The sequence below is a fragment of the Kitasatospora sp. NPDC058190 genome (assembly GCF_042883685.1).
Taxonomy (GTDB): Bacteria; Actinomycetota; Actinomycetes; order Streptomycetales; family Streptomycetaceae; genus Kitasatospora.
On the sequence record NZ_JBHVVI010000018.1, the window covers coordinates 1 to 57011 of the forward strand.

Here is a 57011-nt window from a genome sequence, read left to right on the forward strand (position 1 = left end):
CCCCCACCACACCAACACCCCCCACCGGGCAAGATGTCCCCATGGATCTAGGACTCAAGGACAAGGCCTACATCGTCACCGGCGCCACCCGAGGCCTCGGCCTCGCCGCCGCCCGCGAACTCGCCGCCGACGGCGCCCGCGTTCTCATCAGCGGCCGCACCCAGCAGGCCGTCGACGCCGCCGTCACCGAACTGAACACCCTCGGCACCGCCCACGGCCTGGTCGCCGACAACGCCGCCCCCGACACCGCCGAGCGTCTGATCGCCGAGGCCCAGGACCGCTTCGGCCGTCTCGACGGCGTCCTGATCAGCGTCGGCGGCCCCCAGGCCGGCCCGGTCGAGACCACCCCCGAGTCCGCCTGGCGCGACGCCTTCGAATCCGTCTTCCTCGGCGCCCTCCGGATCGCCCGCACCACCGCCGCCGCCCTCCACGACGGCGGCGTGATCGGCTTCGTGCTCTCCAGCTCGGTCCGCCAGCCGATCCCCGGCCTGGGCATCTCCAACGGCCTGCGCCCCGGCCTGGCCATGGCCGCCAAGGCCCTCGCCGACGAACTCGGCCCCCGCGGCATCCGGGTGCTCGGCCTGCTCCCCGCCCGGATCGACACCGACCGGGTCCGCGAGCTCGACTCCCTCGCCCCCGACCCGGCCGCCGCCCGTGCCCAGCACAGCGCCGGCATCCCGCTCGGCCGCTACGGCACCCCGGAGGAGTTCGGCAAGGTCGCCGCCTTCCTGCTCTCCCCCGCCGCCTCCTACCTGACCGGCATCATGGTCCCCGTCGACGGCGGCGCACTCCGCTCCCTCTAGAACGCCCCGCCCACACCACCCGCCCACACCACCCGCCCACCCCACTCACCTACACCACCCGCGGATGCCCCCGCCGACGCCCGCCCCACCAGCGCCGACGCTCGACGGGGGCCTGCTGCGACACCCGGATCCGCAGCTCGGCCGGCAGCTCCGCCAACCCCAGGCTCCCCAGGGCGTCCGCCCGGGGCCCGTCCTCGAAGTGCTCCACCAGCCCCACCGGATCCCCACCCGGCGTCAGCCGTACGGCCCCGCGCAGCCGCGGATGCCGCGGCGCCCGCACCAGCCGCACCCCCACCCGCTCGACCTCCGGCAGCACCACCGTCCCGTTCTCCACCGCCTCCTCCAGCGCCCGCGCGCTCACCCGCAGCCGCAGCCCGCCCACCCCCGGCGTCGACACCGCGATGCTGGACAGTCCGGTCCGCCGCAGCTGCGCCACCAGCCACCACGCCATCCCCGCCACCAGCACCGACAGCCCACCGATCACCGTCGGCCACCACCAGGAGGACCCGACCCACCGCGCCCGCGAACGCGCGCTGACCACCGGCTGGTCCGGCGAGGTGAGCGGCCACCGGCTCGGCGGATCGACGCCCAACCGCCGGTACAGGTCCAGCCCGCCCGCCAGCACCAGCACCCCGACCCCCAGCAGCACGACCCCCACCGCCCCCAACAGCACCCGGTTGACGACCGTGCGAGTCACCCCGCCGCCCCCTCCCCCACCCCACCGGCGCCCCCGCCGGAACCCCCACCAGCGCGCCCACCCGGCGCCCCGTCAGCGGCCCCGCCGGCCACCCGACCCCCCAGGGTCCGAACGTCCAGCCGCAGCGGCCGCGCCAACCCCACCCGCCCCAGCTCCTCCCGCAGTTGCCGCTGCACCGCCGCCGGATCGGTCGGCCCGCTCACCGCCACCCGGATCCTCCGTCGCCCCACCCGGATCCGCAGGTGGTCGATGCCGTGCAGCCCCGCAGCCCGGTCGGCCAGCAGGTGCCCGATCCCGCCCTTGTCGATGGCCGCGCTCGTCCCTCCGTACGGCCGCAGCACCAGCCACCGCCGCAGCCCGGGCGCGACGGCCAGCCACAGCAGCCACCCGCCCAGCAGGGTCGCGACCCCGGCCCCCACCAGCACCCACAGGTCGTCCAGGTGACGCGTCGCCAGCTCGTCCGCGATCCGCGCCCGCCACCGCTTGGCCGGCTGGCCGGCCCGCACCTCGATCACGTCGTAGAGCAGCGCCCCCGCCACCACCAGCACCCCCGTGGCGACCAGCGCCGCCGCCCCGGCCCGGGTCGCCCGCAGCCGGGGCACCTTCCCCCCGGTTTGCGAGGACTCCACGACCTGCGAAGGTTCCCCGCGCTCCACCGGCTCGCCGGACGCCACGGCCTCCGAGGGCTCGCCGGTCCCGGAGCCGCTCACCACGTTCCCCCGGTGACCAACTTCTCCACCACGACGACCACTTCGGACACCCTGGTCCCGGTCAGCCGGGCCACCTGTGCCCCCACCCGCTCCCGCAGTCCCCGGGCCAGCCCCGCGAGGTCCGCCGGAAACGGCAGCTCGACCGCCACCCGAACCCTCACCGTGCTGCCCGGCACCGCCACCGACACGTGAGGCGGCGCGCCCTTCACAGAGCGCCCGGCCCAGACCTCCGCGAGCACCTCCCGCACGGCCTGGTCGGCGATCCGGGCGTAGACGCGGTCCGCGACCCGCAGCCGCCCCCGCCGGGCCGGGACGGCGGCAGCGGCCCCGGGGGCCCCCATCAACGCCGCCGGTCGCGACCGCGGAGCAGGTCCCCGAGGTCGCCCAGCTCGATGTCGCCCTCCAGCAACCGCCCGGCCACGAAGCCGACCAGCCCGAGCGCCGCCACCAGCAGGAACGCCGCGAACCCGCCGAAATACCCGGCGAAGCCGAGGGCCATGCCCACCACCAGGCCGACCATGGCCAGGTTCATCCGCTACTCCCTCGTCCTCAGCCGAACTCGTCCTCCGTCGAACACCCCCGGCCGCCCCCGCGGCCGGCTGCTACTTGAGCTTGGGCCGCTGCCCCGGCGGCGTCACCGGCTCCTCTTCCTCCTCGAACTCCGGTTCGTCCGGGAGGTGGACGTCGTTGACCGCGATGTTGACCTCGACGACCTCCAGGCCGGTCATCCGCTCCACCGCGGCGATGATGTTCTCCCGGACCTGGCGGGCCAGTTCGGGGATCACCACGCCGTACTCGACCACCAGGGCGATGTCGATCGCGGTCTGCTTCTCGCCGACCTCGGCCTTGATCCCGCGTCCGATGCTGGACTTGCCGCCGGGCACCCGGTCCACCATCGCGCCGAAGGTGCGGGCCAGCCCGGAGCCCAGGGCGTGGATGCCGGGGACCTCCCGGGCGGCCATCCCGGCGATCTTCTCGACCACCCCGACGGCCAGTGACGTCCGGCCGCGCTCGCCGACCGGACGGCCGCCGTCCCCGCCGCCGCCCGTACCGGGGCCGGGGCCCGGCTTGGCACCGGGCGGGCCGGGGGTGGGGGCGGTGCCGGGGGTCTTGTGCAGGGTCGCGGGCGTCGGAGTGTCAGGCATGGGGGCGCATCTCCCGTCGTACGGCTCCAGCTGTAGCGCAGACCTCCACAACTCTGGCATTTCGCCACGTTCCCCGCCCGCCGGGAGCGCCTCCAGGAGCAGTCCGGAAGCGATCCGGGAGCATCGCGGAAGCCGCCCGGGGAACGCCGAGGGCCCGCCCCCGGTGTCCCGGGGGCGGGCCCTCGCGCGAACGGCCTACGGACTCAGTCGCCGATTCCGGCCAGCTCCCGCAGCCGGCGCGCCTGCGCCACCCGTTCGGCGGACCGCTGCTCCTCGAAGGAGCGCCCGGCGGCCCCCTGCAGCAGCGCCTTGGTCTCGATCACGGCACCGCGCGGCGCGGCCAGCAGGGCGGCGGCGAGGTCGCGGGCGGTGGCGTCCAGCTCGGCACCGGGGACGGCCAGGTTGGCCAGCCCGATCGCGGCGGCCTCCTCCGCTCCGACCCAGCGGCCGGTCGCGCAGATCTCCAGTGCCCGGGCGTAGCCGACGAGTTCGACCAGCGGCTTGGTCCCGGCGAGGTCGGGGACGAGGCCGAGCGAGGTCTCCTTCATCGCGAACTGCACGTCCTCGGCGACCACCCGCAGGTCGCAGCCGAGGGCGAGCTGGAAGCCCGCGCCGACGGCGTGGCCCTGGACGACGGCGATGGAGATCAGGTCGGCGCGGCGCCACCAGGTGAAGGCCTCCTGGTACGAGGCGATGGTGTCGTCCAGCTCCTTGTCGGTGGAGCCCGCGAGCTGGAGGAAGGTGGGCTCGCCGGGGATGCCCTCGGCGGTGAACATGGCCCGGTCCAGCCCGGCGGAGAAGGAGACGCCCTCCGCGCGCAGCAGCACCACCCGGACGCTGCCGGGCAGTTCGCGCCCGGCGGCGGCGAGGGCGCGCCAGAGCGCGGGCGACTGGGCGTTGCGCCGCTTGGGCTGACAGAGGGTGACGACGGCGAGTTCGCCGTCGATCTCCAGGCGGACGCCGTCCCGCTCCCAGCTCGGGGCCTGCGGTTCGGTGGCGGGGGCGGTCATGCGGGGACCTCCGGTGGCGAGGGACTTGGCTACCGGAGGGTAACAAACCTGGGCGCGGACGGGCAGGGCCCAGGCCCGGAAAGATCGGAGCGGGCGGGAGGGCCCCGGATCCGGACATGACGATCGGCGGCCGGCCCACTCGACCCGAGGGCGGACGCCCAGCTGTGGCCAGCCGTCGTCTCCCCGGTCGGCGCCGTGCCGCCGCGTCATCCAGCCATTGGCTGATGGACCGTCAGGAACCGGCCCCAGCAGTCGCCTTGCTCTTGCCCCGCGTGGCACCACCGCGGCCCCGGAGGATCACTCCGGACTCGCTCAGCATCCGGTGCACGAAGCCGTACGAACGACCGGTCTCCTCCGCGAGAGCGCGAATGCTCGCCCCGGAGTCGTACTTCTTCTTGAGATCGGCCGCGAGCTTCTCACGCGCGGCACCGGTCACCCGGCTGCCCTTTTTCAGAGTCTCGGCCACCCGTGCCTCCTCGTAGCGTTGCTCGGTCAGATTCCCATGATCACCCATCCACCGCGTCCTGGCCACCCATTCGACAAGGTCGATGTCGCAAATGCGTGGTCCTGCGGTGGTGATCCGAGCGCATCAGGGCGCTCACGCAGAGTGCACGCCCCCGGGCGGGTGCCGCCGTTCGCCGTGAAAGGGCTGATCAGCAGTGTCGGCCCGACCACGATCGGATGACGGGCCGACAGGAAGTCCTTAAACGGAATCCGGGTCTACTTCATTCCCGGACACGCCGAGAGGACTGGATTTTCTGGTCCAAAAAGCGGATGCGGCGTCTACTTCCGGTCAGGCCAGGTTGACGAGATCGGCGTAGGCCGGACTCCAGAGGTCCTCCACCCCGTCCGGCAGCAGGATGATCCGCTCCGGCTGGAGCGCGTCGACCGCGCCCTCGTCGTGGGTGACCAGCACGACCGCGCCGCTGAACTCGCGCAGCGCACTCAGGATCTCCTCGCGGCTGGCCGGGTCGAGGTTGTTGGTGGGCTCGTCCAGCAGCAGCACGTTGGCGGAGGAGACCACCAGGGCGGCCAGCGCCAGACGGGTCTTCTCACCACCGGAGAGCACCCCGGCCGGCTTGTCGACGTCGTCGCCGGAGAACAGGAACGAGCCGAGGATCTTCCGGATCTGCACCAGGTCGGTGTCCGGCGCGGACGAGCGCATGTTCTCCAGGACGGTACGGTCCGGGTCGAGCGTCTCGTGCTCCTGCGCGTAGTAGCCGATCTTCAGGCCGTGGCCCGGGATCACCTCGCCGGTGTCCGGCTTCTCCACCCCGGCCAGCATCCGCAGCAGGGTGGTCTTGCCGGCGCCGTTGAGGCCGAGCACGACGACCCGGGAGCCGCGGTCGATCGCCAGGTCCACGCCGGTGAAGATCTCCAGCGAGCCGTAGGACTTGGACAGGTCGGCCGCGGTGAGCGGGGTCTTGCCGCAGGGGGCCGGATCCGGGAAGCGCAGCTTGGCGACCTTGTCGCTCTGGCGCACCTGCTCCAGCCCGGAGAGCAGCTTCTCGGCACGGCGGGCCATGTTCTGCGCGGCCACCGTCTTGGTCGCCTTGGCGCGCATCTTGTCGGCCTGCGCGTTCAGCGTCGCGGCCTTCTTCTCCGCGTTGGCGCGCTCGCGCTTGCGGCGCTTCTCGTCGTCCTCGCGCTGCTGCTGGTACTGCTTCCAGCCCATGTTGTAGACGTCGATGGCGGACCGGTTGGCGTCAAGGTAGAAGACCTTGTTGACGACCGTCTCGACCAGTTCGACGTCGTGCGAGATGACGATGAAGCCACCCTTGTAGGTCTTCAGGAAGTCCCGCAGCCAGGCGATCGAGTCGGCGTCCAGGTGGTTGGTGGGCTCGTCGAGCAGCAGCACGTCGGAGTCCGAGAACAGGATCCGGGCCAGCTCGACGCGGCGGCGCTGACCACCGGAGAGGGTGTGCAGCGGCTGGCCGAGGATGCGGTCCGGCAGGCCCAGCGCGGCGGCGATGGTGGCGGCCTCGGCCTCGGCGGCGTACCCGCCCTTGGTGAGGAACTCGGTCTCCAGCCGGGCGTACTTCTTCATCGCGTTGTCCCGGGTGGCGCCCTTGCCGTTGGCCATCCGGTCCTCGTTCTCGCGCATCTTCTTCAGCACGGTGTCGAGGCCGCGGGCGGAGAGGATGCGGTCCTTGGCGAGGACGTCCAGGTCGCCGGTGCGCGGGTCCTGCGGGAGGTAGCCGACCTCGCCCGAACGGGTGACGGTACCGGCGGCCGGCAGGCCCTCGCCGGCCAGCACCTTGGTGAGCGTGGTCTTCCCGGCGCCGTTGCGACCGACCAGGCCGATCCGGTCGCCGGCGGCGACCTTGAAGCTCGCGGACTCGATCAGGACCCGGGCACCGGCGCGCAGCTCAAGGGCGTTGGCGGAAATCATGGCTGGGAACTACTCCTGGGACGTGGGCGGGCGGCCGGGTCCGGGCCCGGGCAGCGGGAAGGGGGCTTCATCGGCGGTCGGCGCGGTGGAAGGGGCGCCGCCGCCCGCTATTGCCCGGAGAAGATAGCCATGGCGGCCAGTCTACCGGGCCACGCCGAACGCCCCAGGGGGCTACCGCCCTGGGGTACCCGATGCGCCTCGGCTACTGCTGCGGCGCAGCAGTAGCCGGCTGGTCGGTCGCGGAGACTGCCGGGGCCGTCGGCTGGTCGGCCGCCGGGGTGGCCGCGGCGGCGGGGGCGTCCGCGGTCGGGCTCGCCGACGGGTCGGCGCAGCCGCCCTGCGGGCGCACCGCGGCGAACGGGGCGTCCAGGGCGCCGCAGGCCGTCTCGGGCGCGGCCGCCTTGGTGTCGAACACCCTGGCCGGGACGATCGGGCCGTCGGTGATCTCCACCCGGCTGGTGTCCAGCACCTTGATGGCCGCCGCCGGGCCGGTGCTCATCGCCCAGCCGTTGCTGTCCAGCCGGTAGCCGGTGATGCCGCCGGAGACGGCCAGCCCGCTGCTGTTGGTGCAGCTGCGCGGGATGAGCACCGCGTAGTCCGTGTGGACGGTGCGCAGCGGGTCGTAGAGGCAGCCGTTGGAGGGCCGGTCGTTGTAGCGCAGGTCGCCGTCGGCGTCGCGCAGGCCCATGGTCAGGTTAGGCGTCACCACGGCCAGCCAGGGCGAGCCGTTCCGCTGGACGGTGTGCAGCGCGGCGGCCGCCCGCTGCACGGCGGTCTGCTTGCGCTGGGCCTCGGTGCGCTTGTCGGCGCCGGGCTCGCCGTCGGCGCGCAGGTAGTCCGCGAGGCCCGGCACCGCGCGGTGCCAGCGCACCTCGTGGTCGCCCGGGCGCACCGAGGTGACCAGGCCGTCGTCCCAGACCACGATCGCGTTGTCGCCGGCCATCGCCACGTAGAGCGCCTCGGCGCCCTCGCGGCGGTACGACCAGGCCCGGTCGCCGGTCGTCTTGTGGTAGGCCTCCAGCGCGGGGCCGACCACCTTGAGGTCCAGGTCGGCCGAGTTGACCGACTGCGAGTTCACCGGGGTCGCCTCGGCGTCGCCCGGCCCCGCCACCCGGTCGCCGAACGGCACCGGCTTGTTCGCGTGCGCCGCCGCACCGGCCGCAAGGACCAGCATCACCGCCAGGGCAGGCAGGATCGACCGGGGGGTGAGTACACGCGGCGGCTTCCAGGACACGGCCGGAGCGTACCTTTCACCGGGCGGGCGAGTCAGCCCGGATTCGCCGCTCGCGCATGGTGTCGGCCGCGCTGCCCGCCGCGCACGCCCGTCCCGTACGCCCACCCGCCCACCTGCGTCGTCGGGCCCTCGGCCGGGTGGCCGGGCGCTCGGCGGTAGGCCGCGCAGGCCCGGTCGGAACGTTACAGAGCTGATACACGGACGCCCCCGGTCGGGTGTTGCGGCAGACGGCGTTCGATTACCGCCCACTTTAGGGTGACATTCGGCTTTTCTCCCCTCCGGCAGCCCTACTGTCGGCGAGCGGGACGCCACGGTCCGTCCCCGTCGTCACCGTCCGCCCGCTCGCGACGCCCGGAGGAGAGACCATGCGAATCGGCCGTCTGACGCTGGCCGCCGCCGCTCTGCTGCTGACGGCCACGGCCAGCGTCCCGGCCGGGACGCCGCTCGGCCAGGCCGAGCGGCACGCCCTCTCCTCGGACGCCTTCGAGCCGCGCGGCGCCGCCCCCCGCCCCCCGGTCCAGCGGCCGAGGCACGAGCCGCCGTTCGGCGCCTTCGTCGGCTCCTGGGACAACTACATCCCGCAGATCGGCACGTACGCGCGCTGGCTCGGCGACGCCAACATGCAGGTCGGCCACACCTATCTGGCGGGCAACGGCTGGACCGACATCGAGGGCGAGCCGATCGTGCTCGGCATGTGGTCGCAGTGGCGACTGGCCGACCCGTCCCGGATGCTGGTGCTCGGCGTGCCGATGCTGGTGCCCAGCGAGGCGAACGTACCGGACGGCGAGGTCGCCAAGCTGCTCACCCAGGGCAGCCGCGGGGACTTCGACAGCCACTTCCTCCGGCTCGCCCGCCGGCTGGTCGCGCTCGGCGGCTCGGACACCGTCCTCACCCTCGGCTGGGAGATGAACGGCATCACCTACACCCACCGCTGCAAGCCCGACCCCGCCGCGTGGAAGGCGTACTGGCGGCGGATCGTCGGGGTGATGCGCTCGGTGCCCGGGCAGCGGTTCCGCTTCGACTTCAACCCGACCCGGGGCCTGGACGCGATCCCGTGGACCAAGTGCTACCCCGGCGACGACGTGGTCGACATCATCGGCATGGACAGCTACGACCAGCCGGCCGGGAGCGACTTCGACGACTACGTGCGCGAGCCGTACGGCCTGCAGGACCAGGTGGAGTTCGCCGCCAAGCACGGCAAGCCGGTCTCGTACCCGGAGTGGGGACTGTTCCGCAACGGCGACAACCCCGAGTTCGTCCGGCGGATGGTCGAGTGGATGCGCACCCACGACACCGCCTACCAGACCGTCACCGACTACTGCCCGCACGGCTTCTACCAGTGCAAGAGCAATCCGCGCTCGACCGCCGCGTTCAAGCAGCTGATGTCCGGTTCCAAGGGGGCGCCGGCGGTGGTGCCGTCGGCGCCCCCCGTCCCGATCGTGCCGGTGGCGCCGAACGCCCCGGCCCTACCGACCCTGCCGACCCTGCCGGTCCTACCGACCCTGCCGGCGCGGCCGACCCCGCCCACCGCGCCGGGCGCCCCCGCAGTGCCGGGCGCGGCGGCGAGCCCGTCCTCGGCCGGGACGCCCTCGCGGCGGTGAGCGGCCGGCGGGGTCGGCGCTCAGTCGCGGCGGCGGGCCAGCAGGGCCTCCCTCAGCTTGGGGAAGCGGGTGCGCAGCAGGTGCGCCGCCGATTGCCGGGCGTGCACCACCCCGGCCCGGGCGCCGGCCGCCGGGGCCGCCCCCGCCGGACCCAACAGCAGCCGCTGGTTGTGGAGTTGGTCCGGCCGCCAGCGCTGCTTGTACGGCTCCTGGCCGCGCATCAGGCCGAGCACCGGGATGCCCGCGCCGACCGTCTCGTCCAGGGCGGCGCCGAACAGCAGCCCGGCGATGTCCAGCCGCTCGCGCAGCGCCGGATGGGCGCCGTACAGGTACAGCCCGCCGAAGGAGGGGCAGAGCAGCAGCAGGTTCACCGCGACCAGTTCGCCGTCCAGGTGGAACTGGTGGACGGCCGCCCGACCGGTGGCGACCAGCCCGGTGGTGGACTCGGACAGGTGCCGGGCGAAGCGCTCGGTCCGGTGCTCGGGGGTGACACCGCGGTCCTGCCACTGCAGGAAGTGCAGCCGCAGCAGCCCCTCCAGCGCGGCGGGCACCTCGGCCGCCGGCGTGGAGCGCACCTGCACCCCGGCCTCGGCGATCTTGCGCATCTTCACCCGGCTGCGCTGGGCGGTCTTGCCGGGCACCCGCTTGAGCAGCCGCTCCATCGGGACGGCCGGGAGGTACTGGCAGAGCGAGTCCTGGTAGCGCCGGCGGGACCCGCGCCAGTACTCGTACACCCGCTGCACCGCCGCCTCGGGGTGGACCTCACGCAGCTCCAGCCAGTGCCAGGGCCGGGTGAGCGGGAGGGCGGCGGCGAACTCGGCGGCGGCCCGGTCGGCGCACTCGTCGTCGAGCAGGATGTCGCCGTAGTCGACCAGCCCGGCGCCCAGGCCGGTCAGGCCGCCGAACGGGCCGGGGCGCCGCATGAAGGCGCCCGCGCCGACCAGCCGGCCGTCCCGGCGGACCAGCACCACCAGCAGCGCGCCGGGGCGGCCGTAGTGACGCCACCAGGAGCGCTGCCAGGCGGCGGCCTGGAAGAAGGTGGCGGTCCGGCAGCGGGCTGTCAGGTCGTCCCACTCCTCGGCGAGGGTGTCCAGGGCGTCGTCCTCGCGGCGCAGCTCGGTGCTCCAGGCCGGCGCCGCTGACTGGGCCAACAGGCCGGCGGCGCGGGCCTCGGTGCTCATCGCTTGCTCCCGGCGGCGGCCTTCTCCCTGACCGAGGGCTTGGCGGCGGCCCCGGACCCGGCCTTCGACCCGGGCTCGGCCACGGCTTCGGCGTCGCTCTTCGGCTCGGCCTTCGCCTCACGCTTCGACTGGGGCCGGGGCTCGGCCTCGGCGTCCTGCTCCCCGCTGCGCGGGCGGGGGGTGGCCGGGGCCTCGGCCGGCTCGGCGGCCTGCGGGGCCTGCGGAGTCGCGGCGGTCTCGACGCTCTCGACGGCCTCGGGCTCGGCGGCGGCCCCGCCGCGGCGGCGGGTCATCATCACCAGCGACCCGAGCAGCACCCCGGCCGCGGCGCCGACCGCGACGTCCAGCTTGCCGGAGGGCGTGGTCGGCTTGTCCGGCTCGGCGGCCGGGGCCAGCGTCACCAGCCGGACGTTGGTGTCCTTGCTGCTGGTGTTGGCGAAGGAGACCAGCGAGCCGGCCACCGCGTCGGCGGTCCGGGCGGCTTCCTGGGCGCGCTTCCCGGTGCCGGTGATCTCGATCATCGGCGCGTCCGGGGAGGTCGTCCCCGACACCAGGGACTCCAGCTCGCCCCGGGTGTGGCCGGTCTCGGCGGCCGCGACCGCGAGCACCTGCGACTGGCCCGCCAACCGCCCGTAGGCCTGGGCGAAGTTGGTCGCGGTCGCCGCCTCCCCCGGGTTCTGCGGCACCACGAGGACGTAGGCGGTGGCGGAGTACGAGGGGTGCGAGAGGACGGCGTACCCGGCGCCGGCCGCGGCGCCCAGCGGCACCGCGAGCGCCACCGGCCACCAGCGGCGGACCAGGTGACGGGCGCTTCGGCGCGGTGTGGTCATGGGTGTGGCTCCTTGGGTATGGGACGGCGGTACCGGCGGCGGGCGGTCAGACGCGGGCCAGCCGGTCGTAGAGGGCGCCCAGGTCGGCGGCGACCCGGGCGATGTCGTAGTGACCGACGGCCGGCGGGTTCGGCAGCGGGTCGGCGGTGTGGCCGCTCAGCTGCCGCAGGTCGCGCAGCGCGGCGGCGTACGCGGCGGGCTCCGAGGGGATGCGGCGGGCCTGCGGGGCGGCGCTGGGCGGCAGTTCGTCCAGCGCCGGGCAGGCGCTGTGCCGCACCGGCAGCCCGGCCGCGAGGCCCTCCAGAACGCCGAGGCCGAAGGTCTCCGCGGTGGAGGGGGCGACCAGCACGTCCATCGCGGCCAGCAGGTCGGGCACGTCGTCGCGCTCGCCGGTGAGCACCAGCCGCTCCCGGACACCGAGTTCGGCGGCCCGCCGCTCCAGCGCGGCGCGCTCGGAGCCCTCGCCGACCAGCACCAGCCGAGTGGCCGGGTCGAGCTCGACCAGCGCCTCCAGCAGCACCTCGAAGCGCTTGCCGGGGACCAGCCGGCCGACCGCGCCGACCACCCAGCCGCCCTCCGGCAGCCCGAGTTCGGCCCGCACCCGGCGGCGGACGGCGGTCCGCTCGGCGGGCGGGCGGCGGTAGCCGGCGGCGTCGATGCCGTTGGGGATCAGCTCGATCCGGTCCGGCGGGACGCCCCAGGAGCGCAGGGTCTGGGCGACCTGGCGGGAGACCGCGACGGTGGTGCAGCCGAGCCGCTCGGCCGCCAGGTAGAGGCCCTTGACGCCCCGGGTGACCGGTCGGCCCTCGATCACCCCGGCGTGCAGCGAGTGCTCGGTGGAGACCACCGCGCGCACCCCGGCCAGCCGCGCGGCCAGCCGGCCGTACAGCTGCGCCCGGTAGAGGTGGGTGTGCACCACGTCGTAGCGGCCGGCCCGGACCAGCCGGACCAGCCGGGGCAGCGCGCCGAGGTCCCGGTTGCCCCGCATGCCGAGGTGGTGGACGGTCACGCCGTCGGCGCGCAGCGCGTCGGCGACCGCGCCGGGATTGGTCAGGGCGAGCACCTCACACCGCTGGTGCGGCGGCAAGTGCCTCAGCAGCAGCTGGAGTTGGCGCTCGGCACCGCCGGAGGCGAGCCCGGTGACGATGTGCAGGACCTTCACGTCCGACCCCCCTTGCGAACACGCCGCAGCTCGGCGACGGCGTCGCGCAGCTGGTGCCGGCCCTTCTTGGCGCGCAGCCGCCAGGTGCCGTCGCGGTCGCCGACGTAGCAGCGCGGCAGGGCGAAGCGGCCGGTGAGCGGGGAGTGGGCGATGGCGCAGGCGTAGTCGTACCCGGCGTCGCGCACGGCCAGGGCGGCGGGCAGGTCGACGGCGCCGTACGGGTAGCAGAAGCCGGTGACGGGGCCGTCGACCACCTCCTCCAGCAGGCGCCGGCTCTCCCGGGTCTGCATCGCGAGGACGTCGGCGGGCAGGCCGGGCAGCGCCTGGTGGCCGAGACCGTGCGAGCCGATCTCCCAGCCGGAGGCGGCGAGTTCGGTGACCTCCTCGACGGTGAGCAGCTCCTTGCGCGGGCCCTCGGTGTCCCAGCCGTTGTCCTGCCCGAGCAGGTCGGCGACCACGTACGCGGTGGCGGTGAAGCCGTACGCCTGCAGAATCGGTACGGCGTAGCGGGCGAAGTCGGCGTAGCCGTCGTCGAAGGTCAGGCCGACCAGTCTGTCGCCCCGGCCCTGGGCCCGGGCCCGCATCAGCTCGCGGACCGAGACCCCGCGCCGCCCGCGCCGGTGCAGCCAGGCGATCTGCTCGGCGAACCGCTCGGGGCTGACGGTGAGTTGGTAGGGATCCTCCTCCTCGACCGCCACCGAGTGGTACATCAGGATCCACGGCGAGGAGGAGCCGGGGGCGGTCGGTTCGCCGACCGGACGGCGGCTCCTGGGCAGTCGCGCCCGGTCGGGCGGGGCGTTGGTGACGCCCGCCTGGGCCGAACGGACGGTTCCCCGTTCATTGTCCATGGGGAAGCTTCCCTTCATCGGCGACGGTTGGCGGGTCCGGAGGCCCGGTTTGCTGGTTCAGAGGCCCGGTCGGCGGGTTCAGGGCCCGGGCGGCGGCCAGGACCGGGCCGCGCACCTCGCGGGCACCGAGACCGGTGCCGAGGGCGGCGAAGGCCAGCGCCACGGTGAGGCCCCCGAGGAGGGTCGAGAGCAGCGGATCGTCGGCCAGGTCCGCCACGGCGGTGCCGAGCACGGTGGCCCCGGCAGCGGCGACGACCAGCCGTGCGTGGCCGCCGAGCACTCGGCGCAGCCCCAGCGGGATGCCGCGCAGCACCAGGCCGCGCAGCAGCAGCACCGAGGTGGTGGTGATCCCGGCGGCGTTTCCCGCGGCGAGGCCGAGGGCGCCGAAGCGGCTCGTGGCGAGCAGGCCGACCGCGACGGTGACGCCGAGGCCGAGCACCATCGCGGCGGCCGGGTACCAGTCCAGCAGTCGGCGGCCGCCGTCCTCGGTGCGCGGGTCGTCGGCCCGGCGGACCACCGGGCGCAGCGAGAAGTACGGGCGGATCATCACGCCGGTCAGCGCCTGGGCGGGCAGCCCGAAGCTGTACACCCGGATGACGTCGGCGGTGGCGGCGGTGTCGCGGGGGCCGAAGGCACCGCGCTCGAACAGCAGCGAGACCACCGAGGGGGCGCAGGCCATCAGGAAGGCGGTGCCGAGCAGGACCACCGCCGCGGCCTGACCGAGGTCCTTCTCGACCCGGTCCCGGGCGGCGGTGAGGTCCCCGGCCGCGAGCGCCCGGGCGACCAGCGGGAAGGTGACGGTGCAGATCAGGATGCCCGCCGTCATGGCGAGTTGGGAGACCTTGGCGGCGTAGTTGAGGTGCGAGATGGTGCCGGGCGGCAGGGCCGAGCCGAGGTAGCGCTCGACGAAGACCTGGGCCTGCCGGGTCAGGGTGAAGGCCGCCACCGGCAGCAGGGCCAGCGGCATCGGCACCAGGGTGCGGCGGGAGCGCCGGTTGCGGCCGGTCGCGGCCTGGCCCCGGCGCAGTCGGCGCAGGAACGGGCCGGTCAGCAGGCCGGCCATCAGCAGGCTGCCGAGCGCGACGCCGAAGGCGGCGGAGCGGACGCCGAGGTGGCCGTGGAAGCCTTGCAGCAGGGCCAGGATGCCGAGGTTGTAGGCGACGTAGATGCCGGCCGGGGCGGTGAAGCAGTGGTGGGCGCGCAGCGCGGCGGCCAGGTAGCCGACCAGTCCGAACGGCAGCACGGTGATCGCGGTGATCCGGGTGCAGTCGACGGCCAGGCCCGGGTCGGGCAGGCCGGGGGCGAGCAGTTCGACCAGCTGGGGGGCGCCGAGCGCGGCGGCCAGAGCGAGGCCGCTGAGGGCGAGCAGCAGCCACGGCAGGGTGGCGCGGACCAGCTGGCGGACCGGGTCGGGGGCGTCCGGGTCCTCCTCGCGCAGCACCAGGGCGAGGGCGAAGGCGGGCACCATGAGGAAGGACATGGCGTCCTCGATCAGCAGCGGCGCGGCCGTCTCGGGGACGGTCCAGGCGACCAGGAAGGCGTCGGTGCCCTGGTTGGCGCCGAAGTAGCGGGCCAGCAGGAGGTCGCGCAGCAGTCCGAGGCCGGAGCCGGCCGCGCTGAGCACGGCGGTGATGCCGAAGGCCTTGGCGAGGAAGCCGCGCCGGGGCGCCGGGGCGCGCCCGGGCGGCGGCGGCGGGACGGGGGCGCTGCGCGGGGCCGGGAGGGTGGAGGCGAGCACGGCCGGCCGGTCGGTGGTCACAGCGTCATCGCCCACTCGCCTCCGATCCGAAGGGGCGGTCCGCCCCCTGGACGGCCGCGCGGGCGGCGAGGCCGAGGACGACGGAGGTCAGCACGGTGGTGGTGCCGCCGATGTCGGCGTACAGGAAGTCGACCAGCACCCAGGTGAGCAGGGCGAGCGCGGCCGGCGCCGGGCCGCGGCGGTGCCGCAGGCAGCCGAGCAGCAGGCCGAGGAAGAGCGCGGCGTAGGCGGTGATGCCGATCAGGCCCTGCTCGCTGAGCACCAGGAAGTACATGTTGTGCGGGGAGAGCAGCGGCTCGCGCTGGAAGCCGATGGTGGAGTCGGCGGCGTCACTGCCGGAGGACAGCCGCAGCGGGGCGTGGCTGTCGCGCAGCTTCGGGAAGGCCTTCGGTCCGGCGCCGTGCACGGGGTGGTCCTGCCAGATCCGCCCGGCGGTGGCCCACAGGTCGTAGCGGTCGGAGACGGACTGGTCGGGGGCGGCGGAGACGGAGCCGATCGAGCTGAGGCGTTCGGTGACGCCGGAGGCGCCGAGGCCGAGGCCGCCGACCAGGACGACCGCGGCGGCGAGGCCGAGGACGGCGCCGCGCACCAGCAGTCGGGCGTCGACGCGCAGCAGCAGGACGGTGGCGGCGACGCCGGTGGCGATCCAGCTGCCACGGCTGAAGGAGACGGCGAGCGGGAAGGCGAGGAAGGCGGCTGCGGCGAACATCGCCCGCCGCAGCCGGACGTTTCCCCCGGGACCGCGCTCGCCGAGCGCCAGGGCGAGGGCGGCGAGCAGCCCGTAGCTGACCACGGTGGACATCGCCATGATGTCCAGCGCGCCGAAGGTGCCGACGGCCCGGATCGGCTGGCCGGTGTAGGAGGCGCCGGTGCGGGTGAGGTACTGGTGGGCGCCGACCACGCCCTGGATCAGCGCGGCGAGCACGAAGGAGCCGAGGACCAGGCGCTGGTCGGTGCGGTCGCGCAGCGAGCAGAGCACCCCGGCGGGGACCAGGACGAAGACCTGGGTGAGCCGGACGAAGCCGGTGACACTGGTGGCCGGGTCGATCGAGCCGACGGTGGCGACCGCGGCGGCGACCACGATCCCGCCGAACAGCACGCAGGTGGCGCGGCTGAGCACGGGCAGTCTGCCGCGCAGCAGGTTCAGCGCGGTGAGGGTGACCAGGGCGAGCGAGGCGAGGTCGGCGGCGGTGACGTGGACGGCGGCGGTGACGTCCTTCTCGCCGGTGGGCACGCAGACCAGCAGGACGGTGGCCGCGGCCAGCAGGCTGGGCCGGTCCGCGAGCGCGGGCAGGGCCCGCCGTAAGACCGCTGCTCGCCCGCTCGCCCCCGGGGCGCTCGGAGCGCGGTCGGCGGGGAAGGTCAGCTCCACGCGGGTCAGCTCCCGTCCGGGTGGAGCATCAGGGCCGCGGTACGGCACAGGATCTTGACGTCCTGCCAGAAGCTCCAGCTCTCGATGTAGCGGTTGTCGAAGCGGGCCCGGTCCTCGATCGAGGTGTCCCCGCGCAGGCCGTTCACCTGGGCGAGGCCGGTGAGTCCGACCGGGACGCGGTGCCGGTCGGCGTACTCGGGGTAGGCCTGGCTGAACCGCATGACGAAGTAGGGGCGTTCGGGGCGCGGGCCGATCAGGCTCATGTCGCCGCGCAGGACGTTCCACAGCTGCGGCAGCTCGTCCAGCGAGCTCTTGCGCAGCAGGCGGCCGACGGCGCCCATCCGGTGGTCCTGGGAGATGTTCCAGCGGGTCGCCGCCTCGTGCTCGCTGCTGGGGCGCAGGGTGCGGAACTTGAGGACGGTGAAGAGCCGGCCGTCCAGCCCGGTGCGCTGCTGGCGGAAGAGCACGCCGGGGCCCGTGTCGAAGCGGACGGCGAGGGCGCAGAGCACCAGGACGGGGGCGAGCAGCAGCAGGCCGAGGCCGGCGGCGGTGACGTCCAGGGCGCGCTTGGCCGCCCAGCCGGGGCGGCCCATGGCCGGGCGGCCGACCCGCAGGCAGGGGAAGCCCCACAGGTGGTCGCCGCCGGCGATCGGGGCGGTCGGCAGCGAACCGTACTCGCGCAGCGCGGGCACCAGCCAGACCTGGCAGCCGAGCCGGACGGCGTCGCGCAGGGCGGCGGCGGTCTCGGCCTCGTCGGCGGCTCCGGCGGTGGCGATCACGTGCTGGACCCGGTGCCGGCGGACCTCGCGCTCCAGCACCTCGCGGCCGCCGAGGACGGGCAGAGCGGTGTCGCCGACCAGTAGCGGCGGGTCGGCGTCCAGGAAGCCGACCGGGCGCATCCCGTACTCGCCGTGCTCGCTCAGGACGGTGGCGACCTTGCGGCCGAGCCGGCCGGCGCCGAGCACCAGGGCGGGGCTGGGGCGACCGCGGCGGATCCGCCGGACCAGGTGGTAGAGGACGGCCCGGCCGACGGCGGCGATCGGCAGCTGGGCGCCGAGCAGGACGGTGAGGCGGGCCGGGGTGGCCGGGCCGCAGTCGGGCCAGCGGCCGTCCAGGCAGCCGGCCAGGGTGACCGCGAAGGCGGTGGCGACCACGGCCCGGACGGCCAGCGCGGGCAGCTCGTCCAGGACGGACAGGGTGAGCCGGGCACGGTACAGGCCGCCGGCCAGGTTGAGCAGCAGGAGCAGCGGCAGGACGGCGGGGACGCCGACCAGCGGGGCGAGCGGCACGGCCGGGTCGACGGCCCGGTTGGCGATGCCGGTGGCGGTGCACAGCGCGATCGCGTCGACCTGGACCAGTGCGAGCGGCAGGGCGAGCAGGGAGCGGACCGCCCTGGGGTGCGGGCGGGGCGGCGGCACCGCCCGGGTGTGCGCCGATCCGGCCGGCCGGTCGAGCAGCCCGGTGGCGGGCCGGCGCGGGCCGGCCAGGGGCCCACCGGATCGCGGCACACTGTCGTGGTCAATGGTCATCAGCGCACGAACTCCCCTGCTGTGTGCCCGGGGTGACGGTGCCCCGGCACCGGTGGGCGTCGGGCGGCCGCCCCGGCCCGGCGAGCGCGGTCCTGACAGCACCTGCAACCGCTGGCGGCTTTCGGCCCTCCCGCGTCGGGGCCGATCACGGAACGGCCGGTCGCACGGGACGCGGTCACGATGGGCTCTGGCGCGAATGTCCAGGATGAAATCGAAACGAAGCAGGCAAAATCCGACAATACCGAATCCGACCATGGGGGCTGGAGGTTGACTTGCCGTTTCATTCCAGCCGCCCATTAATAGGTATTTCGGATTCAACGCCCCTCCCCTTGTCCGGTTGGGGATGCGAATACGGCAGCGCCTGATTCGGCGGGCATTCACGGCATGTGAAACGATCAGATCCGCTCTGGGATACGGGCCCGTCGCCGCCCCGCGGCCGGACCGGCACCCAGCAAATGGCGGTAGAGGACGTCCACCTGTTCGACCACGGTCCGGACGTCATGGCGGGCGACCACGTGGTCACGCAGACGGGCACCGCGTCGCTCGCACTCGATCGGATCGGACAGCGCTTCCGCCATCCGGGTGGCGAGCGCGGTCACGTCCTCCGGCGGCACCACCGCCTGCGCGCGCGCCGTCTGCGGCAGGCACTCACGCGCCCCCGGCACATCGGTCAGCAGCACCGGACGGGCGGCCGCCATCGCCTCCAGCGGGGCCAGCGCCATGCCCTCCCAGCGCGAGGGCTGCACCACCAGGTCGGCCGCCGCCAGCCACGGGCGCGGATCCGGCACGTCCCCGACCAGCCTGACCCGGGACGGCTCGGCCGACCCCCGCACCAGCTCCGCGGTCCGCTGCTGGTCCGGCCCGCCGCCGACCAGCGCCAGCCGGGCCCGCGGCACCCGGCGCAGCACCTCCGGCCAGGCGGCCAGCAGCACGTCCTGACCCTTCTGCCGGCACAGCCGCCCGACGCAGACCGCGAGCGGGGCCTCCAGGTCCAGGCCGAGCGCGATCCGGGCGGCCCGGCGGTCGGCGGGTGCGTAGTGGCGCACGTCCACGCCGTTGGGCACCACCGCCCAGTCGGCGTGCACCCCGGCGGCCACGCCGTCGGCCCGCTCCTGGACGCTGACGCACAGCAGCCGGTGCGCCCAGCGGGTCGCGAAGCGCTCCCAGCGCAGGGTCGCCGCGGCCAGCGGGCCGTCCACGGCGGCGAAGGACCAGGCGTGCGGCTGGAAGACGGTCGGCACCGCGCCGCGCACGGCCAGCCGGCCGGCCAGCCCGGCCTTGGCGCTGTGCAGGTGGACCACGTCGGGCGCGGCGGCCCGGACGATCCGGCGCAGCCGCCAGGCCTCGGCGGCGGTGGACGGGCCGGGCGAGCGCTCGGCGGGCCAGTCCTGGACCAGCGCGCCCACCGCGGCCGCTTCCTCGGCGAGCCGGCCGCCGGACGGACAGGCGACCAGCACCCGGTGTCCGGCCTCGCGCTGCCCCCGGACCAGGTCGACGACGACGCGGGCGACTCCGCCGTCCACCGGCTGCGAAATGTGAAGGATCGTCATATGCACGGCGGCGAGCCTAGGATGGCTCCCCGGAACCGGACGGCACGCGTCACCCGGAGGTGGTGGGCCGTCCACCCGTACGGCTTTCGGCTCGTACAGGTGGACGGATCGCTCGGAATTCCGGGCGATTTCCCTGATTCACCGGAACCATCGGAGCCGTGTCGGCGATCCTTCGGATTCCGTCGGTATCCGGGAGGGGCTCAGCGGACCTCGGCGGCCAGGTTGGCCAGCACCTGGTCGTGGATCCGGTTCAGGCCCTTGGGCGCGAAGGTGCGCTCGAAGAAGCCGCCGATGCCGGTCGCGCCCTGCCAGGTGGCGGTCACGGTGACCTTGGTGCGGCCCTCGCCGGCGGCGGCGACGGTCCAGGCGATCACCATGCTGGAGTTGGCGTCCTTCTCCACCAGCTGGTCGGGCTTGGGCGCCGAGACGGTGAACAGGCAGTCGCGCACCCGCTTCTCGGTGGCCTGCAGCTTCCAGTGCACCTGGGTGCCGGCGCCGGTGCCGCCGACCCGGACCTCGTACTCGCTGTACTGCGCGGGCAGCAGCTTGGGGCGGGTCACCTGGTAGTCGGCCAGCGCCTCGTACACCCGCTCGGGGGTGGCGTCGTAGACCCGCTCGGTGGTGGCCTGCACCTGTCCCATGACCTTGCTCTCCTCGTGTGGTGGGTACCGCTCTCCGTACCGCTCTCCCGGCAAGACAATCACAGGGGCGCGGCCGCGACGCGGCGGGATAGGGTGGCCGGTGTGCTCGATCTGGTGACTGCGCTGCGCTACGTGGACCCGCTGCGGGCCGGCGGCTCGGTGCCCGGGGTGGTGGAGACCGACGACCTGGGAACGTACGTGGTCAAGTTCACCGGCGCCGCCCAGGGCCGCAAGGCGCTGGTGGCCGAGGTGATCGTCGGCGAGCTGGCCCGGCGGCTGGGGCTGCGGGTGCCGGAGCTGCGACTGGTGGACTTCGACCCGGTGGTGGCCGCGGACGAGCCCGACGCCGAGATCCAGGACATGCTCAAGGCCAGCGCCGGCCTCAACCTCGGGATGGACCTGCTGCCCGGCTCGCGGGACTACCGGCCGGGGATGATCCCGGTGGACTCCGTCGAGGCCGGGCGGGTGGTCTGGCTGGACGCGCTCACCGGCAACGTCGACCGCACCGTGCACAACCCCAACCTGGTGGTCTGGCACAACCGGCTCTGGCTGATCGACAACGGCGCCGCGCTGATCTTCCACCACCGCTGGGCCACCGCCGAGGCCTCGGTCGGCAAGCGGTACGACCTCAGCACCCATGCGCTCGGCGGCTCGGCCCCGGACGTCCGGCTGGCCGACGAGGACCTCGGGCCGCTGGTCACCGTGGAGCTGCTGGAGGAGGTGCTCGCGCTGGTCCCGGACGAGTGGCTGGCCGACGAGCCCGGCTTCGACTCGGTGGACGCCGTCCGGCACGCCTACGTCACCCATCTGGCCGCCCGGGTGGTGCTCTCCGAGCAGTGGCTGCCGGAGGGCTTCGCCACCCCCGAGCAGATGCGCGAGGCGGAGCTACGACGGGCGGCACGTACCCGGGCCGGTCGGCCGGCCTGGCTGCGGGAGGTGCCGGACCTGCACGGCAAGCCGTCGGTGGAGACGGTCTGGGAGCACCACTTCGAGTGAGCGCCGGGGCCCTAGCCCAGCCAGTGGTACTCGATCGCGGTGCCGGCCAGCAGGCCGAAGCCGATCAACGCGAACGCCACGTCCCGGTGCAGCTGCTGCACCCGCGCGATCAGGAACGTGGCGCCCAGGCCCAGCAGCGGGCCCAGCACCACCAGCAGTGGATAGACCAGTCCGCCGGTCTCGCCGCTGGCGAACGCCATCACCCCGACCATGTAGGCACCGAGGCCAAGAGGCATCAGCATCGGCGCGGCGAGGAGGAGCTGGCCCACGCCCAGGGCCAGCGCGAGCCTGTTCCGGGTACGGGGGAGGGTCTCGGCCATGCCGCTCAACTCCTGTGGTGAATCCGCTGGTTACGGATCCATCCTGTTCCGCGGGTGGGGCGGCGGCCTGAGTACGGGTACTCAAACGCGACTGGGGAGCGGGACCATGGGCCCCGCTCCCCAGCTCAGCGTTCAGTGCTCAGCGCATGGTGGTCAGCGCCTCAGCGCCACCACTGGACCGCCTTCTCGGCGTTGATGATGCCCGCGCCGTAGAAGCCGTTGTCGTCCGCGCCGCCCTCACAGGTGGCCTTCCACTGGCCGGCGCCGCCCGGGTTGAACGCGCCGGTCGGGCACGGGTGGGACTCGGCCTGGTTGGTCAGCAGCTCGGTCAGCTCGTCCGGGCTGGCCCACGGGAAGGTGGAGGCGAGCAGCGCGACCACACCGGTGACGTGCGGGGTGGCCATCGAGGTGCCCTGCATGTAGCCGTACTTGTTGCCCGGGATGGTCGACAGGATGCGACCGTTCTTGTCCGGGGTGTTCGGGATCTGGAAGCGGGCGTCACCGCCCGGCGCGGCGACGGTCACGACGCCCTTGCCGTAGCTGGAGTAGTACGACTTGTCGCCGTTGACGCCCACCGCGGAGACCGCGATGACACCGGGCAGTTCGGTCGGCAGCGACAGGCAGTCGTTGGTGACCGGGCGGGTGCCGGGGGTGGTGTCGTCCGGGCTGGAGACGTCGGTGGTCTTGTGCGCCAGGTCGATGTTCTCGTTGCCCGCGGCGGCGACGTTGAGAACGCCCTTGCGCTGCGAGAACGCGACGGCCTTACGGACGGCGTCCGTGATCGCGGCCTGGTCCTTGTCGTTCGGGCAGTTGAACATCCACGGGTCGACGTAGTAGCTGTTGTTCGTCACCTTGAAGCCGTGCTCGCCGGCCCACACGAAGCCGCAGACCGCGTTCTCCGGGTAGATGAAGCCGCCGTCGTCGACGACCTTGACCGCGGCCAGCTTCACGTTCGGGGCGATGCCGACGATGCCCTTGCCGTTCTTGGCGGCGGCGATGGTGCCGGCCACGTGGGTGCCGTGGTCGCTGGTGGTGGGCTGCCAGGCCTTCCAGTCCGTGTTCGTCTTGCCGTCGATGCAGGAGACCGACTGCGAGGCGTCCACGTTGGCGGCCAGGTCCTCGTGGGTGGCGTCGATGCCGGAGTCCAGCACGCCGACGGTGACGTTGCGGCTGCCGAGCGAGATCTTGTGCGCCTTGTCGACACCGATCTGGCGCATGTCCCACTGGTTGGGCTCGTACGGCTCCTGGCCGTCCGTGGCGGCACCGACGGGCTCGGCGGCGACGTCGGCCTTGCCCTGGTCGGAGGCGAGGATGCCCTTGGTGCGGCTGGCGCCGACGGAGTCGACGCCCTTGGCCAGACGCAGCTTCTCCGCGAACTTGGTGTCGTTCGAACGGGCGACCACGACGCCGATCTGCTCGTACGACTGGACCACCGTGCCGCCGAGGCCGGTGATGGCCTTCTCGACCTTCTGCACCTGACCGTGGTTGGCCTTGGTGTTGACGACGTAGCTGAGCAGCGGACCGGTCGTCGAGTCGCCGGTGGGCGCCGCGACGGCGGTGCCGGCCGGGAGCGCGAGGGCGCCGGCGGTGGCGAGCACGACGCCCACCGCCGCGTACCGGGTCCGGCTGATCCGAGGAACTCTCATTGGGGTTGGCCCTCCCGAGTCGTCATGCGGCAGCTGCGGTGTGGCAGGTGCGCTGGGAATGACCGGACGTTAATGAATATTGGCTGATATGCGCAAGAGGTAGTCATCTAATCGTCACATCTCAACCAACACTGGAGCTTACGAGTCCGCAGCTCAACAGGGGCAACAGAGGTAAAGATTGTTAAAAAGTGATGGTTCGCCAACGAGCCGATGGTCTAGAGCGCGTACATCAGAGTGCGTACAGTCGGCGCGCGTTGTCGGCGGCGATCATCCGCGCCAGGCGCTGCCCGTCCGCCACCGAACAGGCGTCGTCCGCCTGCCAGTCAGCCAGCAGCGCACCCAGTCCGTGCCGGAACTGGGCGGTGCCCACCAGGAACAGTTCGGGCAGCCCGTAAGCGTCGGTGGAGAACAGCAATTTGCCGAACGGCGCCAGTTCCAGCATCTCGCCGAGGACGGCCGCCACCCGCGGACCGGTGTAGGAGGCCGTCAGCCCGAGGTCGGTGTACACCGTCGGGAAGGCCTGGGCCAGCCAGGCGGCCTGCCGGTGGTAGGGGTAGGCGTGCAGCAGCACCAGCGGGACGCCGCTCGGCTCGGCGGCGCGGACGAAGTCGGTCAGCAGGGACGGGTCGGCGCGGTGCAGGGTGAGGTCGGGATCGCCGAAGCCGGTGTGGAGCTGGATCGGCAGGCCCAGCTCGGCGCAGACGTCCACGGCCGTCCAGAGCAGGTGGTGCAGCAGCACCGGGTCGGCCAGCCGGCCGCGGCCGCCGTGCAGCCAGGCCCCGGCGGCGGCCACCACGGCGGTGCGCGCGGGCCGTTCGGCCGGGGCGGCCAGGCCGTGCCGGTAGGCGAGCACCGACTTGACCGCGACGGCGCCCGCGGCCGCCGCCGCGAGTGCCTCGCCGACGGCTCGCGGCCAGTCCTCGGCGCCGGCCGTCACCGCCTCGGCGACCGTCTCCAGCCGGACCACCTCGCGCACCACCGCCCCGGTGGCCTCGGCGAGTTCGGTCAGCGGCAGCAGCTCGCGGCCGGCCGCGGCGGTCAGCCCGGTGTCCACCAGGCAGGTGTCCAGCCCCGCGGCCGCGAGCAGCCGGCGGGTGGCCTCGGCGGCGCCCAGCTCGCGCCGCCGGGCCAGGTAGTCGGCGGCCGGGGTGTGCGCGGGCAGGCCGAGCGCGGGCGGGCACCAACGCCGCACCGCCAGGCCGATCGCGCTGTCGAAGGGCGAACAGCCTGGCGCGGGCGGGCGGTCGGACTCGGTGAGCAGCCCGGCCAGGGCATCGTCGGCGAGCTCGGCCGCCACCACGCTGTGGCAGTGGTGGTCGACGAGCTCCGCGACCTCCAGTGCCGCAGCCTCCGGCCGGGCCGCCACCGGTCAGTACCGCCAGCGGGTGGCCGCGATCAACTCCTCGGGCCCGGCGGCCGCGTACTGCTCGGCCTCGGCCCGGCGCACCGCCAGCACCGCCTGGTACAGCGGATCGCCGAGCGCCTCGCGCAGCATCGCCGAGCGCTCGTAGGCGGCGATCGCCTCGGCCGGGCTCTGCGGCAGCCGGGGCACCGTGCCCGGCTCGGCGGCGGCCGGATCGCCGGTGAACTCCGGTGGCAGCGACCGGCGTTGCTCCAGCCCGGCCAACCCCGCGGCGAGCACCGCGCCGACCGCCAGGTACGGGTTGGCGCTCGCGTCGAAGCACTTGACCTCGGCGTTCGCGGTTGCGGCGCGCTCCCCGGTGGAGCCGGTGACCAGGCGCAGCGCGGCCTCCCGGTTCTCCAGGCCCCAGCACTGGTAGGCGCCGGCCCAGTGCTGGGGCACCAGGCGCAGATAGCCGGCCGGGCTGGAGCAGCCCAGCACCAGCAGCTCGGGCAGCGCCTCCAGTACCCCGGCGACGAAGCCCTCGGCCTCGGCGGTCAGGCCGTGCGGCCCGGGGCCGCCGTGGCCAAGGTTGCGCCCGTCCCGCCAGAGGCTGACGTGCAGGTGCCCGCCGTTGCCGACCCCGTCGGGCTCGACCACGGGGGCGAAGGAGGTCCGCAGGCCGTGCTTGGCGGAGACGGCCCGGATGGTGTGCCGGACCAGCACGGCGGTGTCGGCGGCGCCGACCGGGCCCTCGGGGGCGACCGAGACCTCGAACTGGCCCGGGGCGTACTCGGGGTGGATCTGCAGCACGCTCAACCCCTGCTCGCCGAGGGCGCGCACGACGTCGCGCAGGTAGTCGGAGAGGTCGGTGAGCCGGTGCATCCCGTAGGCCGGGCCGTACGTCGGGTACTGCGGCGCCGCCTGCGGGGGGCCGTCCAGCGCGACCACCCACTCGACCTCGATGCCGGCCCTCAGGCTCAGCCCGCGCGCGGCCGCGGCGGCCTCCATCCGGCGGGCGAACAGCCGCTGGCAGCCGGGGTGCGGGCCGCCGGCCTGGGTGTGGCGGTCCCCCGGGGCCCAGGCCCAGCCGGGCTGGGCGGCCAGCGGGACGATCCGGTCGAGGTCGGGGTAGAGCCGCAGGTCCCCGGTGGGGCCGCCGATGATCGGGCTGGTGGTGATGGAGTCGTCGGCGAGGAACACGTCGAAGCAGGGCGCGGCGCCGACGCCCCATTCGGCGGCGTGCACCAGGCCGCCGAGCGGCACGGCCTTGACCCGGGTGATGCCCGCGTTGTCCACCCAGGTGACGGCCACCACCTCGACCGCGGAGGTGCGCAGCCGGTCGGCGGCCTCCTCGGCCCGCGCGGCGCGCTCGGCCCGCGGGGGCAGCGCGACGGCGGCCGCGAGGGCGCCGTGGCCGGGCCCCTCGGCGGGGTCGGCGCCCTGGGCGGTGGTGCTGACGATCGTGGTCATGTCTCCATGCTGCCCCGCCCGTTGGGGTTGCGTAACTCCCCTATCGAGTGGTCCAAACGGACGACCGTCCGCCCGTTCACCCGTTCGGGGCGAAGCGGGCGACCAGTTCCCCCGCCGTGATCCGCTCCACGGCGTCCGGGGCGGCGTCCAGCCGGCCCGGGTAGAGCCGGTAGAGCGTCCCGCTCGCCCCCTCCGGGACGGGCGTGTCGGCGTGCACCAGGGCCGCGAAGGCCCTGGTCCCGGCGAGGCGTTCGGCGATCAGCCGGGCGGTGTCGTCGGCCGGCTGCTCGGTGCGGTGGTCGCTCTCGTACCGCCCGCGCAGCCGCTCGGCGAACGCCGCCACCGGCTCGTCCGCGCCCCGGCGGTAGCGGCCCAGCCCGCGGCCGGAGCGGTCGCGCACCCAGACCTCGTCGCTGGCGGCCGCCGCGGCGGCGCAGCCGAGGTCCCACAGGGTGGCGCGGGTGCCCGGGGCGAAGTGGGTGGTCACCGAGTGGGCCAGCGAGCCGATCTCGGCGTGGTGCCGGTAGAGGTTGTGGAACCCGGCACCGGAGCCGACGTTGAGGTCGGTCCAGGTGAAACTGCGGGTCTGCAGGTCGACGATCATCGGCACGCAGATCCGGGCGTCCCCGGCGAGGTCCAGCCGCTGGCGGACGCTCCTGGGGTGGAAGCTGCCCGTGCGCTGCCGGGCCGCCTCGGAGGGGGTCAGGGTCATGAAGCCGGCGAACGCGTCGGTGAGGTCCTCGAAGGGGACGTCGTTGTAACTGAACACCACCACCACGGCGTACCGGGCGCGGGCCTTGCCCAGCGCCTGGAGGTCGAGGTCGACGAACTCGGTGGCGCCGTGCGGCGGCGGGGCGGTCGTGAAGTCGCCGGAGTGGACGGCGGCACGCGGGCCGAGCACCAGCCGGGTGTAGTCGCACAGGCCGGTGAACTGCCATTCCTCGTCGTAGAGGGCGACCGACAGGTCGAGGTCCACCCGCTGGTGCGGGCGCTGCATCCAGTGCACGAACAGCCGCAGGTGCTGCCCGTACGGGAGCCGCTGCACGCTGCCGCGCGGCACGGCGACGAGGGTCTTGGCACTGGCCCGCTCGGCGAACGGGACCACCAGGTCGGCCAGGCCGGCGTCCAGGACGGCCACCTCGTAGCGCCCCGAAGCGGCCGCCGACCGCTCGGCCCGGCGCAGCAGTTCGGTCTCGATCAGGGCGCAGACCGGCGCGCTCAGATCGGCCGGGACAGGCGTGCCCCAGTCGAAGCGGGAGTGCGCCGAGGCGACCCGGCCGCGCGGGAAGTACAGCCGCCGCTCGCCGCGTTCGCGCGGCGAGCGCAGCCGCCCGTACGCGCCGAGCAACGGGCCGGGGGCGACCGCGCGCAGGGCCGTGGGCAGCGCGTCGGCGAGTTCGGCGGGCAGCGGTTCGCCGGGGAACCAGGTGGCGTGCACCCGCAGCAGGTGGTGCAGTCGGCGGACCAGTTCGCCGGGGCGGCGGGCCAGCAGCCGGACGGCGCCGGGCACGTCGCCCTGTTCGAGGGCGTGCTCGACCCGGGCGGCGAAGGTCTCCACGGTCAGCCGGGTGTGGCCGCCGGGCGTCTCGCGCACCCGCAGCGGGGCGGGCGCCTCGCGCAGCTCCGGGCCGAGGCCGTGCAGGTCGAGGTCGCTCTGCCGGACCACGGCGAAGGCGGCCGCCGCGTACGGGAAGCGCTCGCGGTGCTCGTACGGGTGCAGCAGTTCGCCGGCCCGCAGCCAGGCCTGCCGGTGGCGCCGCAGGTCCTCGGCGAGGGTGCCGACCGGGAGGGCGTCCAGGAGGGCGAGGAGGTCGCGGCGCAGCGGGCGGGGCAGGTTGCGCAGGCGCAGTGTGCGGGCGGTCTCGGGCAGCAGGTCGGGTTCGGCGCCGGACCAGGCCCAGATCAGCCGCAGCACGTCGGTGGCGGTGGTGAGGTGGGCGCTGAGCAGCGGGCGGGTGCGCTCCGGGTCGCGGCGCAGCAGGGCGGCCAGCACGCCGGCGCGGCTCTCCCGGACCGGGATCGCCTCGGGCAGCCAGGCGGCCGGGTCGGCCGGGGCGTGGTCGAGCAGCAGGGCGAGGTCCTCGCGCTCCTGCGGGTTCAGCGGGGTCTGCCGGGCGAGCAGGGCGGCCAGCGCGGCGCCAGCGAGCTCGGCCGGGTCGCCGGCCTCGGCCAGGCGCAGCGGCCGCAGCGCGCTGCCCGGCGGAAGGACGCGGGCGGCGCGGCGGGCGGCGCGGGTGTCGAGCGAGAGGTGGCGCTCCTGCTCCAGCGGGGTGCGGCAGACCGGGCAGTGGCGGTCGTCGAAGGACGCGACCAGGTCGTCGTAGCACTCGCCGCAGATCAGGTGGGCGCAGGGGGCGAGGGCGCCGATCCCGGCCTCCAGGCTGCTGCGCTCGCAGACCAGGCAGAGCTGGCTCGCCTGGCAGAGCAAGTAGCCGCGGATCTGCGCGGAGTAGTCGGCGTGGGCGTGCGAGGGCACGCCCTCGGGGAAGCGGCGGAACAGCGGCTCGTGCCGGCGGTCGCTGCCGAGCAGGGTGTCGATCCCGCGCAACAGCCGGGTGCAGGCGTCGGCGAGGTCCGCCGGGCGGAGTCGGCCGAGGGCGGCGCGCAGGTCGCGGGTCAGTACGTGTCCGCGCTGGGCCAGGTCGGCCTCCAGGGCGATCAGGCCCTTGGCCGTCCACGGTTGCGGCTCCTCGGGCGCGGCTCCGTCCCGGACCAGGACCAGGCCGTGCCGGCGCAGCAGGTAGTCGTCCAGTGCGGCGCCGGTGGCCGCGGCGTTCTGCTTCTTCACTGCGCTCTGTTCCCCCGACGTCCCCCGATGGATACGACAAAGCGGGGGCGGAGAGTGGGCGCACTCGGTCATGTGAAAGATGAGAGAAGGAAGCACGCCGCGGAGCCGCCCCCGCGTCGATCACCCTAGCGAAGACCGGGCCCGGTCCCCGAACGGTTTTCCGCCCACGCCCCCTTCCTACTCGCGAGTAGCTTCGCTACAGTGGCCGGACACGTACCACCGCCGGGCTTCGGGAGCCGCACCGGCGGGAGGTCGCGGTCGCCGTGTCTGCGGCGGGCGCGCGGTGCGTCTTCACCGGCCGGTGCCGCGAACGGCGGCGGGCCGGGTTTCTCTCCTCGGATCAGAGTCGCTTCCTTCACCTTCGAGCGCCTGAGCACCACGGCACACCCCGCAGTTCGGCCGGAGCGGACCGGCCGCTGCCCGGGTGCGCCGTAACCCGCCATCTCCCCAGCCCCCGCGCGTGGACCCTCCTCCGGCGGCGGCCGCCCCCGTCCCCGTCGACGGGTGCGGCGGCGTGCCCGCCGGAGCACGCGCGGGCCCTTCATGACTAGGAGTCAGGACCATGGAGCGTCCCTTCCCCACCGTCGCCGTCGTCGGCCTCGGCACGATGGGTGCCGGTGTCGCGGTCGCCGTCGCCAAGAGCGGCCGCCGGGTGATCGGCATCGAGGCGAGCGAGGACTCCGCCACCCGGGCGCTGGCCCGGATCGAGGCGGCCACCGCGCACGCGGTCGACCGGGAGCGGATCACCGCCGAGGAGCGCACCGCGCTGCTCGCCCGGATCTCGGTCGGGCACGAGCTGACGGCCGCCGCCGAGGCGGACCTGGTGATCGAGGAGGTGCCCGAGCAGCTGGAGCTGAAGCGGGAGGTCTTCGCCGAGCTGGACCGGATCTGCCCGGAGAGCACGGTGCTGGCCACCGGCACCACCGCGCTGTCGGTGACCCGGATCGCCGCCGCGACGGCCCGCCCGGAGCGGGTGCTGGGCCTGCACTTCTTCAACCCGGTGCACACCATGAAGCTGGTCGAGGTGGTCCGCACCGTGCTGACCTCCCCGCAGACCGCCGAGGACGCCGCCGCCTTCGCCCGCGACCTGGGCAAGGAGCCGGTGGCGGCGGGCGACCGGGCCGGCTTCGTGGTGAACGGCCTGCTGTTCGCCTACCTGAACCAGGCCGCGGCGATGTACGAGTCCAAGTACGCCTCCCGGGAGGACATCGACGCCGCGATGCGGCTCGGCTGCGGCCTGCCGATGGGCCCGCTGGCGCTGCTCGACCTGATCGGCATCGACACCGCGCGCACCGTGCTGGAGGCGATGTACGAGCAGTCCCGCGACCGGCTGCACGCGCCCGCGCCGATCCTCGGCCAGCTGGTCTCGGCCGGGCTGCTGGGCCGCAAGTCCGGGCGCGGCTTCTACACCTACGAGGCGCCGGGCTCCTCCAAGCCGGTGGACGCGGCGACCGGTCCGGCCCGGCCGAAGGTGCCCGGCCGCGCCGTGCGCACCGTCGGCGTCTGCGGCTCGGGGACGATGGCCACCGGCATCGCCGAGGTCTTCGCCAAGGCCGGACACCCGGTGCTGCTGGCCGCCCGCAGCCAGGAGAAGGCCGACCGGGCCAAGGCGCAGCTGGCCAAGTCGCTGGAGCGCTCGGTCGCCAAGGGCCGGATGTCCGCCGAGCAGCGGGACGCCGCGCTGGAGCTGGTCACCCCGGTCGGCCAGTACACCGAGCTGGCGGACGTGGACCTGGTGGTCGAGGCGGTCGCCGAGGACCTGGCGGTCAAGCGGGAGCTGTTCGCGACCCTGGACAAGATCGTCCGCCCCGGCGCGGTGCTCGCCACCACCACCTCCTCACTGCCGGTGATCAGCTGCGCGACCGCCACCTCGCGGCCGCAGGACGTGATCGGCATGCACTTCTTCAACCCGGCCCCGGCGATGAAGCTGGTCGAGGTGGTCTCCACCGTGCTGACCGCCCCGGACGTCACCGCGACGGTGCTGGAGCTGACCGCCGAGGTCCGCAAGCACCCGGTGGAGTGCGGCGACCGGGCCGGCTTCATCGTCAACGCGCTGCTCTTCCCCTACCTGAACGACGCGGTGCGGATGCTCCAGGAGCACTACGCGACGGTGGACGACATCGACACCGCGATGAAGCTGGGCTGCGGCTACCCGATGGGCCCGTTCGAGCTGCTGGACGTGGTCGGCCTGGACGTGTCGCTGACCATCGAGCAGGTGCTGCACCAGGAGTTCCGCGAGCCGGGTCTGGCCGCGGCGCCGCTGCTGGAGCACCTGGTCGCGGCCGGCTGCCTGGGCCGCAAGACCGGCCGCGGCTTCCGCGACCACGCCCGCCGGTGACCAGCCCGCAGGCCGGGGGCGGCTCCGTGCCGTACGGCCCGGGTTCGGGCCCGTACGGCACCGGCTGGGCCCCGGGGACGGTCTCCGCGCGCTGGCCGAGACCGGCCGTGACCGGCCCGGTCGTGCCGGTGCGCCGGGGAAGGGCCGCGGCGGCGCCGCCGGGGCCGTGTAGCGTTCCGGACATGGATCGGGTTCAGTCAGCCACCCCGCAGCAGTCCGCCGCACCGCGCGGCACCGACCGAACGCCCCCCTCCGCCGGGGACGGCGGCCCGGGCAGCCGCCGGGCGGCGGCGCAGCGCCAGCAGATGCGTCAGGACCTGGCCGCGGCCGCGATGGAGCTGTTCGCCTCGCAGGGCTACGAGGAGACCACGGTCGACCAGATCGCGGCGGCCGCCGGGGTGGCCCGGCGCACCTTCTTCCGGTACTTCCGGTCGAAGGAGGAGGCGATCTTCCCGGACCACGACGACACCCTGGTCCGGGTGGCGGACCTGCTGGCCAGTGCCGAGCCGGAGGAGCACCCGCTGGACGTGGTCTGCCGGGGCATCAAGGAGGTGCTGCGGATGTACGCCTCCACCCCGGGGGTGTCCGTCGCGCGGTACCAGCTGATCCGTCAGGTCCCGGCGCTGCGCGAGCGCGAGATCGCCGTGGTGGCCCGGTACGAGCGGCTGTTCACCCGCTACCTGCTGGGCCGCTTCGACACCGGCGAGTCCATCCCGTCGGGCTGGCAGCGCGGCGGCGAGGACGACTCGATGCTGGCCGAGGTGTCGGCGGCGGCGGTGGTCGCGGCGCACAACCACGTGCTGCGGCGCTGGCTGCGGGCCGGCGGCCGGGGCGATGTGGAGGCCCAGCTGGACCACTCCTTCGAGGTGATCCGGCGGACCTTCTGGGCCGCCAGCGCGCCGGGTGCCAGACGCCGGGGCTCGGTGGTGGCACCGGGTGCCAGTGGGATGCCAGGGGACGTGGTGGCGGAGAGCGCACTGAGTGCCAGCCCCGGAGGTGAGGTGCTCATCACAGTCGCCCGGACGGACGCTCCGCTGGACGTCGTGGTGGACAGCATCCGGGCCGCACTGAGTGGCGCCCGGGACTCCTGAGGCGGCTATTCACGCAGGTCAGAGGCATATCGAGGGCCCGCACCGAACAGTCGGCGCGGGCCCTCGGCGTACCCGCACTACGCGCGTTTCGCACCTTTCCAGAGCGTCGGAATTCCTGACACCCGGTGTCTTTACGAGTGGCACAGGGTGCCACTACGTTGTTACCCACCAGTCGCGGCGCCGCGGCTCCCACCTCGGCGCGCCGTCGTCCGGCGTTCCCACACCCCGGGAGCAGTGCCAGCCCCCGCCCGGCCCACCACCGGGCGACAGCCTGACCGCCAACCACCCACCTCAGCGAAGCCGGTGTCCGCTCCCGGCTCCCCCAGACGCCCTGTGACCCTCACACAGGTACGCCTTCGGAGGCAGCCATGCAGGAAATCCTCGACGCGATCCTCAGCTCCGACGCCACGTCGGCCGACTTCGCGGCGATCAAGCTCCCCGAGTCCTACCGGGCGGTCACGCTCCACAAGGACGAGGAGCAGATGTTCGCGGGCCTCGACAGCCGCGACAAGGACCCTCGCAAGTCCCTTCACCTCGACGACGTCGCCCTGCCCGAGCTGGGCCCGGGCGAGGCCCTGGTCGCCGTCATGGCCAGCGCGGTGAACTACAACACCGTGTGGAGCTCGATCTTCGAGCCGGTCTCCACCTTCGGCTTCCTGGAGCGCTACGGCCGCCTGTCGCCGCTCACCGAGCGCCACGACCTGCCGTACCACGTCGTCGGCTCCGACCTCGCGGGCGTGGTGCTGCGCACCGGCGCCGGGGTCAACGCCTGGAAGCCCGGCGACGAGGTCGTCGCCCACTGCCTCTCGGTCGAACTGGAGTCCCCTGACGGCCACAACGACACGATGATGGACCCGGAGCAGCGCATCTGGGGCTTCGAGACCAACTTCGGCGGCCTGGCCCAGCTCGCCCTGGTGAAGACCAACCAGCTGCTGCCCAAGCCGAAGCACCTCACCTGGGAGGAGGCCGCCTCCCCGGGCCTGGTCAACTCCACCGCGTACCGCCAGCTGGTCTCGCGCAACGGCGCCGGCATGAAGCAGGGCGACAACGTGCTGATCTGGGGCGCCAGCGGCGGCCTCGGCTCGTACGCCACCCAGTACGCGCTGGCCGGCGGCGCCACCCCGATCTGCGTGGTCTCCAACGACCAGAAGGCCGAGATCTGCCGCGCCATGGGCGCCGAGGCGATCATCGACCGCTCGGCCGAGGGCTACAGGTTCTGGAAGGACGAGAACACCCAGGACCCGCGCGAGTGGAAGCGCCTGGGCTCCAAGATCCGCGAGTTCACCGGCGGCGAGGACGTGGACATCGTCTTCGAGCACCCGGGCCGCGAGACCTTCGGCGCCTCGGTGTACGTCACCCGCAAGGGCGGCACCATCGTCACCTGCGCCTCCACCTCCGGCTACATGCACCAGTACGACAACCGCTACCTGTGGATGTCGCTCAAGCGGATCGTCGGCTCGCACTTCGCCAACTACCGCGAGGCCTTCGAGGCCAACCGCCTGATCGCCAAGGGCAAGATCCACCCGACCCTGTCCAAGGTCTACTCCCTGGAGGAGACCGGCCAGGCCGCCCTCGACGTGCACCACAACAAGCACCAGGGCAAGGTCGGCGTGCTCTGCCTGGCCCCGGAAGAGGGCCTGGGCGTGCGCGACGAGGAGTTCCGCGCCCGGCACGTCGACGCCATCAACCGCTTCCGGAACGTGTGATGACTGAACACCAGAAGCGCGACCGCCCCTGGCTGATGCGCACCTACGCCGGCCACTCCACCGCGAGCGACTCCAACGCGCTCTACCGGCGGAACCTGGCGAAGGGCCAGACCGGCCTGTCCGTCGCCTTCGACCTGCCGACCCAGACCGGCTACGACTCCGACCACATCCTCGCCCGCGGCGAGGTGGGCCGGGTCGGCGTCCCGGTGGGCCACGTCGGCGACATGCGCACCCTGTTCGACGGCATCCCGCTCGAGCAGACCAACACCTCCATGACGATCAACGCCACCGCGATGTGGCTGCTGGCGCTCTACCAGGTGGTCGCCGAGGAGCAGGGCGCCGACATCGCCAAGCTCACCGGCACCACCCAGAACGACATCGTCAAGGAGTACCTGTCGCGCGGGACGCACGTCTTCCCGCCCGGCCCCTCGGTGCGACTGATCACCGACATGATCGCCTACACGGTCGGCAACATCCCCAAGTGGAACCCGATCAACATCTGCAGCTACCACCTGCAGGAGGCGGGCGCCACGCCCGTCCAGGAGATCGCCTACGCGATGTGCACCGCCATCTCGGTGCTCGACGCGGTCCGCGACTCCGGCCAGGTGCCCGCCGAGCGGATGGGCGACGTGGTCGCCCGGATCTCCTTCTTCGTGAACGCCGGCGTGCGCTTCGTCGAGGAGATGTGCAAGATGCGCGCCTTCGCCCAGCTCTGGGAGAAGGTCACGCTGGAGCGCTACGGCGTCACCGACCCCAAGCAGCGCCGCTTCCGCTACGGCGTCCAGGTCAACTCGCTGGGCCTGACCGAGGCGCAGCCGGAGAACAACGTCCAGCGGATCGTCCTGGAGATGCTGGCCGTCACCCTCTCCAAGGACGCCCGCGCCCGGGCCGTCCAGCTGCCCGCCTGGAACGAGGCGCTCGGTCTGCCCCGCCCGTGGGACCAGCAGTGGTCGCTGCGGATCCAGCAGGTGCTGGCCTACGAGTCGGACCTGCTGGAGTACGGCGACATCTTCAACGGCTCCGAGGTGATCGAGGCCAAGACCGCCGCGCTGCTGGCCGGTGCCGAGGCGGAGATCGCCAAGGTGCTGGAGATGGGCGGGGTGATCCCGGCCGTCGAGTCCGGCTACCTCAAGTCCAACCTGGTCGCCTCGCACGCCGCCCGCCGGGCCCGGATCGAGTCCGGCGAGGACAAGATCGTCGGGGTCAACTGCTTCGACACCACCGAGCCCAGCCCGCTCACCGCCGACCTCGACACCGCGATCATGGTGGTCGACCCGGCCTCCGAGCGCTCCGTGCTGGCCGCCCTGGAGGCCTGGCGCGGACAGCGCGACGAGGCCGCCGCCCAGGAGGCGCTGGCCGAGCTCAAGGCCGTCGCCGCCACCGAGGCCAACCTGATGCCGGCCACGCTCGCCTGCGCCCGGGCCGGGGTCACCACCGGTGAGTGGTCCTTCGCCCTGCGCGAGGTGTTCGGCGAGTACCGCGCCCCCACCGGCGTGGGCGGCGCGCCCGTCGCGGTGGCCGCCGAGCCCGGCGGGGAGCTGGAGCAGGTCCGCGCCGCGGTCGCCGCCACCGCCGAGGAACTGGGCGCCGGCAAGCTGCGCCTGCTGGTCGGCAAGCCCGGCCTGGACGGGCACTCCAACGGTGCCGAGCAGATCGCCGTCCGTGCTCGCGACGCCGGGTTCGAGGTGATCTACCAGGGCATCCGGCTCACCCCGGAGCAGATCGTCTCCGCCGCCGTCGCGGAGGACGTGCACTGCGTGGGCCTGTCCATCCTCTCGGGCGCCCACGCCGAGCTGGTGCCCGACGTCCTGAAGCGGCTGCGCCGCACCGGGGTGGAGGATGTTCCGGTGATCGTGGGTGGCATCATCCCAGCAGCGGACGGCGAGGCCCTCAAGGCCGCCGGCGTCGCCGCCGTGTTCACCCCGAAGGACTTCGGCATCACGACCATCATCGGCCGGATCGTGGACGAGATCCGGCTGGCCAACAGGCTCCAGCCGTGGACGCCCGCACCGACCCCGGCCGCGAACTGACCAGCTGACCAGCTGACCACTGGGAAGGAACTGAACCACCCTCATGAGCAACGCCAGCGACATTTCAAGCAACCGTCTGCGCCCGCGCCGCTCCTGCCTCGCCGTACCGGGCAGCAACCCGCGCTTCCTGGAGAAGGCCCAGGGCCTGCCGGCCGACCAGGTCTTCCTCGACCTGGAGGACGCCTGCGCCCCGCTGGTCAAGGAGAGTGCCCGCCACACCATCGTCGACGCGCTGAACAACGGCGACTGGGGCAACAAGACCAAGGTCGTCCGGGTCAACGACTGGACCACCCACTGGACCTACCGCGACGTGATCACCGTGGTCGAGGGCGCCGGCCCGAACCTGGACTGCATCATGCTCCCCAAGGTCCAGGACGCCGAGCAGGTCAAGGCGCTCGACCTGCTGCTCACCCAGATCGAGAAGACCATGGGCTTCGAGGTCGGCAAGATCGGCATCGAGGCGCAGATCGAGAACGCCAAGGGCCTGATCAACGTCGACGCCATCGCCGAGGCCTCGCCCCGGCTGGAGACCATCATCTTCGGCCCCGCCGACTTCATGGCCTCGATCAACATGAAGTCCCTGGTGGTCGGCGAGCAGCCGCCCGGCTACCCGGCCGACGCCTACCACTACATCCTGATGCGCATCCTGATGGCCGCCCGCGCCAACGACCTGCAGGCGATCGACGGCCCGTACCTGCAGATCCGCAACCAGGAGGGCTACCGCGAGGTGGCCGGCCGCTCCGCCGCCCTCGGCTTCGACGGCAAGTGGGTGCTGCACCCGGACCAGGTCGCCGCCGCGAACGAGATCTACTCGCCCTCGCAGGAGGACTACGACCACGCCGAGCTGATCCTCGACGCGTACGACTACTGCACCTCCGAGGCGGGCGGCGCCAAGGGCTCCGCGATGCTCGGCGACGAGATGATCGACGAGGCCAGCCGCAAGATGGCCCTGGTCATCGCCGGCAAGGGCCGGGCCGCCGGCATGCAGCGCACCACCAAGTTCGAGATCCCGGAAAGCTGAGGACCTGAGCGATGCAGTTCGGACGCACCTACGAGGAGTTCGAGGTCGGCGCGGTCTACAAGCACTGGCCCGGGAAGACCGTCACCGAGTACGACGACCACCTCTTCTGCCTGCTCACCATGAACCACCACCCGCTCCACATGGACACCAACTATGCGGAGAAGACGACGGACTTCGGCAAGAACGTCGTGGTGGGCAACTACATCTACTCGCTGCTGCTCGGCATGTCCGTCCCGGACGTCTCCGGCAAGGCGATCGCCAACCTGGAGATCGAGTCGCTGCGCCACATCGCGCCGACCTTCCACGGCGACACCATCTACGGCGAGACCACCGTCCTCGACAAGTGGCCGTCCAAGTCCAAGGACGACCGCGGCATCGTCTACGTCGAGACCAAGGGGTACAAGCAGGACGGCACGGTCGTCTGCATCTTCCGCCGCAAGGTGATGGTGCCGACCGCGACGTACATCAAGGAGCGCGGCGGCGAGCAGCCGGGGCGCCCCGAGCCGCTTTCCTGAGTCCCTCCTCTTTATAGAGACCCCGGACGGGGAGGCCGCCGTCATCGGCCGACCCCCACCCGGTCGGGGGCCCTGCTGCCGCAGCCACGCCGGCAGGGCCCCCGGAAATCCCCCCCCCGCCCTCTTCAGACATTCCGGAGCCGCACGATGGGACGCCTCGCACAGACCGACGGCCTCACCGAGATCCAGCGGGACATCCTCGCCACCGTGCGGGATTTCGTCGACAAGGAGATCATTCCGGTCGCGACCGAGCTGGAGCACAAGGACGAGTACCCGACCGCCATCGTCGAGGGCATGAAGCAGCTCGGGCTCTTCGGCCTCACCATCCCCGAGGAGTACGGCGGCCTCGGCGAGTCCCTGCTCACCTACGCCCTGGTGGTCGAGGAGATCGCCCGCGGCTGGATGTCGGTCTCCGGCATCGTGAACACCCACTTCATCGTGGCGCACATGATCAACGCCCACGGCACCCAGGAGCAGAAGGACTACTTCCTGCCGAAGATGGCCGCCGGCGAGATCCGCGGCGCCTTCTCGATGTCCGAGCCCGGCCTCGGCTCGGACGTTTCGGCCATCTCCACCAAGGGCGTCAAGGACGGAGACTTCTACGTCCTCAACGGCCAGAAGATGTGGCTCACCAACGGCGGCACCTCCACCCTGGTCGCGGTCCTGTGCAAGACCGACGAGGGCGGCAACACCCCGTACAAGAACATGACCACCTTCCTGATCGAGAAGACGGCCGGCTTCGGCCCGAACCCGACCGTCCCCGGCCTGACCGTGCCCGGGAAGATCGAGAAGATGGGCTACAAGGGCGTCGACACCACCGAGCTGGTCCTGCAGGACGTCCGGATCCCGGCCGACCGCATCCTCGGCGGCGTCCCGGGCCGCGGCTTCTACCAGATGATGGACGGCGTCGAGGTCGGCCGCGTCAACGTCGCCGCCCGCGGCTGCGGCGTCGCCCGCCGCGCCTTCGAGCTGGGCATCTCCTACGCCCAGCAGCGCTCCACCTTCGGCAAGAAGATCGCCGAGCACCAGGCGATCCAGTTCAAGCTCGCCGAGATGGCCACCAAGGTCGAGGCCGCCCACCAGATGATGGTGATGGCCGCCCGCAAGAAGGACAGCGGCGAGCGCAACGACCTCGAGGCCGGCATGGCCAAGTACCTGGCCTCCGAGTACTGCAAGGAGGTCGTCGAGGACGCCTTCCGGATCCACGGCGGCTACGGCTTCTCCAAGGAGTACGAGATCGAGCGCCTCTACCGCGAGGCCCCGATGCTGCTCATCGGTGAAGGAACTGCGGAGATCCAGAAGATGATCGTCGGCCGCCGGCTCCTGGAGGAGTACCGGATCGCCGAGTGATCGCGGGGCCGTCCACGGTGCCCGACGTCGTGGACCGACGTCACGGACGGACGGCCCCCTCTCGAACCGCCGGTCGACGGGCGTGCGGGCCCGTCCCGGCTGAGCGCCGTGCACCGTCACGGGCCCGGCCTGGTCCGCCTGGGCCCTGCACGGCCCTCCGGAAAGCGGCCGCAGGGCGTACAGCTGCAGCAACGCGCCCTGCGGCCGCTTCCGTACACCTTCTTCCGGCCGCTACGGACCGTGTCCCCGCCGGGTTCCGAGCACGCCCCCTCTTGAGACAAGTGTCACCAGCCTCGCCGGGTCCCTTGGGAACCGGACCGGGGCGAGCTACGGTCGTAGAGGTGGGACGCGCGTACGCGCTCCCACCGGACACATGAACGAGCAGGCGGGTTGCCCACCCACCGTGTGCTCCCGATAGCATCCACCGGGACAGCAAGCCGTCCCTCTATTACCGATCCCGCGGTGGCCCCCGTCCAGCGGCCATGATCCCCCGCGACAAAGGTCTTCGATGCCCATCAGCCCGTCCCCTCACACCTCCGTCACGGACCGCGATGCCCTCGCAGGCCCGACGGCCGGTCGGCGACCCCGCGTGACCATCGCGCGCGGAGCCACCCCCTGGTTCGTCCCCACCCTCGCCACCGCAGCCGTGACCAGCGCCCTCACCCGGCGCAACGGCAAGTGGGCCCTGGCGGCGGTTCCGGCCTGCGCGCTGAGCGCGGGCATGCTGTGGTTCTTCCGCGACCCCGAGCGTGAGATCGGCACGGGCAGAGTGATCTCCCCCGCCGACGGCGTGGTGCAGAGCATCGACGCCTGGCCGGACGGCCGCACCCGGGTCGCGATCTTCATGAGCCCGCTCAACGTCCACGTCAACCGCGCGCCCCTGCCGGGCACGGTGACGTCGGTGGAGCACGTGGCGGGCGGTTTCGTGCCGGCGTTCAACAAGGACAGCGACCAGAACGAGCGGGTCGTCTGGCACTTCGACACCGAGCTCGGCGACATCGAGATGGTGCAGATCGCGGGGGCCGTGGCCCGCCGCATCGTGCCGTACGTGGCCGCCGGAACCAAGGTCGAGCAGGGTGACCGGATCGGTCTGATCCGGTTCGGGTCCCGGGTCGACACCTACCTGCCGGCCGGCGTCGAGGTCGGCGTCGAGGTCGGCCAGAAGACCACAGCCGGGGTGACGCGCCTTGACCGTGACTGATCCTGAGACAATCGTCGGCCTGGACGACGAGGAGACGGCCCTGCGCCGTCGCCGCTGGGCGCGCGACCGCGAGCTGCGTGCCCCGCGCTCCCCGCAGCACCTGTCCACCGCCGACTTCCTGACCCTGGGGAACGCCGTCTGCGGCTTCCTGGCGATCTACTCGATCACCACCGGGGTCCTGATCCCGCACATCACCAACCCGGACGCCGCTCCGGACCGGCACAGCGCGGCCACGGCCGTCACGCTGCTGCTGATCGGCTCGATGTGCGACCTCTTCGACGGCCTGGTGGCGCGGAAGCTCCGCTCCTCCGCCCTCGGAGCGGAACTCGACAACCTGGCCGACCTGATCAGCTTCGGCATCGCGCCGGCCTACTTCGTCGCGGTCTGGGGCATGGTCTCGCAGGGCTCCAACCGGACGCTCTCGGCGCTGATCGCGCTGACCGTGCTGCTCGCGGTGGTCCTGCGGCTGGCCCGCTTCTCGGCCGTCAAGATGCGGCCCGGGGTGTTCCAGGGCATGCCCTGCCCGATGGGCGCGATGACGGTCATCGCCATCGTGCTGCTCGACCCGCCGTTCCTGCCCGGTCTGCTCGCCATCTTCGGCGCCGCGTACCTCATGGTCAGCCGGATCGAGTACCCGAAGCCGCAGGGGCTGCTGGCCACCGCCACGCTGTGCTGGGTGGTCGTCGCCATCGGCTGCCTGGCGGCCTGGGCCACCGGCCTGCCCGGCGGCGACACCCTGATGCACGTCGGTGCCTTCGCCCAGATCACGCTCGCGGCGATGGCGCCGCTGCTGGTCATCCGGCGCAAGGTCGGGCAGAAGGTCGGCGACGTCCGTGCCCGACGGGCGGAGTCGCGGCTCGGCTGAGCCGCTTCGTGACGTACGGGAAGGGCCCGGAACCTGATGGTTCCGGGCCCTTCCTCGTTTCCGGGTTCGCTACGCACCGCCGATGGGGGCGGAGCGGCTACGCACCGCCGGTGTGGACGCTGAAGGCGGAGCGGCGGGCCGCCCGGGCCACGCCCGGGTCCGGGTGCACGCCCGAGACCGCGGTCAGCACCGAGGCCGCCCGCGGGTGGCCCGACTGCCGGGCCCGGGCGAACAGCCGCACCGGGTCGCCCGCCGAGGCGCCCTCGACGTGGCCCACCAGCAGCTCCGTCTCGCCGTGGTCGAGCACCGCGGCCGCGGTGTCCACCCACAGCCAGGCGGCGTCCTCGGCGCCCAGCACGTCCGCCGGGGAGACGCCCTCGTCCGAGCGCTCCGCCAGCCACAGCAGCGCGTACGGACGCAGCACCGGCTCGTCCACCGAGGCCCGCACCGCCTGCTCGGCCGGGCCTCCGGCCACCCGCAGCGCCTCGAAGGCGAGGCCGCGCACCAGCGCGTCGTCGCCCTGGGCCGCCTCCAGGAGTTCGGCCACCGCGCGGTCCGCCGGACGGGCCGCCACCCAGGCGCGGAACTCGGCCCGGGCCGGGCCCGGCGAGTAGTCCGCGCAGGCGTTCAGCAGCTCGAAGGCGCTCTGCTCGATGTGCCCGGCCGCGGTCTGGGCGACCGTGCAGATCTCCTCCAGCTTGGCCCGCACCGCCCAGTGGCCCAGCGGCGACAGCTCAGCGGCATCGTTCCTGCGCACCACGGCGCCGACCGCCGCCAGGCCGTCCAGCATCCAGTCCAGGACGGCGGCCACGTCGGAGGGCGAGGCCGGGGTGTCGATCTGCGGCTCGCGGCAGGTGCCGCGGACGGCGGAGACGGCCGAGGCGGCGTGCGGGACGGGCGACAGGCCGGGGCCGCCGAGGCCGGTACCGACCCGGCGCTCGTCCAGGCCGCGGCGCAGCAGCTCCAGCAGCTCGCTCTCGGCCACCGGGCCGTCCACCAGGTGCAGGAAGGACAGCAGCTGCGGGGCCTGGTCCACGGCCTGGCCGGCCAGGACGGCGAACACCCCGCGCAGCGCGGCGGGCGGCACCGGGGCGAGCAGCGTCCAGGCGTCGAACAGCCCGGACCAGCCGCGCACCACGGCCTCGTCGTCGTGCTCCCAGGCGTGCAGGCGCCAGCCGGGGCCGGCGCCGCCGTCCCGGGCCTCCACCAGGCCGACCAGCAGCGCCTGCCCCCAGGCCTTGGCGGCGGCGCCGACCGTCATGGCCAGCGCCCGGCCCGCCGCGCGGGCGTCCTCCGGGAGCAGCTCGCCGCGCTTGTCGACCTCGTCCAGCTCTCCGGCCCAGCGGGCGATCCGGACGGCGTCCACCAGCATCCGACGGGCCAGCGGTGCGAGCTCGGCCGGCGCGGGGAAGCCGTCCGGCACGGGAACCCGGCCCCGCCCTGGCGCCGGCGCGGGCCCTCGTCGCCGGGGTACACCGGCCCCGCCCGGCCTGCCACCGGAGGGCCGGTGGGGTGTACCGGGGAGACGGGTCACCGTCGCACCGGTACCGATCGTCGGCGGGAGCGGGGCATCACGGTCGCGCGGGTTCCGAGACGTCACGTCGAGCAGTCTTCCCCTTGTACCGGCCTTCTGTCACATCCGGTTGTCCGTACGACCGGGAGACCGTGGACGGCACCTCCGCAAGATCGGGCAACAGTGGCAAACCGCCTGGCCGGAAACGTGTGGCGGGACCATGCCAGGGTTGCGGCCGGGCGTCGCGGTGCCCGTCCGGCCGGTCACGCTGCGTGTCGGACGGGGGTGTGCGGAGGCGCGGTGGGTGGGGATCCGGCCAGGCGGCACGTGCCTGGGGACGGGGGTTTCGGCACGGGAAGTCGGCCGGGCCGACTTCTGGTGCGCGGGCGGGAGCCGTGCCGGGGGCGCGATCCGGACAGCGAATCGAACGGGGGTCACGCGGACGGCGGGGCGCAGCCGCGGCCGCCCCGGGCCGGTGGTGCGTCCCGGGGCGGCGACGGGCGGTCAGGGGGCTGTCGCGGGGGGGGGGGGGGAAGTCGGATGGGTCGACGCTCGCCCGCAGGGCCAAATTTGGCCCCCGAAGCCGGGGCGGGCGCCGTCAGAGCAGGGGGGTGAGCCAGCGGCGGAGGAGTTCGGTGTAGTGGTCGGGGGCGGAGTTCCACAGGGCGGCGTGGTCGGCGCCCGGGAAGGTCTGCAGGTTGACCACGTCCGGCCGGGCGGCCGCGAGGCGCTGGGCGGCACCGAACGGGGCTGTCCGGTCGCTGGGACTGTGCAGCACCAGCGTGGGGACGTGCAGGTCCGCGCCCTCGGCGAGCCGCGCGAAGTCGGCGAGGTCGACGCCGGTGCGGCCCTCGGCGGCCAGGGCGCCCAGCTCGGCGGCGACGCCCGTGAAGCCGGCCCGGGCGGCGTCGCGGCGGGCGGAGGCGGGCAGGTCGAGGACGGGCGAGTCGAGGATCAGCCCGCTGATGGTGGGCGCCCACGCGGAGCGGGCCGCCGCGTGCAGGACCGTGGTGGCGCCCGACGACCAGCCGTACAGGATCACCCGGCCCGCGCCGTGGTCGAGCGCCAGCCGTATCGCCGACTCGACGTCGCGCCACTCGGTCGCGCCGAAGTGGCTCAACCCGTCCGGGGAGGCGGGGGCGCCCGCGTCGCCGCGGTAGGTGACGGCGAGGACGGGCAGGCCGAGGCGGTCGAGGACGGGCAGGACCGGGAGGGTCTGCTGGCGGTCGGCCTCGGTGCCGTGGACGAGGATCACCCAGGTGCCGCGCTTGCCGTCGAGGTGCCAGGCCGGGAGGGCACCCAGCTCGCCGTCGGCGCTGGTGTCGCTGAAGGCCAGGCCGAGCGCCTCGGTGGGGTCGCCGAGCAGCACGCGGGGGGTGAAGTGCACCTCGGTGCCGGGCGTGAGGGTGCCCCGGTCGGCGCGGACGAGCCGCCGGGTGACGCCCTGCTCGTCGCTGTGCAGGATCTCCTCGACCACCGCGTGCCCGCCGCCCTCCCACTCGACGGCCCAGCGGCCGCGCCGCAGGCTCTCGGGGCGGCGGGTGAAGGTGACCCGGCCGGCGGCGAGGCTCTGCACGAGGATGGGCCCGGACTCCCGCACGGCCGCCCCCGCACCCGGCCCCGCCGCCGGCCCCGCGCCCGGACGGACCACCCGCTCGGAGGCCCGGCGGCCGATCACCAGGACGACGGCCCCGGCCCCGACGACGGCGGCCGCCACGACCGCTGCGGTTCGCCAACGCATATCGTTCCCCGCTCTGCTCCACGGACCGGACGGTGTTCGTACACCAGTTCACCGGGGTCGCGCACCCCCGGCCACCGGACTAGGCCGTCCGGGGGATGGGGGAGGAAGGGGAGCGTCAGACCGGAACGGCCGTCGGCTGGGCCGCGAGCAGCTGCCAGAACCGGGGGGTGAGCGGCGGGGCGGGGGTGCGGGGCACGCTGGGGGTGCCCCAGTGGGTGGGGACGTGGTGTTCCTGGTGGAGGACGGGGAGGACGGCCGCGAGGTCCGGCTCGGGGACGGGGACGAGGCGGGCGAGGGCGCGGAGCTGGGGCTGCCAGCGGCCGGCGACGCACTGGCGCAGCAGCCGGTCCAGGGCCTCGGCGCGGCCGGTGGCCTCGACCAGCTCGGTCAGCCGCAGGCCGAGGACCTGGGCGAGGGCGTGGGTCTGGTCCGGGTCGCCGTCCCAGTGGCCGGTCAGTTCGGCCTCCCGGTAGGCGGGCAGGGACATGCCGACGCGTTCGGCCACGGCCTCCTGGCCGAGTTCGCGGGCGATGCGGTGGTCCCGCAGACGCGTCGGGCGGGCGCCCATCAGGTCGGCGGCGGGACACCAGAGGACGCGGGCAAGGGCGATGAGCTCGGCCTCGCCGGGCCGCAGGTCGCCGTTCTCCCAGGCGAGGACGTGGCCGAACAGCAGCCGTACGCCGTGGGCGGCCATGCCCTCGGCGACCTGTTCGGGGGTCAGGCCGAGGCCGACCCGGTGGGCGCGTGCGGCCTCGGGCGAGAACGGCACCGGGGGCGGGGCGGCGGCGGGGGTCTTTCTGCGGCGCATGGCACCGAACGGTAGGCGCGGCCCTCGGCGCGCCCCCAGCCCCAGAACGCACGAAGCGGGACTGACGGGCCATCCGCCGCGCTGGGCGATCGCACAGTGACGACACCCGGCCGCCGGGTGGCCGCCGTGTGACCAACCCCTCCGTGACCTCGGTTGACGCGTGGATCGGCCGCGTGATGGGATCCTTGCGCCAAACGGAGGCATGGAGAGGAAGCCGGTGCGAGTCCGGCGCGGTCCCGCCACTGTCACCGGGGAGCACGCTCGGAAGGTGCCACGGCGGGCCGTCAGTCATTGCTGGCAGGCTGCTGGAAGGCTCCGGGGGTGCGTCCGACCCGGAAGCCAGGAGACTCTCGCCCCCGGTACGTCGATCCAGGGCGCGGACCCTGAGTGAGGACACGCACGCGATGCAGCCTGCCCCGCCCCGTCGGACCCCGAGCTGCCCACCGCCGTGCGCCCGCTGACCCGCGCCGCCGCCTTCGCGCTGGGCGCCGTCGCGGGCTACGCCGTCGACGCCCGCTTCGCCGACCCCCGCCGCGGCCACCCCGTCGCGCTCTTCGGCAACGCCGCGACCCGCCTCGAACGGCGCCTGTGGCGCGACGACCGCACGGCCGGGACGGCGTACACGGCGCTGTGCGTGGGCACGGTAGCGGCCGGCGCGCTGGCCCTGGACCGTACGGTGGGCCGCCGTCCGCTGGGGCGGGCGGCACTGGCCGCGGCGGCGACCTGGACGGTGCTCGGCGGCACCTCGCTGACCCGGGAGGCGCGCACCATCGGCCGCTCCCTCGCCGCGGGCGATCTGACGGCCGCCCGGGAACGGCTGCCGCACCTGTGCGGGCGGGACCCGAGCGCGCTGGACGGACAGCAGATCGCCCGGGCCGTGGTCGAGTCGGTGGCCGAGAACACCGCCGACGCCGTGGTGAACGCGCTGACCTGGGGCGCCCTGGCGGGCACGCCGGGCCTGCTGGCCTTCCGCGCGGTGAACACCCTGGACGCGATGGTGGGCCACCGCTCGCCCCGCTACGCCCGCTTCGGCTGGGCCTCGGCCCGGCTGGACGACGTGGCCGGCTGGCCGGGCGCCCGGCTCACCGCGCTGCTGACGGTGGCCGCCGCACCCGAGCCCCGGACCGCCTGGCGGGTCTGGCGGCGGGACGGCTCCGCGCACCCGAGCCCGAACGCGGGCCAGGCCGAGTCGGCCTTCGCCGGCGCGGTGGGCGTCCGGCTGGGCGGAACGCTCGACTACGGGCACAGGGTGGAGCACCGGCCGGTGCTGGGCGCGGAGTTGCGGCCGGTGACGGTGGACGACATCGAGCGGGCCTGCACGCTGTCCCGGCGGGTGGGCGCGCTGGCGCTGGGTACGACGGTCGCGGGGCACGTCCTGCTGCGGCTCCTGATGAAGAGGGGTGGGGCATGACGAACGCGCTGCTGGTCGCCGGGACGACCTCGGACGCGGGCAAGAGCGTGGTGACGGCCGGGATCTGCCGCTGGCTGGCCCGCCAGGGCGTGCGGGTCGCGCCGTTCAAGGCGCAGAACATGTCGCTGAACTCCTTCGTCACCGCCGACGGCGCCGAGATCGGCCGCGCCCAGGCGATGCAGGCCCAGGCCGCGCGGGTGGAGCCGGAGGCGGCGATGAACCCGGTGCTGCTCAAGCCCGGTGCGGACGGCCGCAGCCAGGTGGTGCTGCTCGGCAGGCCGGTGGCCGAGGTGGGCGCGCTGGACTACCGGGAGCGCAAGCCCGTCCTACTGGAACGCTCCCTGGAGTGCCTGGCGGACCTGCGCCGCCGCTTCGACGTGGTGGTCTGCGAGGGCGCCGGCTCGCCCGCCGAGATCAACCTGCGCGACCGGGACATCGCCAACATGGGCCTGGCCGCGGCCGCCGGACTGCCCGTCGTGGTGGTCGGCGACATCGACCGCGGCGGGGTCTTCGCCGCGATGTACGGGACGCTGGCGCTGCTGTCGGCCGAGGACCAGCGGCACGTGGCGGGCTGGTTCGTCAACAAGTTCCGCGGCGACGCGAGGCTGCTGGCGCCCGGGCTGGAGATGCTGCACGAGCTGACCGGCCGTCCGGTGCTGGGCACGCTGCCGATGCTGCCGGGCCTGTGGCTGGACGCCGAGGACTCGCTCGACCTGTCGACGGTGGTGGACCGGGTCGACGGCCGCGGGCCGCTCGGGGCGGACGTGCTGCGGGTGGCTGTGGTGCGCTTCCCCCGGCTGTCCAACTTCACCGACGTGGACGCGCTGGCGCAGGAGCCGGGCGTGCTGGTGCGCTGGGCGACCCGGCCGGAGGAGCTGGCCGACGCCGACCTGGTGGTGCTGCCCGGCACCCGGGCCACCGTGGCGGACCTCGCCTGGCTGCGCGAACGCGGCCTGGAGCCGGCGCTGAAGGCACGGGCGGCGGCCGGGCTGCCGATCCTCGGGGTCTGCGGCGGCTACCAGATGCTGGCGCGCTCGATCGACGACGAGGTGGAGTCCAAGGCGGGCGTCGTCGACGCGCTCGGGCTGCTGCCGACGCGGGTGCGCTTCGGCGCCGAGAAGGTGCTGGCGCGGCCGGTCGGCGAGGCGTACGGACAGCGGGTCGAGGGCTACGAGATCCACCACGGAGTGGTGACCGTCGACGGGGGCACCCCCTTCCTGGACGGCTGCCGGGTCGGCTCGGTCTGGGGCACCACCTGGCACGGCGCGCTGGAGAACGACGGCTTCCGCCGCGAACTCCTGCGCGAGGTCGCCGAGTCCGCGGGCCGGGCGTTCGTCCCCGCGCCGGACACCTGCTTCGCCGAGGCGCGCGAGGCCCGGCTGGACCGGCTGGGCGACCTGATCGAGGAACACGCGGACACCGACGCGCTGTGGAAGCTGATCGAGGGCGGGGTGCCGGCAGCCGGGTCGCTGCCGTTCCTGGCGCCCGGGGCACCTGGGAGTGACGCATGACTGACGTCCGCTATCCGTTCACCGCGATCGTCGGCATGGCCGACCTGCGGCTCGGGCTGCTGCTGAACGCGGTCTCCCCGGCCGTGGGCGGCGTGCTGGTGCGCGGTGAGAAGGGCACCGCGAAGTCCACCATGGTGCGCGCGCTGGCCGGGCTGCTGCCCTCCATCGCCGCCGTGGACGGCTGCCGCTTCGCCTGCGACCCGGCCGCGCCGGACCCGCAGTGCCCGGACGGGCCGCACACCTCCCTCGCGAGTCACGAACGCCCGTCCCAGCTGGTCGAGTTGCCGGTCGGCGTGGCCGAGGACCGGATCGTCGGCTCGCTCGACCTGGAGCGCGCGCTCGCCGAGGGCGTCAAGGCGTACGAGCCCGGGCTGCTCGCCAAGGCGCACCGCGGCGTGCTCTACATCGACGAGGTGAACCTGCTCCAGGACCACGTGGTGGACCTGCTGCTCGACGCCGCCGCGATGGGCCGCTCGTACGTGGAGCGCGAGGGCGTGTCGGTGCGGCACGCGGCGCGCTTCCTGCTGGTCGGCACGATGAACCCGGAGGAGGGCGAGCTGCGGCCGCAGCTGCTCGACCGCTTCGGCCTGACCGTCGAGATCGCCGCCACCCGGGACCCGGCCGAGCGCGCCGAGGTGGTCCGGCGCCGGCTCGCGTACGACGCGGACCCGGCCGGCTTCGCGGCCCGGTTCGCGGCCGAGGAGCGGGAGCTCGCCGCACACATCACCGCCGCCCGGGAGTTGCTGCCCAAGGTCGAGCTGACGGATGTGGCGCTGCGTCAGATCACCGCCGTGTGCGCGGCGTTCGAGGTGGACGGGCTGCGCGCGGACATCGTGATGGCCCGCACGGCGGTCGCGCTGGCCGCCTGGGCGGGGCGCACCGAGGTGCTGGAGGAGGACGTCCGCAAGGCCGCCCAGCTGGCCCTGCCGCACCGGCGCCGCCGCAACCCCTTCGACGCTCCGGGGCTGGACGAGGAGCAGTTGGACCGGACGCTGGAGGAGCACGCCCAGCCGGAGGATCCGGAGCCGGAGGGTGACGGCCCGGAGCCGGAGGGTGACGGCCCGGAGCCCGAAGGCGACGGCCCGGGTCCGGACGGGGGCGGCCCGGACGGCGGCCCCGACGGCGGTGGGCCCGACGGCGGCGGCGCGCCCGAGCCGTCCGACGGCGGCACCCCGGAGGCGTCCGCCCCCGAGGACGCCGAGGCGCCCGCGCAGCCGCCCGTCCCGGCCCAACACCCCGCCCCCGCGCGGGAGTCGACGCCGGTCGCGGCCGGCGAACCGTACCGGACCCGGCTGTTCACCGTGCGGGGCACCGGCCACGGCGCGCAGGGCCGCCGCTCCCCCGCCGAGACCTCCGGCGGGCACACCATCCGCGCCCGGCGGCCGCAGGGCCCGCTGAGCCGGCTGCACCTGACCGCGACCCTGCAGGCCGCCGCGCCGCACCAGGTGGCGCGCGGGCGGGACGGCCGGGCGCTGGTGCTGCACAAGGACGACTTCCGCGAACAGGTGCGCCAGGGACGGGAGTCCAACCTGGTGCTGTTCGTGGTGGACGCCTCCGGCTCGATGGCCGCCCGGCAGCGGATGACCGCCGTCAAGGGCGCGGTGCTGTCGCTGCTGATGGACGCCTACCAGCGCCGCGACAAGATCGGCATGATCACCTTCCGGGGCGCGGGCGCCGAGCTGGCGCTGCCGCCCACCTCCTCGGTCGAGGTCGGCGCGGCCCGGCTGGAGTCGCTGCCCACCGGCGGGCGGACCCCGCTGGCGGCGGGCCTGCTGCGCGCGCACGAGGTGCTGCGGGTGGAGCGGCTGCGCGATCCGAACCGGCGCCCGCTGCTGGTCGTGGTGACCGACGGCCGGGCCACCGGCGGGCGGGACGCGCTCGCGCAGTCGCAGCGCGCGGCCGCACTGTTCGCGGCACAGGGCACCGCGAGCGTGGTGCTGGACTGCGAGTCCGGGCCGGTCCGCCTGGGCCTGGCCCGCACCCTGGCCGGGCTGCTCGGCGGCAGCGCCGTCAGTCTGGACGAACTGCGCGCCGAGGGCGTGGCCTCGCTGGTCCGCGAGAACCGTTCGGCGAGCCCTTCCGTGAGCCGTTCCGTGAACCGTTCCACCACTGCGATGCGAAAGGCGGCCTGAGCCGACATGCCCAAGGGTGTCCCCGAGAGCGTTCCCGACGACGGCCTGACGACTCGCCAGCGCCGTACGCAGCCGATCACCGCCGTGCACACCGGCCCCGGCAAGGGCAAGTCCACGGCCGCGTTCGGCATGGCACTGCGTGCCTGGAACCAGGGCTGGTCGGTCGGGGTGTTCCAGTTCGTGAAGTCCGCCAAGTGGAAGGTCGGCGAGGAGAACGCGCTGCGCGTCCTCGGCGCCTCCGGCGAGGGCGGCACCGTCGACTGGCACAAGATGGGCTCCGGCTGGTCGTGGATCCAGCGCTCCGCCGAGCAGGAGATGTCCAGCGAGGAGGCGGCGAAGGAGGGCTGGGAGCAGGTCAAGCGCGACCTCGCCGCCGAGACCTACCGCTTCTACGTGCTGGACGAGTTCACCTACCCGATGCACTGGGGGTGGATCGACCCGGACGAGGTGGTGTCGGTGCTCGAGGACCGACCCGGCAGCCAGCACGTCGTCATCACCGGCCGGTACGCGCCCGAGGCGCTGACCGACTTCGCCGACCTGGTCACCGAGATGACCAAGGTCAAGCACCCCATGGACGCCGGCCGCAAGGGCCAGCGCGGTATCGAGTGGTGAGCCTGCGCCCGTGAACATCCCCCGCCTCGTCGTCGCCGCGCCCTCCTCCGGCGCCGGCAAGACCACCGTCGCCACCGGCCTGATCGCGGCGCTCGCCGCGCGCGGGCTGGCGGTGTCCCCGCACAAGGTCGGCCCCGACTACATCGACCCGGGCTACCACGCGCTCGCCGCCGGGCGCCCGGGCCGCAACCTGGACGCCTTCATGTGCGGGCCGGAGCGGATCGCGCCGCTGTTCCTGCACGGCGCGGCCGGGGCGGACGTCGCGGTGGTCGAGGGGGTCATGGGCCTGTTCGACGGGGCCTCCGGGCGCGGGGAGCTGGCGTCCACGGCGCACGTCGCCAAGCTGCTGCGGGCACCCGTGGTGCTGGTGGTGGACGGCTCCTCGCAGTCCCGGTCGGTGGCCGCGCTGGTGCACGGCTTCGCCTCGTGGGACCCGCAGGTGCGCCTCGCCGGGGTGATCCTCAACCGGGTCGCCTCCGACCGGCACGAGCAGCTCCTGCGCGAGGCCCTGGAGGAGGGCTCCGGCGTGCCGGTGCTGGGCGCGCTGCGCCGCTCGGCGGCGGTCGCCACGCCGTCCCGGCACCTGGGGCTGATCCCGGCGGTCGAGCGCTCGGCGGAGGCGCTGAAGGCCGTCGCGGACATGGGCGAGCTGGTCGCCTCCTCGGTCGACCTGGACGCCCTGCTGGAACTCGCCCGGACGGCACCGGAGTTGGACGCCGAGCCGTGGGACCCGTCGGCCGAGGTCACACCGGTGGCCGGGCGGCCGCGGATCGCGGTGGCGGGCGGCGCCGCGTTCTCCTTCTCGTACGCCGAGAACGCCGAACTGCTCGGCGCGGCGGGCGCGGAGGTCGTCCCGTTCGACCCGCTGCACGCCTCGGCGCTGCCGGAAGGGACGGCCGGGCTGGTCATCGGCGGCGGCTTCCCCGAGCTGTACGTACGGGAGTTGAGCGGGAACGCCGAACTGCGGCGGGCCATAGCGGAGTTCGCCGCCTCGGGCGGGCCGGTCGCCGCCGAGTGCGCCGGACTGCTCTACCTGGGGCGGGAGTTGGACGGGCTTCCGATGTGCGGGGTACTGGACACCGCCGCCCGGATGACCGAACGCCTCACCCTCGGCTACCGCGAGGCCGTCGCCCTGCACGACTCCCCGCTCGCCGCGGCCGGCACCCGGCTGCGCGGGCACGAGTTCCACCGGACGGTCTGCGAGCCGGGCGCGGGCGAACTCCCCGCCTGGGGTTGGCGGCTGCCGACCGGGCCGCGCACGGAGGGCTTCGCCGCCGGGAACGTGCACGCCTCGTACCTGCACCTGCACTGGGCCGGGGCGCCCGGGCTGGCCGCCTCGTTCGCGGCCGCGGCGGCGGCGTTCAATGCGGCGACGGCCTGAGGGGTCCGCTTAATGCGGTGACCGCCTGAGGTTTCCGCTCCTAGGATGCGCGCATGCATGTGATCGTCCTCAACGGCGGCTCCAGCTCCGGCAAGTCGAGCCTCGCCCGCGCCCTGCAGGAACTGCTGCCGGAGCCCTGGCTGCACCTGGGCACGGACACCCTGGTGGCCGCACTGCCGTCCCGGCTGCTGACCGGCGGCGACGGCATCGGTGGTGTCACGGACGGGGACGGCACGGTGGAGGTCGGGCCGGTCTTCGCCCGGTTGGACGCCGCCTGGTCGGTCGGCGTGGCGGCGATGGCCCGCGCCGGGGCGCGGGTCCTGGTGGACGAGGTGTTCCTCGGCGGGGCCGCCTCGCAGCAGCGCTGGCGGAGCGCGCTGGAGGGGCTGGACGTGCTCTGGGTCGGCGTGCGCTGCGCCCCCGAGGTGGCCGCCGCCCGGGAGGCCGCACGCGGCGACCGGGTCGCCGGGATGGCCGCCGCGCAGGCCTCGGCGGTGCACGAGGGCGTCGCGTACGACCTGGTCGTGGACACCTCGCAAGCCTCGCCGGGCGATTGTGCCGAATCGGTCCTCGCGCGGATGGCGAACTGCGGTTGACTGTCCGACGCCAGACTCATCCGTACGGAGGCACGCGCATGGCCAGGCAGCACGAGTACACCGCCGAGATCAGCTGGACCGGCAACCGGGGCACCGGCACCAGCGACTACCGCTCCTACTCCCGCGACGTCGAGGTGTCCGCCGAGGGCCTGCCGACGGTCCCCGGCTCCGCCGACCCCGTCTTCCGCGGCGACCCGGCCCGCTGGAACCCGGAGCAGCTGCTGCTCGCCTCGCTCTCCCAGTGCCACCTGCTCTCGTACCTGCACCTGTGCGCGGTGAACGGGGTCGTGGTGACCTCGTACCTCGACCGGCCGGTGGGCACCATGGCGGTGACGCCGGAGGGCGGGCACTTCACCTCGGTGGTGCTGCACCCGCGGCTCGAGGTCGCCGAGGCGGGTATGGCGGAGAAGGCGCTCGCCCTGCATGCGCAGGCGCACCGGGCCTGCTTCATCGCCAACTCGGTCAACTTCCCGGTGCGGAACGAGCCCGAGGTGACGGTCGCGGGTCAGGCGTAGGGAGCCGGCGGGCCGGGGCTACAACGCGAGTGTCTGCCAGCCCCGGGTGATCTGGTCGTGGACGCCGGCCGGGTCCGGCGCCGTCGGCTGGGCCGCCGCGAGCGCCGCCAGCAGGGCGGTACCGTCCGCCGGGCGCTGTGCCGGGTCGATGGCCAGCGCGCGGGTGACGACGGCGGCGAGGCCCGGGTCGAGGGCCTGGACCGCCGCCAGCGCGGCCGGTTCGGGCCCGGTGTCCACGATCCGCCGGATCACCGCGCCGGTGCTGGTCGCCGCGAACGGGCTGGCGCCGTGCACCGCGCACACCACGCAGCACGCCCAGGCCCACACGTCGGCGGGCGTGCCGACCCGCTCCTCGCCGAACTGCTCGGGCGCCATGTACGTCAGGGTGCCCGGCCCGCCGCCGGTGGCGGTGAGCCGGGTGCCGTCCACGATCGCCGCGATACCGAAGTCCAGCAGGCGCGGGCCGGCCGTGGTCAGCATGATGTTGGCGGGCTTGAGATCCCGGTGGACCAGCCCGAGCCGGTGCACCCCGGACAGCGCCACGGCCAGCGCCAGCGCGAGGGCGCGCAGTGCCTCGGCGGAGCGGATCGGGCCCTGCTCCCGCAGGTGGACGTCCAGCGGGCGGCCGTCCAGCAACTCCATGGCCAGGTACGGGCGCCCGGCGTCCACGCCCGCGTCGAGCACCCGGGCGGTGTAGGCGCCGGGGACCATGGCCAACACCTCGGACTCGCGCTGGAAGCGGCGCAACAGCTCGGCATCGTTGAGGAGTTCGAGGTTGATGGTCTTCAGGGCGACCTGGGTCGCGGAGCCCTGGCGCTGGGCGAGATAGACCGTGCCCATGCCGCCGGAGCCGATCCGGCCGAGGAGTTGGTAGCCGCCGATCGTGCGGGCGTCGTGCGGGCTGAGCGGCTGGCCGATGGACGGGGTCGGCAGGACGGGCGGGGTCGGCGGGACGGGCGGGGTCGGCGGGACGGGCTGCGCGAACTGCGTCGGGACGTACGGCGCCTGTGGCAGGACAGTGGGCGCGAACGGGTTCTGCGAGGCCTGCAGGGCCCTGGCCGCCTCGGCCGCCTGGACGTCCGCCCCGTCCGCGCCCACCGGCCTGGGCCTGCGGCTCACCAGGACGGCGACGAGCTGGTAGACCGTCGCGGCGGGGAGAAGGCCGACCGGCAGGAGGAACACCCCGAGCGCCGCACGGACGACGAGCAGGCCGATGACCCGGGCCCGGGTCCCGCCGGACGACCACGCCTGCCGGGGCAGGCCGGTGGTCAGCAGATTGCGCTGGGTCAGGTAGCAGAACAGCAGCCAGAGCAGCAGGCACGTGACGAAGGTGACGATGTACCAGGTCCGCGCCACGTGGAGAGGCGTGTGTGTCGGGAAGGCCAGGTACCTCACGTTGTTGAGGCTGAACGGCTGCCCCAGCCCCTTGGAGATCAAACTGCTCATGAAACTGCCCAGGACGTCGGCGGCCAGGAAGGCCACCAACCCCGCCGCGCCCGCCAGGCCCACCGCCAGCTCGCCGATGGTCGCGCCGACGCCGCCCGGCGCACCCGCGGTCGCGTCCGCGCCCGTGGCCGCCAACGCCCGTCGGCGCGTCGCCGTTTGGGCGCGCACCAGCACCGGCAGTGTCGCCAACCGCAGCAGCAGCGCCGCGCCGATCATGATCAGTACGGTCACGTCCAACGTGCTCAACATGATTCCCCCTGGCTGATCGAGCACACGGAGTATAGGGGGCGCGCCCGGTCGCTAGCCCTCCCCGTCCAGCAGCGCGGCGAGGTAGCCCGCCACCTCGTCGCGCAGCTCGCCCGGGGTCGGCACGTACCAATGGCCGCTACCGGCCGTCGAGTTGAACAGCACGCCGTCGCACCAGCGGATCAGTCGGCGGGCGTCGGCCGTCGGGTCGGCGGAGCCGGAGCGGGCGAGCAGGGCGGCGGCGAGGTCGGCGAAGCCCGCGCCCAGACGGTCGTAGACGGCGCGCAGTTCGGGCCTGCGGGCGGCTTCCAGGGCGAGTTCCAGGCGGGCCAGGGTGAGCCTGCGCCCGGTGGTGAGCGCCCGGTACAGCATGTCGGCGCCGACCTCCACCAGCAGCTCGCGCGCCGTCGTGGAGGGCGCGAACCCCTCCCCCTCGGTGAAGACCGGGTAGTCGGCGGTCTCCCGCTCGACGATCCGGGTGAGCACGAGTTCCAGCAGGGCGGCCCTGGTGCGGGCGAGGTTGGAGGTCGAGCCGGCGGGCAGGCCGGACGCGTCGTCCACGGCACGGTGGGTGAGCCCGCGCAGGCCGGCGTCGGCGATCAGGTCGATGGCGGCGTCGGCGATCAGGGTCGGGCGCGGGGGTGTCATGGGTCCGATCATGGCCTTTCCGTTCCGACTCCCCCAACTCACTACAGCCGTAGTTTACGCCCCACTACACGTGTAGTACGGTGCTGAGCATTGGGCACTACATCTGTAGTGCAAGGAGAGGAGCCCACCATGGGCATGCACCAGGCGATCGTCATCGGCGGCGGCATCGGCGGCCTCGCCGCCGCCCTCGCCCTCCACCGGCAGGGCGTCCCCGTCACCGTCCATGAACGCGCCGCCTCCCTGGAACCCGTCGGCGCCGGCCTCGCCCTCGCCCCCAACGCCCTGCGCGCCCTCGACCGGCTCGGCGTCGGCCCCCGACTGCGCGCCCTCGCCACCCCGCACCCCGCCATCGGCGTACGCCACCCCTCCGGCCGCTGGCTCGCCCGCACCAGCACCGCCGCCGTCGAGGCCCGGTTCGGCGACCCGATCGCCGCCGTCGCCCGCGCCGACGTCATCGCCGCCCTGGTCGACGCCCTGCCGGAGGGCACCGTCCGCACCGGCTCCCCCGCCACCCTGGTCACCCCCGGCAACACCGACGAGCCCGCCGTCGTCCGCACCACCGACGGGGAGCAGCCCGCCGGCCTGGTCGTCGCCGCCGACGGCATCCGCTCCGCCACCCGGTCCCAGCTCTTCCCCCAGCACCCCGGCCCGCGCTACAGCGGCTTCACCACCTGGCGCACCATCGTCTCCCCGGGCCGCCAGCCGGCCGCCGCCGGTGAGATCTGGGGCCGCGGCAGCCTCGCCGGCATCGTCCCGCTCGCCGACGGCCGGGTCTACCTCTACGGCGCGGCCCTCGCCCCGGCCGGCACCCGCGCCACCAGCGAACACGTCGAACTCCAACGGCTGTTCGGCGACTGGTGCGCGCCCGTCCCCCACCTGCTCGCCCTCGCCGAGCCCGACCGGGTGCTCCGCCACGACGTCTGGGAACTCGCCGACCCCCTGCCCGCCTACCACCACGGTCGGGTCGCCCTCCTCGGCGACGCCGCCCACGCCATGTGCCCCTTCCTGGGCCAGGGCGCCTGCCAGGCGATCGAGGACGCCGTCGTCCTCGCCTCCCTCCTCGCCCCCTCCGGCGACCTCGCCTCCCCGCTGCCCGCCTACACCGCGACCCGCCTCCCCCGCACCACCGCCGTCGTGACCGCCTCCCGCCGCATCGGCGCCCTCGTCGCCCTCCGCACCCCCACCACCACCCTGCTCCGCGACACCGCCCTCACCCTCGCCGGCCTCCTCCCCACCCGCGTCCTGCTGAGCCGCTCCGCAGCCACGTTCGGCTGGCAACCGCCGCTGCTGGGCGACGGGGCGTGA

The 57011-nt window shown here is 74.1% G+C and carries 48 protein-coding genes and 1 riboswitch; of the genes, 20 read left to right on the forward strand and 28 right to left on the reverse strand.

Annotated features, from left to right (window positions below):
- The first annotated feature begins 41 nt into the window (after positions 1-41).
- A complete protein-coding gene (locus ACFVWU_RS11190) occupies positions 42-803 on the forward strand; it encodes an SDR family oxidoreductase (RefSeq protein ID WP_387618118.1) in 762 nt (253 codons plus the stop codon).
- Between the two features lie 49 nt (positions 804-852).
- On the opposite strand, the gene ACFVWU_RS11195 is transcribed toward ACFVWU_RS11190, so the two are convergent.
- The 9 genes from ACFVWU_RS11195 to ACFVWU_RS11235 all read right to left on the reverse strand — a co-directional run bounded on the left by ACFVWU_RS11195 (position 853) and on the right by ACFVWU_RS11235 (position 7991).
- Positions 853-1500 carry an alkaline shock response membrane anchor protein AmaP gene (locus ACFVWU_RS11195; protein ID WP_387618120.1) on the reverse strand — a complete coding sequence of 216 codons (648 nt, stop codon included), beginning with the start codon at positions 1498-1500 and terminating at the stop codon, positions 853-855.
- Positions 1497-2210: a DUF6286 domain-containing protein gene (locus tag ACFVWU_RS11200; protein WP_387618123.1), complete on the reverse strand. Its 714-nt coding sequence runs from the start codon at positions 2208-2210 to the stop codon at positions 1497-1499. Before ACFVWU_RS11200 ends, ACFVWU_RS11195 begins: the two co-directional genes overlap by 4 nt.
- Positions 2207-2551 (reverse strand): hypothetical protein, encoded by a 345-nt coding sequence (locus tag ACFVWU_RS11205; RefSeq protein ID WP_387618125.1) that lies wholly within the window; start codon positions 2549-2551, stop codon positions 2207-2209. Before ACFVWU_RS11205 ends, ACFVWU_RS11200 begins: the two co-directional genes overlap by 4 nt.
- On the reverse strand, positions 2551-2742 hold the full coding sequence (locus tag ACFVWU_RS11210) for a hypothetical protein (protein ID WP_387618127.1): 192 nt from the start codon (positions 2740-2742) through the stop codon (positions 2551-2553). The genes ACFVWU_RS11205 and ACFVWU_RS11210 overlap by 1 nt, the downstream gene beginning before the upstream one ends.
- A gap of 70 nt (positions 2743-2812) precedes the next feature.
- Positions 2813-3355, reverse strand: coding sequence for an Asp23/Gls24 family envelope stress response protein (locus tag ACFVWU_RS11215; protein WP_387618130.1), 543 nt, complete (start codon positions 3353-3355; stop codon positions 2813-2815).
- A gap of 203 nt (positions 3356-3558) precedes the next feature.
- Positions 3559-4365 (reverse strand): enoyl-CoA hydratase/isomerase family protein, encoded by an 807-nt coding sequence (locus ACFVWU_RS11220; RefSeq protein WP_387618133.1) that lies wholly within the window; start codon positions 4363-4365, stop codon positions 3559-3561.
- Between the two features lie 232 nt (positions 4366-4597).
- Positions 4598-4831, reverse strand: a complete 234-nt coding sequence (locus ACFVWU_RS11225) for a helix-turn-helix domain-containing protein (protein ID WP_188300454.1) — start codon at positions 4829-4831, stop codon at positions 4598-4600.
- 327 nt (positions 4832-5158) lie between these two features.
- Positions 5159-6757: a ribosomal protection-like ABC-F family protein gene (abc-f, locus tag ACFVWU_RS11230; RefSeq protein WP_387618135.1), complete on the reverse strand. Its 1599-nt coding sequence runs from the start codon at positions 6755-6757 to the stop codon at positions 5159-5161.
- A gap of 202 nt (positions 6758-6959) precedes the next feature.
- Positions 6960-7991 carry a hypothetical protein gene (locus ACFVWU_RS11235; RefSeq protein WP_387618138.1) on the reverse strand — a complete coding sequence of 344 codons (1032 nt, stop codon included), beginning with the start codon at positions 7989-7991 and terminating at the stop codon, positions 6960-6962.
- Positions 7992-8356: 365 nt separating this feature from the next.
- On the opposite strand from ACFVWU_RS11235, the gene ACFVWU_RS11240 reads away from it, so the two are divergent.
- Positions 8357-9592, forward strand: coding sequence for a glycoside hydrolase family 26 protein (locus ACFVWU_RS11240; RefSeq protein ID WP_387618140.1), 1236 nt, complete (start codon positions 8357-8359; stop codon positions 9590-9592).
- A gap of 20 nt (positions 9593-9612) precedes the next feature.
- On the opposite strand, the gene ACFVWU_RS11245 is transcribed toward ACFVWU_RS11240, so the two are convergent.
- The 9 genes from ACFVWU_RS11245 to ACFVWU_RS11285 form a co-directional block, all read right to left on the reverse strand.
- On the reverse strand, positions 9613-10773 hold the full coding sequence (locus ACFVWU_RS11245; RefSeq protein WP_387618142.1) for a GNAT family N-acetyltransferase: 1161 nt from the start codon (positions 10771-10773) through the stop codon (positions 9613-9615).
- Positions 10770-11603, reverse strand: a complete 834-nt coding sequence (locus tag ACFVWU_RS11250) for a Wzz/FepE/Etk N-terminal domain-containing protein (protein WP_387618145.1) — start codon at positions 11601-11603, stop codon at positions 10770-10772. The genes ACFVWU_RS11245 and ACFVWU_RS11250 overlap by 4 nt, the downstream gene beginning before the upstream one ends.
- A gap of 46 nt (positions 11604-11649) precedes the next feature.
- A complete protein-coding gene (locus ACFVWU_RS11255; protein WP_387618148.1) occupies positions 11650-12765 on the reverse strand; it encodes a glycosyltransferase in 1116 nt (371 codons plus the stop codon).
- On the reverse strand, positions 12762-13613 hold the full coding sequence (locus ACFVWU_RS11260) for a polysaccharide deacetylase family protein (protein ID WP_387618151.1): 852 nt from the start codon (positions 13611-13613) through the stop codon (positions 12762-12764). The genes ACFVWU_RS11255 and ACFVWU_RS11260 overlap by 4 nt, the downstream gene beginning before the upstream one ends.
- Entirely contained in the window at positions 13603-15372 is a 1770-nt protein-coding gene (locus ACFVWU_RS11265) for a lipid II flippase MurJ (protein ID WP_387618154.1), read from the reverse strand. The genes ACFVWU_RS11260 and ACFVWU_RS11265 overlap by 11 nt, the downstream gene beginning before the upstream one ends.
- A gap of 4 nt (positions 15373-15376) precedes the next feature.
- Positions 15377-16744 carry an O-antigen ligase family protein gene (locus ACFVWU_RS11270; protein ID WP_387618157.1) on the reverse strand — a complete coding sequence of 456 codons (1368 nt, stop codon included), beginning with the start codon at positions 16742-16744 and terminating at the stop codon, positions 15377-15379.
- A 5-nt stretch (positions 16745-16749) separates the two neighbouring features.
- Positions 16750-18273 carry a sugar transferase gene (locus ACFVWU_RS11275; protein ID WP_387618159.1) on the reverse strand — a complete coding sequence of 508 codons (1524 nt, stop codon included), beginning with the start codon at positions 18271-18273 and terminating at the stop codon, positions 16750-16752.
- 395 nt (positions 18274-18668) lie between these two features.
- Complete coding sequence (locus ACFVWU_RS11280; RefSeq protein WP_387618162.1) at positions 18669-19823, reverse strand: glycosyltransferase; 1155 nt, start codon at positions 19821-19823, stop codon at positions 18669-18671.
- A gap of 200 nt (positions 19824-20023) precedes the next feature.
- Positions 20024-20464, reverse strand: coding sequence for an SRPBCC family protein (locus ACFVWU_RS11285; protein WP_387618165.1), 441 nt, complete (start codon positions 20462-20464; stop codon positions 20024-20026).
- 102 nt (positions 20465-20566) lie between these two features.
- Between ACFVWU_RS11285 and ACFVWU_RS11290 the strand changes: the two genes are divergently transcribed.
- Positions 20567-21460 carry a HipA family kinase gene (locus ACFVWU_RS11290; RefSeq protein ID WP_387618167.1) on the forward strand — a complete coding sequence of 298 codons (894 nt, stop codon included), beginning with the start codon at positions 20567-20569 and terminating at the stop codon, positions 21458-21460.
- 11 nt (positions 21461-21471) lie between these two features.
- Here ACFVWU_RS11290 and ACFVWU_RS11295 read toward each other — a convergent pair whose 3' ends face one another.
- From ACFVWU_RS11295 to ACFVWU_RS11315, 5 genes are all read right to left on the reverse strand, one after another.
- Positions 21472-21780, reverse strand: a complete 309-nt coding sequence (locus ACFVWU_RS11295; RefSeq protein ID WP_387618170.1) for a hypothetical protein — start codon at positions 21778-21780, stop codon at positions 21472-21474.
- A gap of 161 nt (positions 21781-21941) precedes the next feature.
- Positions 21942-23426, reverse strand: a complete 1485-nt coding sequence (locus tag ACFVWU_RS11300) for a S8 family serine peptidase (RefSeq protein WP_387618173.1) — start codon at positions 23424-23426, stop codon at positions 21942-21944.
- A gap of 229 nt (positions 23427-23655) precedes the next feature.
- Positions 23656-24792, reverse strand: coding sequence for an amidohydrolase family protein (locus tag ACFVWU_RS11305; RefSeq protein ID WP_387618176.1), 1137 nt, complete (start codon positions 24790-24792; stop codon positions 23656-23658).
- Between the two features lie 3 nt (positions 24793-24795).
- Positions 24796-26241: a glutamine synthetase gene (locus tag ACFVWU_RS11310; RefSeq protein WP_387618178.1), complete on the reverse strand. Its 1446-nt coding sequence runs from the start codon at positions 26239-26241 to the stop codon at positions 24796-24798.
- A 76-nt stretch (positions 26242-26317) separates the two neighbouring features.
- Positions 26318-29029: an MXAN_6230/SCO0854 family RING domain-containing protein gene (locus ACFVWU_RS11315; protein ID WP_387618181.1), complete on the reverse strand. Its 2712-nt coding sequence runs from the start codon at positions 29027-29029 to the stop codon at positions 26318-26320.
- 562 nt (positions 29030-29591) lie between these two features.
- On the opposite strand from ACFVWU_RS11315, the gene ACFVWU_RS11320 reads away from it, so the two are divergent.
- The 9 genes from ACFVWU_RS11320 (at position 29592) to ACFVWU_RS11360 (ending at position 41146) form a co-directional block, all read left to right on the forward strand.
- Positions 29592-31367: a 3-hydroxyacyl-CoA dehydrogenase family protein gene (locus ACFVWU_RS11320; RefSeq protein WP_387618183.1), complete on the forward strand. Its 1776-nt coding sequence runs from the start codon at positions 29592-29594 to the stop codon at positions 31365-31367.
- 182 nt (positions 31368-31549) lie between these two features.
- Positions 31550-32458 carry a TetR family transcriptional regulator gene (locus ACFVWU_RS11325; RefSeq protein ID WP_387618185.1) on the forward strand — a complete coding sequence of 303 codons (909 nt, stop codon included), beginning with the start codon at positions 31550-31552 and terminating at the stop codon, positions 32456-32458.
- 368 nt (positions 32459-32826) lie between these two features.
- Positions 32827-34164: a crotonyl-CoA carboxylase/reductase gene (gene ccrA / locus ACFVWU_RS11330; protein ID WP_387618187.1), complete on the forward strand. Its 1338-nt coding sequence runs from the start codon at positions 32827-32829 to the stop codon at positions 34162-34164.
- Complete coding sequence (locus tag ACFVWU_RS11335) at positions 34164-36194, forward strand: protein meaA (RefSeq protein WP_387618189.1); 2031 nt, start codon at positions 34164-34166, stop codon at positions 36192-36194. The genes ccrA and ACFVWU_RS11335 overlap by 1 nt, the downstream gene beginning before the upstream one ends.
- Positions 36195-36237: 43 nt before the next feature.
- Positions 36238-37215 (forward strand): HpcH/HpaI aldolase/citrate lyase family protein, encoded by a 978-nt coding sequence (locus ACFVWU_RS11340; RefSeq protein WP_387618191.1) that lies wholly within the window; start codon positions 36238-36240, stop codon positions 37213-37215.
- 11 nt (positions 37216-37226) lie between these two features.
- A complete protein-coding gene (locus ACFVWU_RS11345) occupies positions 37227-37730 on the forward strand; it encodes a MaoC family dehydratase (protein WP_355674794.1) in 504 nt (167 codons plus the stop codon).
- Positions 37731-37877: 147 nt separating this feature from the next.
- Positions 37878-39080, forward strand: coding sequence for an acyl-CoA dehydrogenase family protein (locus ACFVWU_RS11350; RefSeq protein ID WP_380612269.1), 1203 nt, complete (start codon positions 37878-37880; stop codon positions 39078-39080).
- A 508-nt stretch (positions 39081-39588) separates the two neighbouring features.
- Entirely contained in the window at positions 39589-40281 is a 693-nt protein-coding gene (locus tag ACFVWU_RS11355) for a phosphatidylserine decarboxylase (RefSeq protein WP_387618195.1), read from the forward strand.
- Positions 40268-41146, forward strand: coding sequence for a phosphatidylcholine/phosphatidylserine synthase (locus ACFVWU_RS11360; protein WP_030285592.1), 879 nt, complete (start codon positions 40268-40270; stop codon positions 41144-41146). Before ACFVWU_RS11355 ends, ACFVWU_RS11360 begins: the two co-directional genes overlap by 14 nt.
- A gap of 97 nt (positions 41147-41243) precedes the next feature.
- On the opposite strand, the gene ACFVWU_RS11365 is transcribed toward ACFVWU_RS11360, so the two are convergent.
- From ACFVWU_RS11365 to ACFVWU_RS11375, 3 genes are all read right to left on the reverse strand, one after another.
- On the reverse strand, positions 41244-42569 hold the full coding sequence (locus tag ACFVWU_RS11365) for a hypothetical protein (protein WP_387618198.1): 1326 nt from the start codon (positions 42567-42569) through the stop codon (positions 41244-41246).
- 688 nt (positions 42570-43257) lie between these two features.
- Positions 43258-44400: an alpha/beta hydrolase family protein gene (locus ACFVWU_RS11370; protein ID WP_387618201.1), complete on the reverse strand. Its 1143-nt coding sequence runs from the start codon at positions 44398-44400 to the stop codon at positions 43258-43260.
- Positions 44401-44515: 115 nt separating this feature from the next.
- Positions 44516-45208 (reverse strand): helix-turn-helix domain-containing protein, encoded by a 693-nt coding sequence (locus ACFVWU_RS11375; RefSeq protein WP_387618204.1) that lies wholly within the window; start codon positions 45206-45208, stop codon positions 44516-44518.
- Positions 45209-45414: 206 nt separating this feature from the next.
- Positions 45415-45558, forward strand: a riboswitch (cobalamin riboswitch).
- Positions 45559-45656: 98 nt separating this feature from the next.
- Between ACFVWU_RS11375 and ACFVWU_RS11380 the strand changes: the two genes are divergently transcribed.
- From ACFVWU_RS11380 to ACFVWU_RS11410, 7 genes are read left to right on the forward strand one after another with little or no spacing between them, the layout of a single operon-like run.
- Positions 45657-46619 (forward strand): cobalamin biosynthesis protein, encoded by a 963-nt coding sequence (locus ACFVWU_RS11380; RefSeq protein ID WP_387618206.1) that lies wholly within the window; start codon positions 45657-45659, stop codon positions 46617-46619.
- Positions 46616-48130, forward strand: coding sequence for a cobyric acid synthase (locus ACFVWU_RS11385; RefSeq protein ID WP_387618209.1), 1515 nt, complete (start codon positions 46616-46618; stop codon positions 48128-48130). Before ACFVWU_RS11380 ends, ACFVWU_RS11385 begins: the two co-directional genes overlap by 4 nt.
- The gene (locus ACFVWU_RS11390) at positions 48127-50262 is read left to right on the forward strand and encodes a putative cobaltochelatase (RefSeq protein ID WP_387618212.1); all 2136 of its coding nucleotides are present in this window, start codon (positions 48127-48129) and stop codon (positions 50260-50262) included. The genes ACFVWU_RS11385 and ACFVWU_RS11390 overlap by 4 nt, the downstream gene beginning before the upstream one ends.
- 6 nt (positions 50263-50268) lie before the next feature.
- Entirely contained in the window at positions 50269-50874 is a 606-nt protein-coding gene (gene cobO / locus ACFVWU_RS11395; RefSeq protein ID WP_387618215.1) for a cob(I)yrinic acid a,c-diamide adenosyltransferase, read from the forward strand.
- 10 nt (positions 50875-50884) lie between these two features.
- Positions 50885-52255, forward strand: coding sequence for a cobyrinate a,c-diamide synthase (locus ACFVWU_RS11400; protein ID WP_387618218.1), 1371 nt, complete (start codon positions 50885-50887; stop codon positions 52253-52255).
- 53 nt (positions 52256-52308) lie between these two features.
- On the forward strand, positions 52309-52851 hold the full coding sequence (gene cpt, locus ACFVWU_RS11405; RefSeq protein ID WP_387618221.1) for a chloramphenicol phosphotransferase CPT: 543 nt from the start codon (positions 52309-52311) through the stop codon (positions 52849-52851).
- A gap of 38 nt (positions 52852-52889) precedes the next feature.
- A complete protein-coding gene (locus ACFVWU_RS11410; protein WP_387618223.1) occupies positions 52890-53366 on the forward strand; it encodes an OsmC family protein in 477 nt (158 codons plus the stop codon).
- Between the two features lie 18 nt (positions 53367-53384).
- Here ACFVWU_RS11410 and ACFVWU_RS11415 read toward each other — a convergent pair whose 3' ends face one another.
- Both ACFVWU_RS11415 and ACFVWU_RS11420 read right to left on the reverse strand, forming a co-directional pair.
- Entirely contained in the window at positions 53385-55061 is a 1677-nt protein-coding gene (locus tag ACFVWU_RS11415) for a serine/threonine-protein kinase (protein ID WP_387618226.1), read from the reverse strand.
- Between the two features lie 51 nt (positions 55062-55112).
- Positions 55113-55706: a TetR/AcrR family transcriptional regulator gene (locus ACFVWU_RS11420; protein WP_387618228.1), complete on the reverse strand. Its 594-nt coding sequence runs from the start codon at positions 55704-55706 to the stop codon at positions 55113-55115.
- Positions 55707-55835: 129 nt separating this feature from the next.
- On the opposite strand from ACFVWU_RS11420, the gene ACFVWU_RS11425 reads away from it, so the two are divergent.
- Positions 55836-57011, forward strand: a complete 1176-nt coding sequence (locus ACFVWU_RS11425) for an FAD-dependent monooxygenase (RefSeq protein ID WP_387618230.1) — start codon at positions 55836-55838, stop codon at positions 57009-57011.

Coding starts and splice junctions, on each gene's coding strand:
- ACFVWU_RS11425 (WP_387618230.1), top strand. CDS start 55,836: ATGGGCATGCACCAGGCGATCGTCATCGGCGGCGGCATCGGCGGCCTC.
- ACFVWU_RS11210 (WP_387618127.1), bottom strand. CDS start 2,742: ATGAACCTGGCCATGGTCGGCCTGGTGGTGGGCATGGCCCTCGGCTTC.
- ACFVWU_RS11340 (WP_387618191.1), top strand. CDS start 36,238: ATGAGCAACGCCAGCGACATTTCAAGCAACCGTCTGCGCCCGCGCCGC.
- ACFVWU_RS11320 (WP_387618183.1), top strand. CDS start 29,592: ATGGAGCGTCCCTTCCCCACCGTCGCCGTCGTCGGCCTCGGCACGATG.
- ACFVWU_RS11215 (WP_387618130.1), bottom strand. CDS start 3,355: ATGCCTGACACTCCGACGCCCGCGACCCTGCACAAGACCCCCGGCACC.
- ACFVWU_RS11410 (WP_387618223.1), top strand. CDS start 52,890: ATGGCCAGGCAGCACGAGTACACCGCCGAGATCAGCTGGACCGGCAAC.
- ACFVWU_RS11335 (WP_387618189.1), top strand. CDS start 34,164: ATGACTGAACACCAGAAGCGCGACCGCCCCTGGCTGATGCGCACCTAC.
- ACFVWU_RS11275 (WP_387618159.1), bottom strand. CDS start 18,273: ATGACCATTGACCACGACAGTGTGCCGCGATCCGGTGGGCCCCTGGCC.
- ACFVWU_RS11390 (WP_387618212.1), top strand. CDS start 48,127: ATGACTGACGTCCGCTATCCGTTCACCGCGATCGTCGGCATGGCCGAC.
- ACFVWU_RS11420 (WP_387618228.1), bottom strand. CDS start 55,706: ATGACACCCCCGCGCCCGACCCTGATCGCCGACGCCGCCATCGACCTG.
- ACFVWU_RS11295 (WP_387618170.1), bottom strand. CDS start 21,780: ATGGCCGAGACCCTCCCCCGTACCCGGAACAGGCTCGCGCTGGCCCTG.
- ACFVWU_RS11245 (WP_387618142.1), bottom strand. CDS start 10,773: ATGAGCACCGAGGCCCGCGCCGCCGGCCTGTTGGCCCAGTCAGCGGCG.
- ACFVWU_RS11415 (WP_387618226.1), bottom strand. CDS start 55,061: ATGTTGAGCACGTTGGACGTGACCGTACTGATCATGATCGGCGCGGCG.
- ACFVWU_RS11385 (WP_387618209.1), top strand. CDS start 46,616: ATGACGAACGCGCTGCTGGTCGCCGGGACGACCTCGGACGCGGGCAAG.
- ACFVWU_RS11240 (WP_387618140.1), top strand. CDS start 8,357: ATGCGAATCGGCCGTCTGACGCTGGCCGCCGCCGCTCTGCTGCTGACG.
- ACFVWU_RS11345 (WP_355674794.1), top strand. CDS start 37,227: ATGCAGTTCGGACGCACCTACGAGGAGTTCGAGGTCGGCGCGGTCTAC.
- ACFVWU_RS11375 (WP_387618204.1), bottom strand. CDS start 45,208: ATGCGCCGCAGAAAGACCCCCGCCGCCGCCCCGCCCCCGGTGCCGTTC.
- ACFVWU_RS11220 (WP_387618133.1), bottom strand. CDS start 4,365: ATGACCGCCCCCGCCACCGAACCGCAGGCCCCGAGCTGGGAGCGGGAC.
- ACFVWU_RS11310 (WP_387618178.1), bottom strand. CDS start 26,241: ATGACCACGATCGTCAGCACCACCGCCCAGGGCGCCGACCCCGCCGAG.
- ACFVWU_RS11280 (WP_387618162.1), bottom strand. CDS start 19,823: ATGACGATCCTTCACATTTCGCAGCCGGTGGACGGCGGAGTCGCCCGC.
- ACFVWU_RS11190 (WP_387618118.1), top strand. CDS start 42: ATGGATCTAGGACTCAAGGACAAGGCCTACATCGTCACCGGCGCCACC.
- ACFVWU_RS11355 (WP_387618195.1), top strand. CDS start 39,589: ATGCCCATCAGCCCGTCCCCTCACACCTCCGTCACGGACCGCGATGCC.
- ACFVWU_RS11370 (WP_387618201.1), bottom strand. CDS start 44,400: ATGCGTTGGCGAACCGCAGCGGTCGTGGCGGCCGCCGTCGTCGGGGCC.
- ACFVWU_RS11285 (WP_387618165.1), bottom strand. CDS start 20,464: ATGGGACAGGTGCAGGCCACCACCGAGCGGGTCTACGACGCCACCCCC.
- ccrA (WP_387618187.1), top strand. CDS start 32,827: ATGCAGGAAATCCTCGACGCGATCCTCAGCTCCGACGCCACGTCGGCC.
- ACFVWU_RS11300 (WP_387618173.1), bottom strand. CDS start 23,426: ATGAGAGTTCCTCGGATCAGCCGGACCCGGTACGCGGCGGTGGGCGTC.
- abc-f (WP_387618135.1), bottom strand. CDS start 6,757: ATGATTTCCGCCAACGCCCTTGAGCTGCGCGCCGGTGCCCGGGTCCTG.
- ACFVWU_RS11205 (WP_387618125.1), bottom strand. CDS start 2,551: ATGGGGGCCCCCGGGGCCGCTGCCGCCGTCCCGGCCCGGCGGGGGCGG.
- ACFVWU_RS11250 (WP_387618145.1), bottom strand. CDS start 11,603: ATGACCACACCGCGCCGAAGCGCCCGTCACCTGGTCCGCCGCTGGTGG.
- ACFVWU_RS11350 (WP_380612269.1), top strand. CDS start 37,878: ATGGGACGCCTCGCACAGACCGACGGCCTCACCGAGATCCAGCGGGAC.
- cpt (WP_387618221.1), top strand. CDS start 52,309: ATGCATGTGATCGTCCTCAACGGCGGCTCCAGCTCCGGCAAGTCGAGC.
- ACFVWU_RS11325 (WP_387618185.1), top strand. CDS start 31,550: ATGGATCGGGTTCAGTCAGCCACCCCGCAGCAGTCCGCCGCACCGCGC.
- cobO (WP_387618215.1), top strand. CDS start 50,269: ATGCCCAAGGGTGTCCCCGAGAGCGTTCCCGACGACGGCCTGACGACT.
- ACFVWU_RS11260 (WP_387618151.1), bottom strand. CDS start 13,613: ATGGACAATGAACGGGGAACCGTCCGTTCGGCCCAGGCGGGCGTCACC.